The sequence below is a fragment of the Stutzerimonas tianxiuensis genome, from assembly GCF_053470365.1.
This window is the reverse complement of record NZ_JBPVWS010000005.1, coordinates 56970-110836: the sequence shown is the minus strand read 5'-3', so window position 1 is coordinate 110836 and position 53867 is coordinate 56970. Positions and strand designations below refer to the sequence as shown.

60 protein-coding genes and 1 pseudogene (1 of these 61 only partly in view) are annotated in these 53867 nt (G+C 61.2%); 18 read left to right on the top strand and 43 right to left on the bottom strand.

The window, feature by feature from the left end:
• Positions 1-399, top strand: the 3' portion of a protein-coding gene (gene bfr / locus ACSSNI_RS08650) for a bacterioferritin (protein WP_102836959.1). 69 nt of this gene lie to the left of the window's left edge; the window shows 399 of its 468 coding nt (coding positions 70-468); its start codon lies beyond the left edge, outside the window; it ends in the stop codon at positions 397-399.
• A 68-nt stretch (positions 400-467) separates the two neighbouring features.
• Here the strand turns inward: bfr and cueR are convergent, their stop codons facing one another.
• Positions 468-893, bottom strand: a complete 426-nt coding sequence (gene cueR, locus ACSSNI_RS08645) for a Cu(I)-responsive transcriptional regulator (RefSeq protein WP_200636643.1) — start codon at positions 891-893, stop codon at positions 468-470.
• 100 nt (positions 894-993) lie between these two features.
• Positions 994-3375 carry a heavy metal translocating P-type ATPase gene (locus ACSSNI_RS08640; protein WP_200636642.1) on the bottom strand — a complete coding sequence of 794 codons (2382 nt, stop codon included), beginning with the start codon at positions 3373-3375 and terminating at the stop codon, positions 994-996.
• Between the two features lie 155 nt (positions 3376-3530).
• Between ACSSNI_RS08640 and ACSSNI_RS08635 the strand changes: the two genes are divergently transcribed.
• Positions 3531-3722 (top strand): heavy-metal-associated domain-containing protein, encoded by a 192-nt coding sequence (locus tag ACSSNI_RS08635; protein WP_159967160.1) that lies wholly within the window; start codon positions 3531-3533, stop codon positions 3720-3722.
• Between the two features lie 44 nt (positions 3723-3766).
• Here ACSSNI_RS08635 and ACSSNI_RS08630 read toward each other — a convergent pair whose 3' ends face one another.
• The gene (locus tag ACSSNI_RS08630) at positions 3767-4396 is read right to left on the bottom strand and encodes a TetR family transcriptional regulator (protein WP_200636641.1); all 630 of its coding nucleotides are present in this window, start codon (positions 4394-4396) and stop codon (positions 3767-3769) included.
• 205 nt (positions 4397-4601) lie between these two features.
• Here ACSSNI_RS08630 and ACSSNI_RS08625 point away from each other — a divergent pair, with 205 nt between their 5' ends.
• The gene (locus ACSSNI_RS08625) at positions 4602-5798 is read left to right on the top strand and encodes a Bcr/CflA family multidrug efflux MFS transporter (RefSeq protein ID WP_200636640.1); all 1197 of its coding nucleotides are present in this window, start codon (positions 4602-4604) and stop codon (positions 5796-5798) included.
• 16 nt (positions 5799-5814) lie between these two features.
• On the opposite strand, the gene ACSSNI_RS08620 is transcribed toward ACSSNI_RS08625, so the two are convergent.
• On the bottom strand, positions 5815-6828 hold the full coding sequence (locus ACSSNI_RS08620; RefSeq protein ID WP_200636639.1) for a zinc-binding alcohol dehydrogenase family protein: 1014 nt from the start codon (positions 6826-6828) through the stop codon (positions 5815-5817).
• 106 nt (positions 6829-6934) lie between these two features.
• On the opposite strand from ACSSNI_RS08620, the gene ACSSNI_RS08615 reads away from it, so the two are divergent.
• Positions 6935-7852: a LysR family transcriptional regulator gene (locus ACSSNI_RS08615; RefSeq protein ID WP_200636638.1), complete on the top strand. Its 918-nt coding sequence runs from the start codon at positions 6935-6937 to the stop codon at positions 7850-7852.
• A gap of 28 nt (positions 7853-7880) precedes the next feature.
• Here the strand turns inward: ACSSNI_RS08615 and ACSSNI_RS08610 are convergent, their stop codons facing one another.
• From ACSSNI_RS08610 to ACSSNI_RS08600, 3 genes are all read right to left on the bottom strand, one after another.
• Positions 7881-8831: an adenosine deaminase gene (locus ACSSNI_RS08610; RefSeq protein ID WP_200636637.1), complete on the bottom strand. Its 951-nt coding sequence runs from the start codon at positions 8829-8831 to the stop codon at positions 7881-7883.
• A gap of 524 nt (positions 8832-9355) precedes the next feature.
• Positions 9356-9628: a hypothetical protein gene (locus ACSSNI_RS08605; RefSeq protein ID WP_200636635.1), complete on the bottom strand. Its 273-nt coding sequence runs from the start codon at positions 9626-9628 to the stop codon at positions 9356-9358.
• 151 nt (positions 9629-9779) lie between these two features.
• Positions 9780-10370: an IMPACT family protein gene (locus ACSSNI_RS08600; protein ID WP_200636634.1), complete on the bottom strand. Its 591-nt coding sequence runs from the start codon at positions 10368-10370 to the stop codon at positions 9780-9782.
• Between the two features lie 195 nt (positions 10371-10565).
• Between ACSSNI_RS08600 and ACSSNI_RS08595 the strand changes: the two genes are divergently transcribed.
• The gene (locus ACSSNI_RS08595; protein WP_102836949.1) at positions 10566-10895 is read left to right on the top strand and encodes a four-helix bundle copper-binding protein; all 330 of its coding nucleotides are present in this window, start codon (positions 10566-10568) and stop codon (positions 10893-10895) included.
• Between the two features lie 53 nt (positions 10896-10948).
• On the opposite strand, the gene ACSSNI_RS08590 is transcribed toward ACSSNI_RS08595, so the two are convergent.
• The 9 genes from ACSSNI_RS08590 to rutA all read right to left on the bottom strand — a co-directional run bounded on the left by ACSSNI_RS08590 (position 10949) and on the right by rutA (position 17752).
• A complete protein-coding gene (locus ACSSNI_RS08590) occupies positions 10949-11584 on the bottom strand; it encodes a DUF1826 domain-containing protein (RefSeq protein WP_200636632.1) in 636 nt (211 codons plus the stop codon).
• The gene (gene zigA, locus ACSSNI_RS08585; protein ID WP_200636630.1) at positions 11584-12786 is read right to left on the bottom strand and encodes a zinc metallochaperone GTPase ZigA; all 1203 of its coding nucleotides are present in this window, start codon (positions 12784-12786) and stop codon (positions 11584-11586) included. The genes ACSSNI_RS08590 and zigA overlap by 1 nt, the downstream gene beginning before the upstream one ends.
• A gap of 9 nt (positions 12787-12795) precedes the next feature.
• Positions 12796-13200, bottom strand: a complete 405-nt coding sequence (dksA, locus tag ACSSNI_RS08580; RefSeq protein ID WP_200636629.1) for an RNA polymerase-binding protein DksA — start codon at positions 13198-13200, stop codon at positions 12796-12798.
• Between the two features lie 146 nt (positions 13201-13346).
• The gene (rutF, locus tag ACSSNI_RS08575) at positions 13347-13874 is read right to left on the bottom strand and encodes an NADH-dependent FMN reductase RutF (RefSeq protein ID WP_200636628.1); all 528 of its coding nucleotides are present in this window, start codon (positions 13872-13874) and stop codon (positions 13347-13349) included.
• 12 nt (positions 13875-13886) lie between these two features.
• Positions 13887-14477, bottom strand: coding sequence for a malonic semialdehyde reductase (locus ACSSNI_RS08570; RefSeq protein ID WP_200636627.1), 591 nt, complete (start codon positions 14475-14477; stop codon positions 13887-13889).
• A gap of 11 nt (positions 14478-14488) precedes the next feature.
• A complete protein-coding gene (rutD, locus tag ACSSNI_RS08565; RefSeq protein ID WP_200636626.1) occupies positions 14489-15286 on the bottom strand; it encodes a pyrimidine utilization protein D in 798 nt (265 codons plus the stop codon).
• 183 nt (positions 15287-15469) lie between these two features.
• Positions 15470-15856, bottom strand: coding sequence for a pyrimidine utilization protein C (gene rutC, locus ACSSNI_RS08560; protein ID WP_014819103.1), 387 nt, complete (start codon positions 15854-15856; stop codon positions 15470-15472).
• 61 nt (positions 15857-15917) lie between these two features.
• Positions 15918-16664: a pyrimidine utilization protein B gene (gene rutB / locus ACSSNI_RS08555; protein ID WP_200636625.1), complete on the bottom strand. Its 747-nt coding sequence runs from the start codon at positions 16662-16664 to the stop codon at positions 15918-15920.
• Positions 16664-17752: a pyrimidine utilization protein A gene (gene rutA / locus ACSSNI_RS08550; RefSeq protein ID WP_200636623.1), complete on the bottom strand. Its 1089-nt coding sequence runs from the start codon at positions 17750-17752 to the stop codon at positions 16664-16666. The genes rutB and rutA overlap by 1 nt, the downstream gene beginning before the upstream one ends.
• Positions 17753-18045: 293 nt before the next feature.
• On the opposite strand from rutA, the gene rutR reads away from it, so the two are divergent.
• From rutR to ACSSNI_RS08535, 3 genes are all read left to right on the top strand, one after another.
• Positions 18046-18756, top strand: coding sequence for an HTH-type transcriptional regulator RutR (gene rutR / locus ACSSNI_RS08545; RefSeq protein WP_418952657.1), 711 nt, complete (start codon positions 18046-18048; stop codon positions 18754-18756).
• Between the two features lie 116 nt (positions 18757-18872).
• The gene (locus ACSSNI_RS08540) at positions 18873-19244 is read left to right on the top strand and encodes a VOC family protein (protein WP_200636620.1); all 372 of its coding nucleotides are present in this window, start codon (positions 18873-18875) and stop codon (positions 19242-19244) included.
• A gap of 78 nt (positions 19245-19322) precedes the next feature.
• A complete protein-coding gene (locus ACSSNI_RS08535) occupies positions 19323-19781 on the top strand; it encodes a GIY-YIG nuclease family protein (protein WP_200636618.1) in 459 nt (152 codons plus the stop codon).
• Between the two features lie 24 nt (positions 19782-19805).
• Here ACSSNI_RS08535 and ACSSNI_RS08530 read toward each other — a convergent pair whose 3' ends face one another.
• The 3 genes from ACSSNI_RS08530 to ACSSNI_RS08520 all read right to left on the bottom strand — a co-directional run bounded on the left by ACSSNI_RS08530 (position 19806) and on the right by ACSSNI_RS08520 (position 23089).
• On the bottom strand, positions 19806-20999 hold the full coding sequence (locus ACSSNI_RS08530; RefSeq protein WP_448259117.1) for an MFS transporter: 1194 nt from the start codon (positions 20997-20999) through the stop codon (positions 19806-19808).
• A 93-nt stretch (positions 21000-21092) separates the two neighbouring features.
• Positions 21093-22082 carry a GlxA family transcriptional regulator gene (locus tag ACSSNI_RS08525; RefSeq protein WP_448259115.1) on the bottom strand — a complete coding sequence of 330 codons (990 nt, stop codon included), beginning with the start codon at positions 22080-22082 and terminating at the stop codon, positions 21093-21095.
• A gap of 206 nt (positions 22083-22288) precedes the next feature.
• On the bottom strand, positions 22289-23089 hold the full coding sequence (locus tag ACSSNI_RS08520) for a helix-turn-helix domain-containing protein (protein ID WP_448259113.1): 801 nt from the start codon (positions 23087-23089) through the stop codon (positions 22289-22291).
• A 93-nt stretch (positions 23090-23182) separates the two neighbouring features.
• Between ACSSNI_RS08520 and ACSSNI_RS08515 the strand changes: the two genes are divergently transcribed.
• On the top strand, positions 23183-23641 hold the full coding sequence (locus ACSSNI_RS08515; RefSeq protein WP_448259111.1) for a carboxymuconolactone decarboxylase family protein: 459 nt from the start codon (positions 23183-23185) through the stop codon (positions 23639-23641).
• Positions 23642-23678: 37 nt separating this feature from the next.
• On the opposite strand, the gene ACSSNI_RS08510 is transcribed toward ACSSNI_RS08515, so the two are convergent.
• Positions 23679-24137, bottom strand: coding sequence for a hypothetical protein (locus ACSSNI_RS08510; protein WP_448259163.1), 459 nt, complete (start codon positions 24135-24137; stop codon positions 23679-23681).
• A 294-nt stretch (positions 24138-24431) separates the two neighbouring features.
• Here ACSSNI_RS08510 and ACSSNI_RS08505 point away from each other — a divergent pair, with 294 nt between their 5' ends.
• Complete coding sequence (locus ACSSNI_RS08505; protein ID WP_200636611.1) at positions 24432-25457, top strand: CNNM domain-containing protein; 1026 nt, start codon at positions 24432-24434, stop codon at positions 25455-25457.
• 89 nt (positions 25458-25546) lie between these two features.
• Here the strand turns inward: ACSSNI_RS08505 and ACSSNI_RS08500 are convergent, their stop codons facing one another.
• From ACSSNI_RS08500 to ACSSNI_RS08455, 10 genes are all read right to left on the bottom strand, one after another.
• Positions 25547-26671: a PQQ-dependent sugar dehydrogenase gene (locus ACSSNI_RS08500; RefSeq protein ID WP_448259109.1), complete on the bottom strand. Its 1125-nt coding sequence runs from the start codon at positions 26669-26671 to the stop codon at positions 25547-25549.
• 107 nt (positions 26672-26778) lie between these two features.
• Complete coding sequence (locus ACSSNI_RS08495) at positions 26779-28071, bottom strand: PQQ-dependent sugar dehydrogenase (protein ID WP_200636609.1); 1293 nt, start codon at positions 28069-28071, stop codon at positions 26779-26781.
• Positions 28068-28517, bottom strand: a complete 450-nt coding sequence (locus tag ACSSNI_RS08490; protein WP_418952656.1) for a DUF2231 domain-containing protein — start codon at positions 28515-28517, stop codon at positions 28068-28070. Before ACSSNI_RS08490 ends, ACSSNI_RS08495 begins: the two co-directional genes overlap by 4 nt.
• Before the next feature lie 913 nt (positions 28518-29430).
• Positions 29431-29817, bottom strand: coding sequence for a hypothetical protein (locus ACSSNI_RS08485; RefSeq protein ID WP_200636608.1), 387 nt, complete (start codon positions 29815-29817; stop codon positions 29431-29433).
• Positions 29818-29934: 117 nt separating this feature from the next.
• Positions 29935-30348 carry a GFA family protein gene (locus ACSSNI_RS08480; protein WP_448259107.1) on the bottom strand — a complete coding sequence of 138 codons (414 nt, stop codon included), beginning with the start codon at positions 30346-30348 and terminating at the stop codon, positions 29935-29937.
• A gap of 91 nt (positions 30349-30439) precedes the next feature.
• Positions 30440-31075, bottom strand: coding sequence for a DUF3885 domain-containing protein (locus ACSSNI_RS08475; RefSeq protein ID WP_200636606.1), 636 nt, complete (start codon positions 31073-31075; stop codon positions 30440-30442).
• A 92-nt stretch (positions 31076-31167) separates the two neighbouring features.
• Complete coding sequence (locus ACSSNI_RS08470; RefSeq protein WP_200636604.1) at positions 31168-31695, bottom strand: RBBP9/YdeN family alpha/beta hydrolase; 528 nt, start codon at positions 31693-31695, stop codon at positions 31168-31170.
• Between the two features lie 96 nt (positions 31696-31791).
• Positions 31792-32205 (bottom strand): GFA family protein, encoded by a 414-nt coding sequence (locus tag ACSSNI_RS08465; protein ID WP_200636602.1) that lies wholly within the window; start codon positions 32203-32205, stop codon positions 31792-31794.
• 438 nt (positions 32206-32643) lie between these two features.
• Positions 32644-32865 (bottom strand): hypothetical protein, encoded by a 222-nt coding sequence (locus ACSSNI_RS08460; protein ID WP_200636600.1) that lies wholly within the window; start codon positions 32863-32865, stop codon positions 32644-32646.
• 146 nt (positions 32866-33011) lie between these two features.
• Positions 33012-33455 (bottom strand): hypothetical protein, encoded by a 444-nt coding sequence (locus ACSSNI_RS08455; RefSeq protein WP_200636598.1) that lies wholly within the window; start codon positions 33453-33455, stop codon positions 33012-33014.
• A 142-nt stretch (positions 33456-33597) separates the two neighbouring features.
• Between ACSSNI_RS08455 and ACSSNI_RS08450 the strand changes: the two genes are divergently transcribed.
• Positions 33598-34563, top strand: a complete 966-nt coding sequence (locus tag ACSSNI_RS08450; protein ID WP_200636596.1) for an integron integrase — start codon at positions 33598-33600, stop codon at positions 34561-34563.
• Positions 34564-34741: 178 nt separating this feature from the next.
• On the opposite strand, the gene ACSSNI_RS08445 is transcribed toward ACSSNI_RS08450, so the two are convergent.
• Entirely contained in the window at positions 34742-36880 is a 2139-nt protein-coding gene (locus tag ACSSNI_RS08445; protein WP_200636594.1) for a TonB-dependent siderophore receptor, read from the bottom strand.
• A 375-nt stretch (positions 36881-37255) separates the two neighbouring features.
• On the opposite strand from ACSSNI_RS08445, the gene ACSSNI_RS08440 reads away from it, so the two are divergent.
• The 6 genes from ACSSNI_RS08440 to ACSSNI_RS08415 are packed head-to-tail and all read left to right on the top strand — an operon-like array spanning position 37256 to position 43407.
• The gene (locus ACSSNI_RS08440; protein WP_200636593.1) at positions 37256-38266 is read left to right on the top strand and encodes an isopenicillin N synthase family dioxygenase; all 1011 of its coding nucleotides are present in this window, start codon (positions 37256-37258) and stop codon (positions 38264-38266) included.
• Positions 38263-38649, top strand: coding sequence for a VOC family protein (locus ACSSNI_RS08435; RefSeq protein ID WP_200636592.1), 387 nt, complete (start codon positions 38263-38265; stop codon positions 38647-38649). The genes ACSSNI_RS08440 and ACSSNI_RS08435 overlap by 4 nt, the downstream gene beginning before the upstream one ends.
• 25 nt (positions 38650-38674) lie before the next feature.
• Complete coding sequence (locus ACSSNI_RS08430) at positions 38675-39778, top strand: BMP family ABC transporter substrate-binding protein (RefSeq protein WP_200636591.1); 1104 nt, start codon at positions 38675-38677, stop codon at positions 39776-39778.
• Entirely contained in the window at positions 39775-41352 is a 1578-nt protein-coding gene (locus tag ACSSNI_RS08425) for an ABC transporter ATP-binding protein (protein WP_200636590.1), read from the top strand. The genes ACSSNI_RS08430 and ACSSNI_RS08425 overlap by 4 nt, the downstream gene beginning before the upstream one ends.
• Complete coding sequence (locus ACSSNI_RS08420; protein WP_200636589.1) at positions 41345-42481, top strand: ABC transporter permease; 1137 nt, start codon at positions 41345-41347, stop codon at positions 42479-42481. Before ACSSNI_RS08425 ends, ACSSNI_RS08420 begins: the two co-directional genes overlap by 8 nt.
• A complete protein-coding gene (locus ACSSNI_RS08415) occupies positions 42481-43407 on the top strand; it encodes an ABC transporter permease (protein WP_200636588.1) in 927 nt (308 codons plus the stop codon). Before ACSSNI_RS08420 ends, ACSSNI_RS08415 begins: the two co-directional genes overlap by 1 nt.
• 257 nt (positions 43408-43664) lie before the next feature.
• Here the strand turns inward: ACSSNI_RS08415 and ACSSNI_RS08410 are convergent.
• The 6 genes and pseudogenes from ACSSNI_RS08410 to ACSSNI_RS08385 all read right to left on the bottom strand — a co-directional run.
• Positions 43665-44033 (bottom strand): annotated as a pseudogene (locus ACSSNI_RS08410) (hypothetical protein); the annotation flags it as partial.
• Between the two features lie 103 nt (positions 44034-44136).
• A complete protein-coding gene (locus tag ACSSNI_RS08405) occupies positions 44137-44967 on the bottom strand; it encodes an NYN domain-containing protein (protein ID WP_200636585.1) in 831 nt (276 codons plus the stop codon).
• Positions 44968-45196: 229 nt separating this feature from the next.
• Positions 45197-46303: a catalase family protein gene (locus ACSSNI_RS08400; RefSeq protein WP_200636582.1), complete on the bottom strand. Its 1107-nt coding sequence runs from the start codon at positions 46301-46303 to the stop codon at positions 45197-45199.
• A 168-nt stretch (positions 46304-46471) separates the two neighbouring features.
• The gene (locus tag ACSSNI_RS08395; RefSeq protein ID WP_102836919.1) at positions 46472-46930 is read right to left on the bottom strand and encodes a DUF2214 family protein; all 459 of its coding nucleotides are present in this window, start codon (positions 46928-46930) and stop codon (positions 46472-46474) included.
• An 18-nt stretch (positions 46931-46948) separates the two neighbouring features.
• On the bottom strand, positions 46949-48325 hold the full coding sequence (locus ACSSNI_RS08390; protein WP_200636580.1) for an MATE family efflux transporter: 1377 nt from the start codon (positions 48323-48325) through the stop codon (positions 46949-46951).
• A gap of 115 nt (positions 48326-48440) precedes the next feature.
• The gene (locus ACSSNI_RS08385) at positions 48441-48734 is read right to left on the bottom strand and encodes a hypothetical protein (RefSeq protein ID WP_045424622.1); all 294 of its coding nucleotides are present in this window, start codon (positions 48732-48734) and stop codon (positions 48441-48443) included.
• Positions 48735-48948: 214 nt separating this feature from the next.
• On the opposite strand from ACSSNI_RS08385, the gene ACSSNI_RS08380 reads away from it, so the two are divergent.
• Entirely contained in the window at positions 48949-49884 is a 936-nt protein-coding gene (locus tag ACSSNI_RS08380; protein WP_200636578.1) for an SdiA-regulated domain-containing protein, read from the top strand.
• Positions 49885-49898: 14 nt separating this feature from the next.
• On the opposite strand, the gene ACSSNI_RS08375 is transcribed toward ACSSNI_RS08380, so the two are convergent.
• The 6 genes from ACSSNI_RS08375 to cra form a co-directional block, all read right to left on the bottom strand.
• The gene (locus tag ACSSNI_RS08375; protein ID WP_148925137.1) at positions 49899-50348 is read right to left on the bottom strand and encodes a DMT family transporter; all 450 of its coding nucleotides are present in this window, start codon (positions 50346-50348) and stop codon (positions 49899-49901) included.
• A gap of 71 nt (positions 50349-50419) precedes the next feature.
• Positions 50420-50980, bottom strand: a complete 561-nt coding sequence (locus ACSSNI_RS08370) for a DUF4136 domain-containing protein (RefSeq protein WP_148925136.1) — start codon at positions 50978-50980, stop codon at positions 50420-50422.
• Positions 50981-51010: 30 nt separating this feature from the next.
• The gene (locus tag ACSSNI_RS08365; protein ID WP_102836914.1) at positions 51011-51640 is read right to left on the bottom strand and encodes a DUF4136 domain-containing protein; all 630 of its coding nucleotides are present in this window, start codon (positions 51638-51640) and stop codon (positions 51011-51013) included.
• Between the two features lie 18 nt (positions 51641-51658).
• Positions 51659-52408 carry a methyltransferase domain-containing protein gene (locus ACSSNI_RS08360; protein WP_200636576.1) on the bottom strand — a complete coding sequence of 250 codons (750 nt, stop codon included), beginning with the start codon at positions 52406-52408 and terminating at the stop codon, positions 51659-51661.
• The gene (locus ACSSNI_RS08355; protein ID WP_102836912.1) at positions 52405-52710 is read right to left on the bottom strand and encodes a nucleotide pyrophosphohydrolase; all 306 of its coding nucleotides are present in this window, start codon (positions 52708-52710) and stop codon (positions 52405-52407) included. The genes ACSSNI_RS08360 and ACSSNI_RS08355 overlap by 4 nt, the downstream gene beginning before the upstream one ends.
• A gap of 66 nt (positions 52711-52776) precedes the next feature.
• Positions 52777-53766 carry a catabolite repressor/activator gene (gene cra, locus ACSSNI_RS08350; RefSeq protein ID WP_159967217.1) on the bottom strand — a complete coding sequence of 330 codons (990 nt, stop codon included), beginning with the start codon at positions 53764-53766 and terminating at the stop codon, positions 52777-52779.
• Positions 53767-53867: the final 101 nt, after the last annotated feature.

The following is a 53867-nucleotide window of genomic DNA, read 5'->3' as shown; positions in this document are numbered from 1 at the left end:
CAGTATTTCCTGCACTCGCGGATGTATGCCGACTGGGGGTTCACCAAGCTCTACGAGCGGATCAACCACGAAATGCAGGAGGAAACCGAGCACGCCGATGCGCTGCTCAAGCGCATCCTGTTCCTCGAAGGCACACCGGACATGACGCCGGAGGCAATGCATCCCGGCCACACTGTGCCCGAGATGTTGCGCGCCGATCTGGCACTCGAATACAAGGTGCGCGAAGCCCTGGCCAAGGGCATCACCCTGGCCGAGCAGCACGGTGATTACCAGACCCGTGAAATTCTCGAGCTGCAGCTGATGGACACTGAAGAAGATCACGCCTACTGGCTGGAGCAGCAGCTCGGCATGATCGACCGCATCGGGCTGCAGAACTACCTGCAATCGCAGGCTAGCTGATCTATCGCGAGGCCAGGCGCAATGCCTGGCCTTGTTGCTTCCCTGATGGAAAAGCGGTGTTGCTCTGTCTAGCTGCGCTCACGGGGTGCGCTGGACGAGCAGCACCCGCCGGATTCCAGGTCCTTGAGGATGGGGCAATCCGGCCGGTCATCACCCTGGCAGGTATCGACCAGGTCCTGCAGGGTGTCACGTAACCCCACCAGTTCGGCAATCTTCTGATTGAGCGCATCGATATGTGCGCCAGCCACGGCTTTCACATCGGCGCTGGCGCGCTGACGGTCCTGCCAGAGCCTGAGCAACTTGCTCACTTCTTCCAAGGAGAAGCCCATATCCCGCGAGCGCTTGATGAACGCGAGGCGATGCAGGTCTTCCTCACCGTAGTGGCGGTAACCGTTGGCGCTGCGTCCGGCAGGCGAGATCAGGTCGATGGACTCGTAGTAGCGAATCATCTTGGCTGACAACCCGCTTTTCTTTGCTGCTTGGCCAATATTCATGTGGGCATCCAGACAAGTCAGTGTTGGGCTGGTGGTGTAGCGAACCGCGCGCGGTGGCCCAGGACCTTGAGAGGCCGGTAGCGCGCGCGGGCTGCAGGTTCTATTCCTTCGGCTCCCAACGCTTGAGCAACAGCGCGTTGCTGACCACGCTGACACTCGACAACGCCATCGCCGCGCCCGCCACTACCGGACTCAGGAAACCGAAAGCTGCCAGGGGAATCCCCACCAGGTTGTAGATGAACGCCCAGAAGAGGTTCTGCTGGATCTTGCGATAGGTGCGTCGGCTGATCTCCAGCGCAGCTGGCACCAGCTTGGGATCGCCGCGCATCAGGGTGATCCCCGCCGCATGCATGGCAACGTCCGTGCCGCCGCCCATGGCGATGCCGACATCGGCGGCGGCCAAGGCCGGGGCATCGTTGATGCCGTCGCCCACCATCGCCACCACTGCACCGCCTTTTTTCAGTTCGGCGACCGTAGCGGCCTTGTCCGCTGGCAGCACTTCGGCGTGCACACTGTCGATCTGTAGCGCCTCGGCCACCACGCGAGCGCTGCCGCGGTTATCGCCGGTGATCAGGTGGCTGCGAATATGCCGCGCATTGAGGGCAGCGATGGCTTGCGCCGCGCCATCCTTGAGGCTGTCGCCAAAGGCGAACAGGCCGAGGACGCGCTGCTGCGGTGCCGTTTCGATCAGCCAGGAGAGGGTGCGGCCTTCGCTTTCCCAGGCCTCGGCTTTGCCCGCCAGCTCGCCCGGCTGCAGGCCGCTGTCGTCCAGCAGCCGGCGGTTGCCCAGCGCCAGCGAGCGGCCATCGAGATCGCCGGCGATGCCGCGTCCGGTCAGCGACTGGCTGCGCTCCACGTCAGCCACTGTCAGTCCTTGCTCGGCACAGCGGTCCAGCACCGCCTGCGCCAGCGGATGTTCGCTGCCGCGTTGCAGCGCACCGGCCTGTTGCAACAGCGCGGACTCGTCGCCATCAACGGCGTGCAGGTGAACGATGCGCGGCTTGCCGGACGTGAGCGTTCCGGTCTTGTCGAAGGCGACCGCTGTCACGGCATGGGCGACCTCCAGCGCTTCAGCATCCTTGATCAGAATGCCGTGGCGCGCGGCGACACCGGTGCCGGCCATGATCGCAGCGGGCGTCGCAAGCCCAAGCGCACAGGGACAGGCGATGACCAGCACGGCAACCGCATTGATCAACGCCACCTCGGCGGGCGCGCCAACGAACAGCCAGCCCGCCAGGGTCAACAGAGCAATCACCAGCACCGCCGGGACGAACACCTGACTGACCTTGTCCACCAGCTTCTGGATGGGGGCCTTAGCGGCCTGCGCGTCTTCGACCAAGCGGATGATGCGCGCCAGCACCGTTTCGCCGCCCAATGCGGTGGTGCGTACCAGCAACCGGCCTTCACCGTTGATTGCGCCACCGGTGATGCTGTCGCCCGGCGCCTTCGCCACCGGCAAGCTTTCACCGCTGATCAGGGCCTCGTCGGCCTGGCTTTCGCCTTCGACCACTTCGCCGTCAACCGGAAAACGTTCGCCGGGCTTGACCAGCACCAGGTCGTTCAGACGCAGGACCGCAATCGCCACCTCTTCTTCGCGGCCGTCGACCACACGTACGGCGCGATCGGGCCGGAGCGCCTCCAGTGCACGAATGGCTGCGCTGGTCTGGCGTTTGGCACGGCTTTCTAGGTACTTGCCCAACAAGACGAGGGCGATCACCACGGCGGACGCTTCGAAATACAGATGCGGCATCTGCCCGGCCTCTGCGACCCACCACTGGTAGAGACTCAGGCCATAGCCGGCGCTGGTGCCGATCGCGACCAGCAGGTCCATGTTGCCGGCCCCGGCCCGCACGGCCTTCCAACCCGCCACGTAGAAACGCGCACCAAGAATGAATTGCACCGGCGTGGCGAGCACGAACTGCATCCAGGGCGGCAACATCCAATGCAGGCCCAGGAGGTCGCCAAACATTGGAATGACCAGCGGTGCGGCGAGCAGCAACGCGGCAATAACGGCCCAGCGTTCACGGCGCAAACGGCTTTCGCTCTGGTCAGTGGCCGGCTCGCTATCGCTGCTGGCTTGTGCCTTGTAGCCGGCGGCCTCGACCGCTGCGATCAGTACTGACGAGTCGACCGCGCCGAGCACTTCGATACGGGCACGTTCGTTGGCCAGGTTCACCGAGGCGCTGCGCACGCCCGGCACCTTGAGCAATGCACGCTCGATGCGACCGGCACAGCTGGCGCAGGTCATGCCTTCGATGGCCAGTTCCAGGGTTTGTACCGGCACGCCGTAGCCCGCTTTTTCCACCGCCTGTACCAGTTCGGCGAGGTCGCCTTCATGGGTCTGCACGCGGACTTGCTCGGCGGCAAGATTCACCGCAGCGCTGTCGACGCCGGGCACCTTCAGCAGGGCGCGCTCGACCCGTCCGGCGCAGCTCGCGCAGGTCATGCCGGAGATAGGCAGCGTGTAGGTTGCGCTCGTCATGTTTGCTCCGAATAGGCCAGTTGCCGCTGAGGATCAACCTTCACCTTGTGGGAAGGTCAAGTCCAGTAACAGGATGTCGCAGCCAAGCCTATTGACCTTGTCAGTGTGGCAAGGTTGAGCATGCTGGTGTGTCCAACGAGCGAAAGGAGCAACCGATGAAGACATTCAACGTGAAAGGCATGACCTGCGAGCATTGCCGGCGCGCCGTCATTCAGGCGATCCAGTCCCGTGATAGCGATGCCAAGGTCGATGTCGACCTTGAGGCGGGCGTGGTGCAAGTGGAAGGCGGGCTGGACGAGGCGTCCATCCGCGAGGCGATTGAAGAAGAGGGCTATCAGGTCCAGTGATGCAGCACGCGGCAGCTGGTGCTGCCGCGTTTGCTAGGGATACCTCAGCGTACGGCGGAACTGTCCCAGTCCTTGACCAAGCCTCGGAACACCGGGTCGATCAGTGCGGCGCAATCCTTTTCCGGATCGAACAGGGTCGGGTCGCGGGTCCAGTCGCTGAACACGCCGACGATCAGCGCGTGCAAAGTGCGCGCGGCCAACCGCGGAGTAATGCCTGGATACAGGCTGTCAACGGAGCTCTCCAGCAGCTTTTCGCAAAGCTCAATGAATTGGTTGATGAACGCCTGGTGCCGCTCCTCCGCTTCGCGTAATTCATCGGTGAATTCGCAACGGTGCAGGAGGATGGTCATGACCCGGCGCTTCTGCTCATCCCGACCCAAGGCACCGATGCCTTCGATACAAAGGTCATACAGCGCCCTCAGCGGCTGCTGCTGGGTGCAGCCGCAAAGCCGCTCGGCCATCTGTTCCGGGGGCAGGCGAACCTGGTTGAGCATTTCGTGAAACAGGTGAGCCTTGTTCTGGAAGTGCCAGTACACGGCGCCGCGGGTCACGCCGGCGTCGCGGGCAATCTGATCGAGACTGGTGTGCGCCACCCCCTTGTCGAGAAACAGCCGCTCGGCAGAGGCGAGCAGGGCAACACGGGTCTTTTCGGCGTCTTCTTTGGTTCTTCGCATGGGTGAGCTACGGCAGCCTGATACTGCAGTGAATAATGCCTTCACGGCGGGCAATGCGGAGTTCGTCCTTTAACCTCTGCAACTTTGGATGTTTACAATCGTCTGTGTATGTAACAGCATCTCAGCTTCTCTGTAAACGTTCGATCTCGGTCGCGGCTTCGCTGCGTGTCGATGCTTCGGCTTTTTCCGCCCCGCGAGTTTATCCATGCCCCTTCCGATTCTGCTCATTCTGGGCGCGCTCAGCGCCTTTGGCCCGTTGGCTATCGATTTCTACCTGCCGGCGTTTCCCTCGATGGCGCGCGCTTTTGCCACGGATGTGGAACACGTGCAGCTGTCACTGGCGGCTTACTTCATCGGTCTGGCTCTTGGCCAGCTGATCTATGGGCCGCTGGCGGATCGGTATGGACGCCGCTGGCCGCTGCTGGTGGGCGTGACGCTGTTTACCCTGGCGTCGCTGGCGTGTGCCTTTGCGCCGTCACTGGACTGGCTGATCGCTGCGCGTTTCGTCCAGGCGCTGGGTGGCTGCGCAGGCATCGTGGTGACTCGCGCAGTAGTACGCGACTGGTGCGATCCGGTGCAGGGCGCCAAAGTCTTTTCGCAGCTGATGCTGGTGATGGGGCTGGCGCCGATCCTCGCGCCGCTGGCCGGTGGGCTGCTGATGAACGCCTTTGGCTGGCAGGCTATCTTCGTCTCGCTGACGATATTCAGCGCGCTGTGTGGCGTTGCGGTTGCGCTACGGCTGCCGGAAACCTTGCCGGCCGATGCACCCAAACACGCCTTGCGCGGAACCCTTGGGCGCTACGTAGCGTTGTTTCGTGACCGCGAATTCATCGCCTTTGCGCTCTCGGGCGGCGTGGCGATGGCCGGTATGTTTGCCTATATCGCCGGCTCGCCCTTCGTCTTCATCGAACTGTATGGCGTTCCGGCCGAGCACTACGGCTGGCTGTTCGGCAGCAATGCGGCGGGGTTCATCCTCGTCTCGCAGATCAATGCGCGGCTGTTGCGTCTGCGCGGCCCTGGTTTCTGGCTGCGGCGTCTGGTCTGGCTCTACTTTGCCTGCGGCGCGGCTTTACTGATGATTGCGCTGAGCAAGCCGGAGGCACTCTGGCCGTTGCTTATTCCGTTGTTCGCCGGCCTGGCGAGCCTAGGCAGCATCCTGCCCAATGCGACCGCCTGCGCCATGGCGAAGCAGGGCAAGCAGGCGGGCTTGGCGTCGGCGTTGATGGGCAGCATGCAGTTCTGTGTTGCCGCCTTCGCCTCGGCGGCCGTGGGTTGGATGCATAACGGCACAGCCGTGCCTATGGCCTTGGCTATCACTGTGTGTGCCGGTCTGGCGGCGTGCCTGGCCTGGTATACCGGCCAGAGCAGCCTATCCCAACGCAGCGAGACCGCCTCGTCCTGAGGCGGTCCCGCATCCGTCAGAACCCTTCAAGGACGATCTTGCCTTTGGCCTTGCCGCTCTCGATGAAGGCATGTGCCCGGCGCAGATTTTCGGCGTTGATGGCGCCGTAGTGCTCACCCAGGGTGGTCTTCAGCACGCCGGTGTCGATCAGCTCCGCGACCCGGTTGAGCAGTTGGTGCTGCGCAATCATGTCGGGCGTCTGGAACAGCGAACGGGTGTACATGAACTCCCAGTGCAGCGACAGGCTCTTGCGCTTGAGCAGGCTGATGTCGAGGCTCGCCGGGTCGTCGATCAGCGCCAGGCGACCCTGTGGCTGCAGCGCTTCGACAATCTGCGGCAGATGCGTATCGGTGTGGGTCAGGCTCGCGACGTGGGTTACGTCATTGATGCCCAGACGTTGCAGCTCGGCGGCCAACGGCTGGCTGTGATCGATTACCTCATGAGCGCCCAGCTCGCGCACCCAGGTTTGGGTATCGCTGCGCGAGGCGGTGCCGATCACTTTCAGTCCGGTCAACTGGCGCGCCAGCTGTGTGAGGATTGAGCCCACACCCCCTGCTGCACCGACGATAAGCAAACGCTGATCGCGATCTTCCTTGCCTTCGCCTATCTGCAAGCGCTCGAACAGCAGCTCCCAGGCCGTGATCGAGGTCAACGGCAAGGCCGCGGCGTCGGCAAAGCCAAGTGTGGCGGGCTTACGTCCAACAATGCGCTCATCGACCAGGTGCAGTTCGCTGTTGGCCCCCGGCCGATCCAGCGCGCCGGCGTAGAACACCTCGTCGCCAGGGGCAAACAGGGTGACCTCGCTGCCTACCGAGCGCACCAGACCTGCTACGTCCCAACCCAGCACCTGATGCTGTTCGGCTTCGGGCTGTACGCGCATGCGGATCTTGGTGTCGACTGGGTTCACCGAGATGGCGCGCACTTCAACCAGCAGGTCGCGCGGGCCGGGTGTGGGCTCGGGCAGTTCGATATCCAGCAGTGAATGCGGATTGTCGATGGGCAGGGACTGTTGGTAGCCGATGGCTTTCATCTTGGGTCTCCTCTAGAAATGCGCATTGAATACCGCCATGTTCGGCTTTCGCGCTGCGATGAAAAACAGCATATTTCGCAGAGACTCTTTCAATGGAATATTGAAAATGCTGCGCAGCGATGACCTACAGGTATTTGTGCTGACCGCTGAACTGGGGAGTCTGTCGGCCGCTGCTCGGCAGCTGGAATTGTCGCCAGCCGTTGCCAGTGCGGCCCTCAAGCGACTGGAGACGCAGTTGGGCTGTCGTTTGCTGGTGCGTTCGACCCGGAGCCTGAGGTTGACCGATGACGGCGAGGCTTATCTGCCCCATGCGCGTTCAGCGCTGCAGAGCCTGCTCGAGGGTCGGCAACTGCTGGCCGGTGGGAAAGCGAGTATCAGCGGCACGCTGCAGCTGTCGGCGCCGTCGGATTTCGGCCGCAATGTGCTCTTGACATGGCTGGACGAGTTTCAGCTGCAGCACCCGCGATTGAGCCTTCGGCTGTTGTTGGCCGATCGCAACGCCGATTTGTTTCGACAGCAGGTCGACGTCGCGCTGCGCTATGGTCTGCCGGAAGACTCCAGTCTGGTGGCGCTACCGGTAGCTTCAGCAAACAGGCGAGTGCTTTGCGCCTCGCCGGGCTACCTCGGTGTACACGGAGCGCCGCGCTCCCTTGCCGAGCTTGCCGACCATAACTGCTTGCGCTTCATGCTGGCGGGACGGGTGCACGAACGCTGGTGCTTCAGCGAGGGTCGCCGTCAGCTGGAACAGGCAGTCAGCGGGGATCGCATCAGCGATGACGCCGATGTGGTGCGGCGCTGGGCGCTGGCCGGGCGGGGAATTGTGTATAAATCCTGGCTGGACATCGCTCAGGATGTGCAGGCGGGGCGACTGTTCGTGCTGCTGCCGGAGCTGCTGGGCGAGCCGACGCCGCTGAACCTGATCTGCGCCCACCGTGCGCATCTGGGCGAACGGGTGCGGCTGTTGCGCGAACATCTAATCGAGCGATGCCAGGTGCTGATGCAGCTGGCTCCGTTCTCGAGCTGACGGGCCGCGCGGCGGCGGCCCTTGCCGATCACTTGGCCAAGCGGGCGTCGAGGCTGTTCTGAGCCAGGCGGCGCGCCTGATCTTCGGTCATCCCCAAGCTTTCATGCAGCGCCATGAAATTCTCGGTGACGTAACCGCCGAAGTAAGCCGGGTCGTCGGAGTTCACCGTCACCTTCACGCCCTGTTCCAGCATCTGCAGGATGTTGTGCTGACTCATGTCGTCGAACACGCAGAGTTTGGTGTTGGACAACGGGCAGACCGTGAGTGGAATCTGCTCCTCGATCAGCCGCTGGATCAGCTTCGGATCTTCGGAGGCGCGCACGCCGTGGTCGATGCGGCTGACCTTGAGCAGGTCCAGCGCTTCCCAGATGTATTCGGGAGGGCCTTCTTCACCGGCATGTGCCACGGCGAGGAAGCCTTCGGCACGGGCCTTGGCAAAGACGCGCTCGAACTTGCTCGGCGGATGACCCATTTCTGAACTGTCCAGACCGACCGCGAAGAAAGCGTCGCGGAACGGCATCGCCTGCTCCAGCGTCTTGAACGCGGCCTCTTCGGGCAGGTGACGCAGAAAGCTCAGGATCAGGCCGCTGCTGATGCCGAGCAGCTCGCGGCCGTCAGCCAAGGCGCCGCTGATGCCGCGCATGGCAACTTCGAACGGGATGCCGCGATCCGTGTGGGTCTGCGGATCGTAGAAAGGCTCGGTGTGGACGACGTTCTGCTCTTCGCACTTCTGCAGGTAGGCCCAGGTCAGGTCGTAGAAATCCTGCTCGGTGCGAAGTACGTCGGCCCCGGCGTAGTACAGATCAAGAAACTCCTGCAAATTGCCGAAGTTGTAGGCGCTGCGCAGCGCGTCGACATTGTCCCAGGGCAGGGCAATCCTGTTGCGTTCGGCCAGGCGAAACAGCAGCTCGGGTTCGAGCGAGCCCTCGAGGTGCAGATGAAGCTCGGCTTTGGGCAAGGCGTTGAGCCAGTCGTACATGAGAAACCCCCGTCCTGAAAAATTGCATTTAAGCATGTTGGAGGAGTTGACCCAAAGGTCAACTAACGATCCGACTGCAAGTGACCGAGCATTGCCCGGAATTGTTCGCCGGTCAGCTATTGGGCCTGTGCAAAAAACGAGCAAGTTGTTCCAAGCGAGGCCGGACGGGGCCGGCCGCTGACAGCCCAAAGGTTATCCACAAGCTTGTCCACTGCAATTGCGAATAACCAGACGAAACGATGATAGCGATCTGCAATCGCACGCTGGGCATGGTTCAGGCGATAAAAAAACGATGAAAATCAACGTGTTTTGGTGATATGTGCAAGCTTCCGGTGGCGCAGATCAAAAAATGATCGATATTGCCGGGGCCGCATCAGGATTGGGGTTGCAGGGTTGCTCACATTGTTATCCACAACTTGATGCACATAAATGGTGGAAAACCTGACGACATAAAAAAGCCGCACTTGCTGTTGCAAGCACGGCTTTCGAGCCTGGCGCGCCGTTATGACACGCGTCGCTACTTGTCAGTTTTGCTTGATGGGCTCGACAGGTTCACGCACAACGTCGGGCTCATCATCGTCAGGCATGGTCACATCGACATCAGGAACAGTGATGACCTTTTCCTTGGTGCCAACATCCACTTCTGGCGCATCGACGTCGTACTCAGGCATGTTGCCGCCTTCGACTTCTACGTCTGGCAGCGAGCCTTCTTCGGTTTTCTCGACATCGCAACCGGCCATGCCCAAGGTGGTCAGCAGCACGGCGCCGGGGATCAGCCACTTATATTTGCTTTTCATTAGTCAGACTCCTGTTTCGCAGCGGAATGCGTGTCTCGGCACTTCCACTCGTTTATGTTGGGGGACATGCGCATGACTGCGCCGACCCAACGGCAAGTGCCGCTGTTATAGGGACTTCTCTGATATCGAGCAGTTCAACGAGACGCGATGCTCAGGGCTCCAGCAAGTGCAGTTCGGAGCGGCCACGGCTGATGTCGGACAGTAGTTTCTGCACCTGCGGCTGCAGCGCCGCTGGGAAGGCCAGTTGCAATTCGGCGCCTTCTGCGTCGAAGGTTTCGCTGTCAATCAGTGCGTCATAGTCACTCAGGCGCGACTTGAGCAGCGCCAACTCGGCGAAGCGGCAGTGACAGCTGCAGCGAACCCTGGCAACCAGCTCGACGCGCTCGCCAGCCTGCAGACATTTCGCCGCAGCGCCGCCATAGGCTCGGGCCAGGCCGCCAGTCCCGAGTTGGATGCCGCCGAACCAGCGAATCACCACCACGACCACCTGGTCGCAGTCCTGCCCTTCGATGGCGGTCAGCATGGGGCGACCAGCCGTTCCGCCGGGCTCGCCATCATCGCTGAATCGGTATTGGTTACCGACCTTCCATGCCCAACAGTTATGCGTGGCGCTGGCATCGCTGACGGCCTGGATAAACGCGTGGGCGTCGTCAGCGCTGGACACCGGCGCAGCCTTGGCGAGGAAGCGGCTCTTGCGGATGGTTTCCTGATATTCGCAAGGCGAGGCAAGGGTCGAGGTCATGTGCATCGCAGGCTGTGAAAAGGGATTTGGGATTGTAGCGGCGACCGTAGCCGAGCGGGGACCCGACACGTCGGCCGCAGTGGCGATGGAAGGGCCACTGGGTCGATCAGACTGAACTTAGCGCAGCGCGATCGGCACGAAATAGCTGAAAGGGCGAACCATCGCCGCCCTCAACATCGACCATGGAGGTATCCAATGCTCAATGCCAAATTCGACGCATGCATCCAGGCGTGTTCCAACTGCGCCATCGCTTGTGAAACCTGCGCTGCATCCTGTCTGCGCGAAGACGACGTGAAAATGATGGCCCGCTGCATCGAGCTTGACCGAGACTGCGCCGACCTGTGTGCACTCGCCGCCACGCTCATGGCCCGTGACAGCAAGCTCGCCCAAGAGATTTGCCGCATCTGTGCGCAAGCCTGTCGCGACTGTGCTGAAGAATGTGGCCAGCACCAGATGGACCACTGCCAGGCCTGCGCCGAAGCCTGTCGCCAATGCGCTGAAGAGTGCGAAAAGATGGCGGCGTGATCGATATGCCGTTGGGTCCCGAGGGTCGAGCAGCCATAGCTGCCGGCCCTTTTTCAGGCCAGCCAGTCCAGGGTCAGTATCAGCCTGCGCTCGCCGGGCGCCACCTGCGGTGAGCGGTGGATGATGCCGGCGCCTTCGTTACCCTCCCATCTCTCTCCCTTGAACAGCGCGACTTCACCCGCCAGCAGTCGCTCGATGCCCTGCGGTGCGACCCTGGGATCGCCGAGGCGATGGCGCGGTATGGCGTGCTCACGCAGCCACTCGCTGCCCACGCCGGCATAGGTGGTAATCAGGCGCAAGGGCACATGGTCGACGTGGAAGCGTGGGCACATCGCCTTGTCCAGAATTCTCAGTCGCAGCCCGATCCGGCGTGCTTCGACAAGAGAGCTGAACGCGCGGACCAACCAGGCGACGTCAGCCACGAAACCAGCGTGCCCGGCAATGTCGCGGTAGGCCGTCGCCAGAGCAAACGTCTCGACCTCGCCGTTTTCATCAGGCTCGATGGTCAGCGATTCGGCCAGGGGCTCACCCAGCGCCATCAAGGTCTGCGCGAAGCCGGCGATATGAGGCGGCAGTTGGCGCTGCCATACGGAGAGGTTGACGTCATTACGCAGCGCATCGCCCAAAATCGCGGGGCTAGTTCCGAAAACTTGCTGAGGGATCGTACTGACCTGCTGCCGCGCCAGCATCACGCAACCTCCTGATGCCAGGGCACGAACGGGTCGGGCAGACGCAGCCAGTGCTCCGGACCTAGGTCCCATTCGGCTTCACTGAGCAGGCAGGCGTCGAGTTCGGCGCGCAAGCGATGGAAGTCGATGTGCTGGCCGATAAAGACCAGTTCCTGACGGCAATCCCCGCTGTCATCGCGCCATTTCAAGCGGATTGCCGCACGCAATTCCTCGTCTACGGGCCACTGGGCGTCTGGAGTGAAACGCCACCAGCGGCCGGCGTATTCGTAGCGCATCAGCCCGCCGGCTTGGGACCAGCTACCGGCTTCCTGCGGGCGGCTGGCCAGCCAGAAATAGCCCTTCGAGCGAAGCAGTCGGCCATTACTCCACTCGCGGTTGAGAAAGGCATGAAAGCGCTGTGGATGGAAGGGGCGACGCGCCAGGTAGGCGCTAGACGCGATACCGTAGGCTTCGCTTTCCGGAGTGTGCTCGCCACGCAGTTCCTTGAGCCAGCCCGGCGCCTGCGCCGCACGTTCGAAATCGAAGCGTCCGGTGTCGAGTATTTTCGACAGCGCTACGTTGCCCATGCTGATGGGCAGGATTTCGGCGTGGGTGTTCAAACGGGCCAGGATGGCGCCCAGCTCTTCACGTTCGGCACTGGAGATCAGATCGATCTTGCTGATGAGGATCACGTCGGCGAATTCCACTTGCTCAATCAGCAGGTCGGTGATCGAGCGCTCATCCTCTTCGCCCAGGGTTTCGCCACGACTGGCCAGAGGCTCGGCCTCGTGGAAGTCGCGCAGGAAGTTGACCCCGTCGACCACCGTGACCATGGTGTCCAGCCGTGCCAGGTCGGCGAGACTCTGACCTTGCTCGTCGCGGAAGGTGAAGGTCTCGGCTACCGGCAAGGGTTCGGAAATGCCGGTGGACTCGATCAGCAGGTAATCGAAGCGGCCTTCACGTGCCAGCTTGGCCACTTCATCGAGCAGGTCTTCGCGCAGCGTGCAGCAGATGCAGCCATTGCTCATCTCGACCAGTTTCTCTTCGGCACGGTTGAGGCTGACATCGCGTTGCACCTCACCGCCGTCGATGTTGATTTCACTCATGTCGTTGACGATCACCGCGACGCGCAGGCCCTCGCGGTTCTTCAGGATGTGGTTCAGCAGCGTGCTCTTGCCGGCGCCCAGAAAGCCGGACAGCACAGTGACGGGGAGGCGATTCATGGCGATCTCTCAGGCGGTTCGTTGGTGTTTTTCGCGTTGTTCCTGGCGCTCTTTGGCTTCGATGCAGAGCGTCGTGGTGGGGCGCAGCAACAGACGCTTCAGCCCGATGGGGTCGCCCGTTTCGGCGCACCAGCCGTATTCGCCGCGGGCGAGGGCGTCGAGCGAGTCGTCAATCTTGTCGAGCAGCTTCTTTTCCCGCTCCAGCAGCCTTAGTTGCCACTGACGTTGCTCTTCAGCCGTGCCGACATCGGATGGATCGCTTCGGGGCTCTTGTTCGCGCAATTGCTGGAACTCGTCCTCGATGCGCGCCTGCAAGTCGGCGCGCTGCTGCAACAGCAAGTCACGGAAGAACCCTTGTTGGGCCTCATTCATATAGGCGTCGGCGGGCAGGGCGAGGAGTTCGGTTTCGGTCATGGGGATATGCACAGTCACTTGGATGCAATAGTTATAACATAACATAAAGCAAGCTGTGCAAACGGCAACGTCGGCCGGGCGGCCAGCCGTGACGGGCATCGGAAAGACAACCTGCGCCTGATCAGGCGCAGGACAAGGGGGGCGGGTTAGTGGCTGCCTTGCAGGCCGTGATAGGCGCGGTCGAAATAGACCAGCCCGTCGGCGTTGCTCTGATGCTTGAGTGCCAACACCTCGCAAAAAAGAATGTCGTGAGTGCCAACAGTGGTGCTGTGGCTGACGCGGCAATCGAAGGACACAGCGGCGCCCTCCAGTACCGGTGAGCCGGTGAGCCAGGTGATCCAGTTTCCAGCGGCGAACCGTTCGGCCATTGGCGTTTTGCCACCGAACAGGTTGGACAGATCGCGTTGACCGCTGGCAAGCGTGTTCACGCACAGCTGCGCATTGGCCGTGACGGCCGCGTGCGCCGACGCCCCGCGGTTCAGGCAGACCAGCAAGGTCGGCGGGTCATCCGTCACGCTACATACGGCTGTTGCGGTAAAGCCGGCACGGCCAGCGGGACCGTCGGTCGTGATCACATTCACCGCGGCGGCAAGGCGCGCCATGGCGTCGCGGTAGTCCTGCTTGATCACGAGCGGGGTCGCGACGTTGGTGGGGTCGAGTTCAGCCAGGTTCATATCGGGTCTCCATCAGGCGAACGCGCAGGCGCGGTCGAAAGGCAGGCGCGGCAGCCGGTCGCGCAGCGTGCTGGTATCGCCATAGCCGAGGTTGATCAGCAGGTTGGATTTCCAGGTGGTGTCGTGGAAAAACGCTTCGTCCACAGCCTTGGCGTCAAAGCCGGACATCGGGCCGCAATCAAGGCCCAGAGCCCGCGCGGCGAGGATCAAATAGCCAGCCTGCATGGAGCTGTTACGCAGGGCATTTTCAGCGATCAGCGCCGGCTGGCCGGCATACCAGCTGCGGGCGTCGGCGAAGGGAAACAGCTCGGGCAGCGTCTCGGGAAAATCCTCGTCATAGGCGACGATGACGGTCACGGGAGCGCTCATGGTTTTGTCCAGATTGCCCTTGGATAGGCACGGCGCGAGCATTTCCTTGGCCTCGGCTGTACGCACGAAGACGAAGCGCCCGGGGCAGCTGTTGACGGCGGTCGGGCCCAGGCGAACCTGGTCATAGAGCTGTTCGAGCAGCGCGTCCGGCACCGGTTTGTCCAGCCAGGCGCTGTGGGTGCGGCCTTCGCTGAACAGGGTCGCAAGGGCTTGTGGATCGAATGGGGTGTGCATGTTCAGTGTCCTCAGGCTGCCGCGGCCTGGCCGCACTGCTCGGCCAGGAAATTCAGCAGGACTCGGTTGAAGGGGTCGCTGTCGCTAACGCTGGAGGCGTGTCCACCGTAGTCCAGCAATGCCAATCGGGCGTTGGGCAGGACCTCTGCCATGTGCTGCGAGCGACTCCAGGGCACCAACATGTCGTCGCGGTTGGCGATCAGCAGCGTGGGCGTCTGGATCGTTGGCAGCTCGGCCTCGATATCGAAGCTCAGCAACGCGCCGATCCGCCGCAGCAGACTGGCGGTGGTCGGGAAGTTCGCCAGTGCGTGTTCGTCGTCCCTCGCCAGTTTCTCGCTGTTGGCGACGATCCAGTCCGCCGGGTAGAGAAACAGCGATTGCGCCTGCACGTACGCGGCCGGACCGCTGTCGCGCAAAAGGTTCTGGCGTACGGCAAAGCACCGTGCGCTGTGAGGGTTGGGGCTGCTCCAGGCATTGACCAGCACCTGGCTCTGTAACCGTTGCGGGCTCAGCAGGGCCATTTGCAGACCAACAAGCCCGCCCAGCGCGTGACCGATGAAATGACACTGGTGAATATTCAGGCTGTCGAGCAGGTCCAGCAGTTCGAGCGCCATGGTGTTGATCGAGTAGCCCTCGGGTAACGAGGCCTGGCTCTTGTTAGTGCCGAGCTGGTCATAGACGACTACGCGGTAGTCTTGGCTCAGCACCGGCAATTGCGGCGTCCAGAACGCGCCCGCGCCGCCAAGGCCTGAGCTGCAGACCAGCGTCGGGGCGTCCGCCTCCTGGCGGCCGTAGATTTCATAATGCATAACGAACCTCCTTACAGATCAGAGCACGCCTGGGGGGCGCATCTGCCGCGAGAGGCCACGCCGGATGCTCGCCAACAGCACCTATGGATGTCTGGCAGAGGAAGCACGAGGCTGCTGGCCGAGCCGATTTAACTGATGGCCGACCCAGCCGCCCTGCGCTTCAGCGTGGCGCCTCGCACGTTGCTATTGGCCGACGTGCGCGATGCTGGCGATCTCGATGAGCGCATCGGGTTTCACCAGACCGCACTGGATGCAATAACGCGCGGGCTTCTCGCCGGGGAAGTACTCGGCATACACCTCGTTGACCTTTGCGTAGTTGGCCCAGTCGGTGAGCATGATCATGTTGAAGGTGACGTCGTCCATGCTGCCGCCGGCGGCCTCGACGACGCCCTTGATGGTTTCCAGGACGTGTCGGGTCTGGGCGGCGGCGTCGCCGACGTGAACGACGTTGTTGTCCTTGTCGAAGGGCAGGGTGCCGGAGACGTAGACCACGCCATCGGCCATGGAGCCGGGGACGTAGGGCGCGAGCGGTTTGCCGGAGCCGGCGGGGATGATGGATTGCTTGGGCATGACGGTGATTCCTTGCAAGGCGATGTTTGGGGCCGCTGCGAGGCGGCTCTGTCGTTATGAATCAGGAAACAGTGGCGGTGGCTTCGACCTGGGCGAAGGTGTTGCAGAAATCGTCCACGCTGGAGACCCAGCCAAAGAACGTCTCGATGTTGTACAGCGCTGCCTGCTGGGCGAACTCCGGCCCGGCCTGATGCGTCGCATCGGCCAGCACCACGCCGAAATATTCGAGGTGAAAGCCATCGCGCAGCGTCGACTCCACGCACACATTGGTGGCAATGCCGGTGAACACCAGATTGCGGATGCCGCGGGCGCGCAGGGTGCTGTCCAGATGCGAGTTGAAGAACCCGCTGTAGCGCGGCTTGGGCACCACGATGTCGCCGGGCTGCGGCGTGAGCTCATCCACTAGCTGATAATCCCAGCCGCCCTTGGCCAGCAGAGTGCCGGCCAGCTCGGGGCGCTTGCGCATGGTTTTCAGGGCGTTGGACTTGTGCCAATTGGGCGAACCCGGACCGCCGGCCTCAACGTACTGAGCGTCCCAGCCGTTCTGCAGGAAAATCACCTGGATGCCCGCCGCTCGCGCAGCGGCCAACGCCTGCAGGATTTTCTCGATCACCGGCCCGGTGCTCGACACATCGAAGCCGGCCAGATCCAGATACCCGCCTTTGGTGGAGTAGGCGTTCTGCATATCCACCACGACCAGCGCGGTCTCACTCGCCTTGATCGCCAGCGGCTCGGGGCGAGCCGGTAGCTTCAGCGTGGCGCCAGCTGGATCCAGGCCGTAGCCTGAAAAATGCTCGGCGGCGCTCATCAGGCGGACTCCTTCAGGTGCTCGATATGGCGACGGCTCTGCATCAGCGGCTGGATCTTCTGGCCGAACGCCTCGATGCCCTCTAAGAAGTCATCGAATGTCAGCATCACGCCCTGCATGCCGGGCACCGTGGCGATCTCGTCGAGCATTCTGGCGACGTTGGCGTAGGAGCCGACGAGGGTGCCCATGTTGATGTTCACGGCTGAGGTCGGGTCCGCCATCTGCCGGATGTTGGTGTCGCTGCCGGAGGTCTTGTCCGCCGCGCCCTGTTCGCCCAGCCAGGCGATGGCTTCCTGATCGACGCCAGCCTTGTAGTGGTCCCACTTGGCGCGGGCGGCTTCGTCGGTCTCGGCGGCAATGACCATGAACAGCACGCAGGAAGTCACGTTGCGACCGGTTTTCTCGGTGGCCTTGAGCAACCGCTCCGTGGCCGGCGCGAAGGCGGTCGGCGTGTTCACGCCCTTGCCGAAGCAGAAGTTGTAATCGGCGTATTGCGCCGAGAACGCCATGCCGGCATCCGAAGAGCCCGCGCAGATGATCTTCATGTCCGCCTGCGGGACCGGGCTGACGCGGCAATCTTCCATCTGGAAGTGCTCGCCCTTGAAGTCGCTATGACCGGTAGCCCACAGATCGCGCAATACCTGAGCGTACTCGCCGAGGTACTGGTAACGGTTGCCGAAGAATTCGTCGCCCGGCCACATGCCCATCTGGCTGTACTCGGGCTTCTGCCAGCCGGTCACCAGATTCACCCCGAAGCGGCCATTGGAAATCGAGTCGATGGTCGACGCCATGCGCGCCACGATGGCCGGCGGCAGGGTGAGGGTAGCGGCGGTGGCGAACAGCTGGATCTTGCTGGTGACAGCCGCCAGCCCCGCCATCAGCGTGAAGGACTCCAGGTTGTGCTCCCAGAATTCGGTCTTACCGCCAAAGCCGCGCAGCTTGATCATCGACAGCGCGAAATCGAAACCGTAGCCCTCGGCCTTCTGCACGATGGCCTTGTTGAGTTCGAAGGTCGGCATGTACTGCGGCGCGTTTTCGGAAATGAGCCAGCCGTTGTTGCCGATCGGAATGAAAACACCAACATCCATGGGAAGCACCTCTGTACGCAATGGCTAGAAAGCGCTGCCCGAACGTCGCGGGCAGGGTCACAGAGGCTTTTGCAGAAAGCAGGCCAGAAGTTGAATTAACTTATATATCAATAAGATGGATCTGAATTGGATGGCTAGGTAGACCATTTGGTCCGAAACAGAGCACCTGGTTTGTGCGGGCGGCCCCTCCGTTGCGCAAAAAGCGCGCAAACAGCTTGCAGAGCATCTGCTTGTGCCGCACTGGCCTCTGGCGCGCTACAGTAACGTCCCGTTTGCGCCCGACCGGTAATGCAGTGACAGACCAGACCCCAACAGCTCCACGCCGACGCCTGACCGCAGGCAAAACCGCCAAGAAGAAGGGCGCGGCACGTGTTCCCAGTGCCAGCGCAGTGGACCGCCGTGCCCGCATGATCGAGAGCAAGCGGGCCACCATCCTCAGCGCTGCCCTTGGGCTTTTTTCGCGCTTCGGCCTGCACGGCACCAGCCTGGATCAGGTCGCGACCCAAGCCGACGTGTCAAAGACCAACCTGCTGTACTACTTCGGCAGCAAGGAAGACCTCTATATAAACGTGCTGCGGCAACTGCTCGAGGTCTGGCTGCGGCCGCTGCAGGCGTTTTCAGCCGAGCAGGACCCGATCGAGGCGATCAGCGACTACTTGCGCGTCAAGCTCGAACTCTCCCGCGACCATCCCGAAGAATCCCGGCTGTTCTGCATGGAAATCATGCAAGGCGCGCCGTTGCTGTTGGGCGAGTTGGAGCAGCCCTTGCGTGAGCTCGTCGAGAACAAGGTGGCCGTGATCCAGGCCTGGATAGATGCCGGCAAGCTGGCGGCAGTCAGTCCTCATCATCTGATCTTTTCGCTCTGGGCAACCACCCAGCACTACGCCGACTTCCGCGTGCAGATCGAAGCCGTCGCCGGCAAGACGCTGGATGACCCGGCATTCTTCGAGCAGACGCTCAAGAGCTTGCAGGCGTTGATACTGGATGGCGTCAAACCGCGCTGACAGCGCATCGGGCTCCAGCCGGATGAGCCCGAACATGAGCAAACCCTTGATCAACTGGCCGCTGCAGCGTAGCCGTACCGCTATGCTCCTGTATCCATCCTTCAAGGAGCTTTTCAGTGTTCACCGTTAAAGCCACCCAGCACGTGCTCGCCGTAGACGACCTGGAGAAAACCGAGCGCTACTTTCTCGACGTGCTTGGTTTCTCTGTCCGATTCCGCGTCGAGGGCTGGTCATTCATCAGCCTTGGGGATTTTCACGTGATGCTCGGGCACTGCCCGGACGAAGTGCCGGCCCGTGATACCCATGAGCACGCCTATTTCGCATACGTTAACTGCGACGGCATTGACGAGCTTTACGCCAGATACCAGCAGCGAGGCGCCGTTATTTTCCAGCCGATATCCGACAAGCCATGGGGCATGCGCGAGTTTGGCGTTGCGACGCCCGAAGGACATCGGATGATGTTCGGCGAAGACATTGGCGATGCTTGATTGGTTGGGCTCAGTGGGTTTCCAATTCGACCAACCTCATTCCTGTTTTTTGTATCGCACCCGGATATCTACGGCTCAATGACCCACGCAGACAGCGCTTCATTCCCAGCGACGGATATCCGATTCTCGGAGATTGAACAAAACGTCCCTGCCTTGCCAGGGATCTACGAGATCTACACGAACGATGGCGAAGCGCTAAAGGTCGGGATCGGCGTCAACCTGCGCAAGCGGCTGATTCAGCATCGCAGGTCGCGCCAGAGTCGGTTGGTGCTCAAGCCCGGTGGCAGTTGGGAAAACCCCGCCGATGTCAGAAGCGCACAGTCGATATTGGCGAAGCACCTGTACTTCGCTGGTTGTGCCGATGGGTATGATCTCCGCACGGAGGCGGGGCGACAGGCGTTTCTCGAGGAGCGCTGCTTCATCCGCTTCCGGGTTACTTCGAGCCGCAAGGAGGCCCGTTCGCTGGAGCTCGCACTGGAGGCCAGCGGAGCCTTCCTTTTTCAAGGGCGGGTAAGTCGTTCCTTGAAGCGAAGCTGACCTCTGCGGGGCAGGCGTCAGCAGCTACAGGCTCCTCTCGGCTGGCTGCCTCCGCCGATCCCACTGCGCGATCTGCACCAGAACCACCAGCGTCACGATCGGCAGCAGCCCGATATTCACCGCGGCCCAGCCGGCCTGGGCGATCAATGCGCCGGAGGCGAAGGACATCACTGCGGCGACGCTACCGTTGCTCAATTCCATCAAGCCCTGCGCCCGTGCCCGCTCATTCGGCGCATGCCCGTGGCCGAGTTGCGTGGTGCCGGCCACCAGCATCAGGTTCCAACCGACGCCGAGCAGGCAGCTGCTGATCATGAAGTGCCAGTGGGTGATGCCGAGCAGCGCGACTATCGCACTGACGATCAGCAGGGCCGCGCCGCCGCAGGCGACCAGTCGGCAGCCCCAGCGGTCCACCAACGGCCCGGCGACGAAAGCCGGGAGGAACATGCCGAGCATGTGCCACTGGATGACTTGCCCGCTGGCCTGCAGATTCAGGCCTTCGCCATGCATCGCCAAGGGCGTGGCGTTCATCACCAGAATCATCAGGCCGTGGCCGGCGGCAGTGGTCAGCACCGCGGCGCGAATGGTCGGCCGCGCCAGCAGTGCCCGCCAACTGACCGCTGGCAGGGCGGCGTGAGCAGTTGGTGCTCCGCAGGTCGCCGGCAATCCAGCAAGCACCAGTACGCCCAGCGCTGCGAGGCTGGCGATCAGCAGATAGGTGCCGGCAAAGGGGACGGCAGTGATATCGCGCGCCATATGGCCGAGCGTGGGCGCGATCAGCGCGGCCAATACGCCGCCGCCGATCACGCAGGAGGTGGCGCGACCCTTGAAGGCGTCACTCACCGCTTCCAGCGCGGCGAAGCGGTAGAACATGGCTGAGGCCTGGTAGGCGCCGATCGGCAACGCGCCGAGACACAGCAGGTTGAAGCTGTCGAGCCAGAGCGACAGCGCGCTGATCAGCCCGCCCAGCACGCCGGCCAAGGCACCGATCAGAAAACCGGCCCGCCGGCCGCGGCGCTGCATCAGCCCCGCTAGCGGCTGCAAGGCGAGCAAGCCGCCGAGCATCAGCAGGGCAAGCGGCAGCGTGGCGAGACCGGCCGCTGGCGCCAGGCGCAGCCCGACGATGGCGGTGAATATGATCCCGGTCATCGAGCATGACCAGAACAACGCTTGGGCGATGAACAGGCGCAGGACCTGCGGATTGTTGAGCAATAGGTGCATAGGGGCGGCTCCTTGAGGGTGACGAGCGGGCACAGCGCTGCCTGGCCAGATGCCGAGCGCGCCGGGGAACAGTGAGTGAGGTCGGACGAGGCGTCAGCCGAAGCGCTGGTAAAACTCTCGCGGGCTGACAGACAGGTGTTTCTGAAAGCTGCGCCTGAGGTTTTCCGGATGACCGAAACCGGTTAACCGCGCCACCGTCGCAATCGAGGCCTGCGCGTCGAGCAGCAAGTTGCGCGCGGCCTCCAGGCGCACCCTTTCGATGTACTGCCCCGGCCCTATGCCGGTTTCCTGGCCGAACAGGCGACAGAGAGTGCGCGGCGTCATGTGCGCCTGGGCGGCCAGTGCGTCGATAGAAAGATCGTCGCCCAGATGCCCGGGAATCCATTCCAGCAGCGCGGCCAGACGCGCCACACTGCTGGTCGGTGCTATCAGCAGCGGGCTGAACTGGGTCTGTCCGCCGGGCCGACGCAGGAACATCACCAAACGCTGGGCGACTGCCAAAGCCAGGGCGCGGCCGAGATCCGCCTCGACCAGGGCCAGCGCCAGATCGATGCCCGCGGTAACGCCCGCCGAGCTGAACAGGTGCGCCGCCTGCGAGTCGGTCGGGTCGTAGGTGTGCAGCCGATCGCCCTGCACCTCGATGGCCGGGTATGAGCCCAGGGCGGCAAGATCAGCCCAGTGCGTGGTTGCCTTGCGCCCGTCGAACAGCCCCGCCTCGGCCAGGATCAGCGCGCCGGAGCAGACCGATCCTAGGCGGCGTACCCTGGGTTCTGCCCTTCGCAGCCAGTCAAGCAGCGGTTGGTCGTGCTTCTGCACATCCACGCCGACGCCGCCTGGCACCAGCAGCGTATCCAGCGTGGCGGGATCGCACCCGGCCCAGCTCGCATCCGCCACCAGCTTCAGCCCCGCCGAGGTCGCGACCGGGCCGGCGCTGGCGCCGAGCAGCATCAGCTCGTAATGGCGCGGCAGGCCTTGTCGCTGCCGCTCGACGTTCGCGGAGGCGAACACCTGCATTGGGCCGGTGACGTCCAGGCTCATCACATCCGGGTAGATCAGGCAGGCGACGGTGCGGGTGGCGTCCATGGGGCACCTCTCAGGGAAGATGCCTGCAGTCTGCTGCCGACACGCATCTGTCGCAATGACAAGGTTCCCATGAATCTTGCCAGATGCGCTGCGGGCGGCCATTCATCACCACCGCCCCCACGAGTGGCGCGTGACCTCTGCATAAGGGCGCTGCGGGGTACGTGGGATCGGCGAGCGGACGGCTCTGCTTCGATTGCGGCCTGGGCTCAGCTGTTCTTGGCTCGCAACCGATACTGCCCCGGTGTCATGCCCACCACGCGCTTGAAGTCGTGAATGAAGTGCGCCTGGTCGCTGTAGCCGCAGGCGAGGGCGGTATCGAGCAGCGGCTGGCCGGTGCGCAGCTGATTGCGCACCAGTGCCACACGCTGAATGCGGCTGAACTGCTTAGGCGTCATCCCCACCTGATGGCGGAACAAACGTTCCAGTTGCCGCTGGCCGAGCGGTACGCTCTGGAGCAGGTCGGTCAGGCGGGCACGGCCGCCCTCGGCCGCGATCTGCGCCAGCAACTGTTGCACCGGCGTGCGACGCGCCTGGCTTGCTCTGAGGCGCCAGAGCAGTTCGCGCTCGACCACAGCCTGCTGCGCGTCCCGTTTCAGTTCAGCCAGCTGATCGATCAGGTGCGCGAATCCAAGCCTGGGCCAGCTGGCGTCGTGGAATCCAGCCAGCTCGTCGAGACCGATGCCGAATACCGCGTCGCCCATGCCGGGGTGAAAGCGCACGCCCATCATCCTGACTTCACCGACCAACTGGAGGCGTGCGCTGGCCAGCTGCGGGCCAGCGATCAGCGTCCGCAGGCTGCATTGAGTGCCATCGAAATTCAGCGGGTCGGCAAAGTTGAAGATGACGCCACTGCCGCCGTCCGGGTGCAGCATCTGCTCGTCGAAGGTCTGCGAGCCGTCGCCTTCCACCCACCAGAAACGCTGCACGTACGCAGCCAGCGCCGGGCTTGGCGGACGTGTGATGAAACCCTGAAGGGAGGGCAGGCGACCGTGGACGGAATCGGACATGACGGGCCCGTTGGAGGATGTCGAAAATCTACAATAGCGCAGCCTGTGGCCTGCGTAGCCTTGGTCTCACATTCAAACCAAGGAGTGACTCCAATGCGCATGAACTACCAGGCCGCCGCCCCCGACGTAATGACCGCCATGATTGGGCTGGAAACTTACCTGGCACGGCAAAGCCGCCGCGAAGACGGTATCGACAAGCCGCTGATGGAGCTGGTGAAGATTCGCGTCTCGCAGATCAATCGCTGCGCATTCTGCATCGACATGCATACCAGGGACGCCCGCGCCATCGGTGAAACCGAGCAGCGCATCTATGCCTTGAGTGCCTGGCGCGAAACGCCGTTTTTCACTGAGCGAGAACGCGCCGCGTTGGCCTGGGCCGAGGCCAATACGCTGCTGCCAAACGGTATAGAGCAAGCCCTGTTCGACGAGGTGCGCCAGCAGTTTTCCGAAGCCCAGCTGGCCAACCTCACGCTGGCGATCGCGACCATCAATGCCTGGAATCGCTTTGGTGTGTCCTTCGCGCCGGTGCCGGGCAGCTATCAGCCGGAGTAGTACAACCCTCTGCCGCCTGGCTGGAAAGGCGGGCGGCTTAAGGTTTGAGGTCCTGGTTGCTCATGGCGCAGAAGCTCTGCGCCTGCCTGGACGAAGGAAGCGCCCGCAGTTGAGTCATGCATTGGGCCTGGCTCGACGTTCGCGCTGCGCTGAGCATGGTCTGCCCATCGACGCTGATCAGGTAAGGCCGGTTGTAGCGGGGCCCGTCTCGCCAGACGTTGAACCGGAGATCGCTCAAGGCGCAGCGGTATTGCATATGGCCGGAAAATCCCTTGAACCGGTCGCTCCGGAACACATGGTGGTATTTCTGCCAGTCACGGGCGCGCTGGCCTTCGCGCACTGCTTCGATGCAGCCGTCCAGCTCGGTGATGTCTGGTTCATGCAGGAAAATGCTCTGCGCCAGGCTCGAACCATCCAGTTGCATGGTCGCCACTAGATAGACGCGTTGTTCGGCCGCCTGCGTCGTGAGCGCCCCTAGCAGACCCAACGCCAACATCCCTGTCCTGATCAATTCGCCTGCTCCTGAATGGCTGTCTCTTCGAGGGACGCACCCTAGCCGAGGATGCTGTCTGCAAACAAGCGGGAGGCTTGAACAGAACGGCCCGCCGCGCTTGCCAGCCTCAACAACATGGGGGCGAACCCCTCATAGGCCCGTGTCGTCGAACTCAGTGTCCCCGCGTGAGCGTTGAGGTTGGAGAAATCAAATGTTGCAAGCCCATCGTCGAAGCCGGCTAACGTTTGCCCGCTTTGCTGTAAATTGGCCTGCCATGAGCAACGAAACCTTTCTTACATGACCCTCCTGATAGCGTTCGCTGTCTTATCCATCCTCGTTTCATTCATCTGCTCGATCCTCGAGGCTGCGCTGCTGTCACTAACGCCCAGCTTCATCGCTCATCAAAAGGCTTCCCGTCCGAAGCTTTATGAACGTTTGAAAGAGTTGAAAGACAAGGTCGACCAGCCGCTGGCTGCGATCCTGACGCTCAACACCGTCGCCCACACCGTCGGCGCGACTGGCGTCGGGGCGCAGGTCACCGTGGTGTTCGGCAATGGCTATGTCGGTATCGCGTCCGCCTTGATGACGGTCCTGATCCTGGTGCTGTCCGAGATACTTCCCAAGACCATCGGTGCCCGCTACTGGCGCACCCTTGCGCCGTTCCTGCCGCCGATTCTCAATGGCATGATCTGGGTCCTCAGACCCTTCATCTTCATGTCGGACATGATCATGCGGCTCGTCGGCGGCAAAGAGCCTGAGCACGATATCCGTCAGGAGATCAAAGCCCTGACAGTGCTTGGTCGCGAGAACAAGAGCCTTGATGAGGACGAGCAGCGCGTCATCCGCAACATCCTCGACCTGCACGACATCAAGGTTCGCGACGTGATGACGCCGCGCACGGTCTGCGACTACACCTCGCCGGACACCAGCATCGAAGCGTTCAAGGAAAAGGTCGCTGACAGCCAGTTTTCACGCTACCCGGTGATTGGCGATGACGAGAGCCCGCTGGGCCTTGTGTTCCGCTATGACGCCCTGGCGGCGCCGGACGACCAGGCTCCGGTTTCGACGATCATGAAGCCGCTGCGGGTAGCGCCGGAAATGACGAGCGTCGAAAACCTCATGACCCAGCTGCTGCACGAGCGTCAGCACATGTGCTTGGTATACGACGAGTTCGGTAGCTGGCGCGGGCTGGTTACGCTGGAAGACATCATGGAAACCATCATCGGCAAGCCGATCATGGACGAAACCGATGACATCCCCAACATGCGCCGCTTCGCCAAGCGCCGCTGGGATCACCGGATCAAGAGAGCTCGCCAAAACTGATCTGCGAGCGGAAACGTGGACATTACGAAGCGTTCCGCTGATGGCCTCAACCAGCGCCGCCGTCCAACATGGCGGCGCCTTTATCCGTCCTACTTCGGCTGCAACTCCAACAAGCGTCCACCATCCCCATCCTCCAGCAGCCAGACGCTTCCGTCCGGGCCTTGTTCGACTTCGCGGATGCGCGTTCTCATGTTGTACCGTGCGGCCTCGCTAGCTTCTTCACCGTTCAAGGTGACACGGACCAAAGCCTCGGCCGACAGGCCACCGATAAACGCATCGCCTTTCCAGTCAGCAAACCGCTCGCCGTCATAGATGACCAGGCCTGCAGGTGAGATTACCGGCGTCCAGGAAACCTTCGGTGCGATGAACTCGGGGCGAGTGTCGTGATCGGGGATCGGGCGGCCGCCGTAGTGGTCGCCGTTAGAGACTTCCGGATAACCGTAGTTGCCGCCTTTCTGGATCAGGTTGAGCTCATCGCCGCCTTCGGGGCCCATTTCGTGTTCCCACAGGCGACCCTGCCCATCGAAGGCGATCCCCAAAGGATTGCGATGCCCCAGCGACCAGATCTGCGCCGTCACACCGCCTTTGTCCGCGAACGGATTGTCAGCCGGCACGCTGCCGTCTTCGTTCAGGCGGATCACTTTGCCGAGATTGGCGTTCATGTCCTGCGCGGGCGTGAATTTCTGCCGCTCCCCGGAGGTGATCCACAACTTGCCGTCCGGGCCGAACGCGAGACGATGCCCGTAATGGCCTTTGCCGGAAACCTTGGGCGACTGTCGCCAGATCACTTTCGGGTCTAACAGCTCGCCGCCGTCGGCGCTCCGCTTCAGGGTTGCGCGGGTGACCGCTGCGCCCCGGTTGCCGTCCTCACCATGCTCGGCATAGCTGAGGTAGATGACGTTGTTTTGTGCGAAATCCGGATGAAGGATGACGTCACCCAGCCCGCCCTGACCGCCATAGGCCACCTCTGGCACGCCGGTGATCTCATGAACCGTTCCGGTCTTTACGTCGACGTGCTTGAGCGCACCGCGCTTTTCCGTGACCAATGCCGTGCCGTCCGGCAGAAAGGTCATGGCCCAGGGTTCGGAGAAGCTGGCTCGTGGCGTCACGCTAAATGGCCACTGGCTCTTCTCAACCGTAGCGGGTGCGGCAATGGCGAGGGAAGCCGCGCCGGCAGCCACAGCGCTAAGGATCTGCAACGAAAGCTTTTTCATCGCCATCTGTCTCCAAAAATCAGGCCCCAGTAAAACCGCACTGGGGCCATTCGAGCTGTGCTGGAACCTGTGTTGGCCATCTCGCCCAGCGCAGCCGGTCGTGGGCATTACTGTGTCCGGGTCACCCGCCATACGATGTTAGCCAAGTCGTCCGCGACGATGAGCGCCCCCTTCGGATCGACCGTCACGCCCACCGGCCTGCCGTGCGTTCCTTCGGCGGTGCGAAACCCGGTCACGAAATCCACCGGTTCGCCCGAGGGTTTTCCGTTCCTGAAGGGCACGAACACCACTTGATAACCGGACGGATCTTCGCGATTCCAGCTGCCGTGCTCGCCGACGAACACGCCTTCGGCGAATTTTTCACCCATGACCGGCGACGAGAAGTCCACGCCCAGCGCCGCCACGTGCGGGCCTAGCGCATAGTCGGGTTTGATCGCCCTGGCGACCAAATCCGGGTCTTGTGGGCGCACGCGCTCGTCGACATGTTGGCCCCAGTAGCTATAGGGCCAGCCGTAGAAGCCGCCTTCCTGTACCGACGTGAGGTAGTCGGGGACCAGGTTCGGTCCAAGCTCGTCCCGCTCGTTCACCACCGCCCACAGCTGGTCCGTGTCGGGGCGAAACGTCAGTGCTGTTGGGTTGCGCAGGCCCGTTGCGTAGGGCTTGTGAGCGCCGGTTTCTGCGTCGATTTGCCAGATCATCGCCCGGTCGACTTCAGCCTCCATCCCGCGTTCGGTGATGTTGCTGTTCGAACCAATGCCCACATACAGGAAGCGTCCGTCCGGGCTCGCCGTCAGTGCCTTGGTCCAGTGATGGTTGATCCGGTAGGGCAGGTCGGTGACCTTCACCGGCTCGCCACTGGCCTCGGTCTGACCTTCCTGATACTCGAAGCGCACCAGCGCATCCTGATTGGCGACATAGAGGTTGCCGTTGGCCAGCGCCAGGCCGTACGGCGCGTTGAGGTCGTCCGCAAACACTTTCTGCAGTTCATACACGCCGTCGCCATCCGCATCCCGTAGCAGGGTCAGGCGATTGCCGCTTTTGACCGAAGTCGTGCCCTTTGCCTTGATGTAACCGGCGATCACATCCTTAGGCCTGAGCTTGGGTGCATTGCCTCCGCGGCCTTCGGCCACAAGGATGTCCCCGTTCGGCAATACGAGGGTCTGTCGTGGGATTTGCAGATCGGTCGCGATCGCACTCACCGTGAAACCCTCGGGAACGGTTGGCTTCTTATCGCCCCAGCCGACAGGGTCAGCAATCGTCATGCTGGGCAACAGTCCGCGCTGAGGTTCGTCTAGTCTGGGGTTTTCGCCTTTTACCGAGGCGATGTCCTGCTCCGCGCCGCCGCAGGCGCTCAAGAACAGCGCCACGGTCAGGGCGCTCAGTGGGCCTGCGTAGTTCATGCTTCACCTCCCGAACGTAGATTGGTAAAGCCGATCCAGGTCGCCGCGCAGGCAAGAAGGGTCACGATCACTGACAGGATCAGGCCGGAGGGCATGCTCGCCCAAGCGTCCTTGGCGTGTACCAGCGCGTTGAAAAAGCCCAGCACCCAAGTGGCGACCAGCAACAGCAGATAGATCAGCGGCCGCCCATTCTTATGCGTGGCTTTGACCAGATTGACCAGCGCGAACACGATCGCCAATCCGCAGAAAACCAGGCCGCCGGCAACCAGCCACGACGCGAAATTGGTCCATTGAATCTCATAGGTCTGAAAGTAGGCGATATCACTTAGCAGGCCGCCTAGAAACAGCGGAACGGTCCCGGCGAGCAACGTCGCGTGAACCGGGTTCGGTACATGACGGGAAGTACTGTGTGTCGTGTGGTGCGTGCTGTGGGTGATAACGGTCACGGAGGCATCCTCATCGCTGGGCGATCCGGGCCTGATGCATCGCGCGGATGCGCCTGCTGCCTGGCTCGCTCTGACTGTGCATTAATGGGGATCGTGTCGTTGGGGGGGAAGTTCACTTGTATCGACGAGGCGCTTGATCACAGCGGAGTGAATTGGGGCGCACCAGCACAGCCTTGGTGACGCTGTTCGCTCTGTATGAATGGCGCACCGACATCTACTGGCGAATACAGGAGCGGTGCGCCTGTAGTGCATGCACTGGTTGCCAGGAGAAGCTCGCGGCGGCTAAAAGCTTAGAAATAAGCGGACAATCTGATCGTTGCTTGATCGGTATATCGCTTTCAAAATCTGCGGGGGCTGAAGTTGGCCGGAATTACAGGGCTACCTCAGAGCATCCCTAACGTTTGGTTAAGGGGCGGGCTTTAGCCCGTCCCAGTGAGCGAAGCGAACGATTTGAGCGCCTTGTTAGGTGCTGCCTACTTGCGCGGCAAAAAATAACCAGCTCTTTGTAGTGATTTGATTTTATATTTCAGCAAATACACTAGTGATGGCGCCATTATGACTGCATAGCTTAAAAATACTAAGAGCTGGTTAGCCATTGATTCGCTTGAGGACTCTCTATGTTTCCCGATAAGGTAAAATAGAGGGGACAGAAAAATACATGCAAAAAACAAATAGATGGCCATGCCGAGCGTTAATTTGAAGGTGCCATAAAAAAGCCTTGCGTTAGTTAGCAGCAAGCCAGCATATAACACTGCGGCTGCCAACATTGCTGGCGTAAAACACAGAATTGTTAGTATCAGCTCGATAAGCATAAGCACCTAACGCGAAATTAAGGGGCTGGCGGTACGGCAGTCCCAGCGAGTGAAGCGAGCGAGCTTGAATGCCTGGTTAGGCGGCGCTGCTCTTGCGCGTACTAAAGCCACACCGCAAAGACCTGCATGAGTGTGCCTATGACGATAAACCAGAATCCTGTGGCTGGTTTAAAGAATGCATAGGTTCTAAGCCAAGTTCTAACAGGCGTGTCTGGGTTGTCGATGATCTCTCGGGTGATATGCGACGGTGGTCCATACGGATAATTGACGTCGTCTCCGTACCGGTCAAAGAGCTTTGTGAAGAGTCCCGCCACCTCAAGCTGAACTACGCCAGTTAGAGTGGCCAGAAGACCTGCAGTGGCCATCAATTTCCCAGCACAAGGCCATCCGAGAGCGATTCCGGTGACAGCTCCAAAAGTGACAGAGCCAGTTACGAGAAGCAGGACAGCAAAAGCATGGCGTTCGTAGCGCTTGAAATAGTTCGACAATGCATCTGTCCTATTTTGTTTTTAGGGGCATGTATCGCATTTGCGACGCCTAACGTTTGGTTAAGGGGCGGGCTTTAGCCCGTCCCAGTGAGCGAAGCGAACGATTTGAACCAGTTGTTAGGCTTTGTTCGGTGGGACATAAGCCTCCTCAAACTGTGGTAAGTCGTCACTGATGGGCCACCAATTAGCCTTTGATCCTGTGTAGAAATGTGCCACTGGTTTGACTGAAAGCTCTTCTTTAAGGAGGCCAGCCCTGATGCGTAATACGCCCGGTAAAGTGTCCTTTTTGCTGTAAATGGGTGATCCGCACTTGCTGCAAAATACTCGTTGTTTGCCAGGAGATGACTCAAAACTCGTAATTAATTCTGCGCCACTGATCAGCTGAAAAGCAGCTGAGGAAACCGGCGTGTTTGTGGCGAATGGTGTCCCCTGGGCTTGGCGGCACTGTGAACAATGACATATTTGAATTGGTTCAGGCTCGGATTCAATACGGAATTTAATTCCGCCACATAAACAATTGCCGGTATACAAAGGAGCCTCCTGCTCTAAGAGCCTAACGTTTGGTTAAGGGGCCGGCTTTAGCCGGTCTCGAGTGAGCGAAGCGAACGGCTTGAACCAGTTGTTATATTTGCGAGAACATCTCATCAATGTGCTCCCTATCGTAGTTCAGTACCCACTCGTTATGACTTTTGTATAAAGGCAGTAGCGTTTCTTTTTTTAGCGCCACTACATCCATGCCTCGGTCGTCGTAGAGATTCAGCACAAGACCTTTGGTGTGGTTTATGAAATAACATTCACCGCCAATTGATGGCTGCCTTGATATAAAGTCAGTGTTTATTGAAGCTAACAAGATTTTATTGATATTTGCATCTCCGGTTGTTAGCCCGTGCGCCGTGGCTCGATGCCAGTATTCACATTTGTAGTTTAAATTTTCCGAATATAATTCTCTGTGCTTAGAGAATGAAATTCCTTTTGGTCTTTCTATTTTTATTTGACGAAGAACATAGCATTTTTCCTTAATTTTTCTTCTGCCGTCAGAAAATATCTGATAGACAATTGATATGTTATCTGAAGATGTAAAGGCTGTGTTAAATATACTTTGTGCCCTTTCTAGGGCAGCTTTGAAGTATTCTTCATTAAGTTGGCGTTTTTCTCGGTTGGCCCAGACGCCAATTTCAGCTGGGCCAATCTCAAATCTTAATCCGAATGGATTGTTATAGAACAAAGGCTTCTCTAGCTTGATTTCGTCTTGGCTCACGCGCACAAAGTCCCTTTAACGAATATAACGTTTGGTTAAGGGGCGGGCTTTAGCCCGTCCCAGAGAGCGAAGCGAACGATTTGAACCGCTTGTTAGGCCGTTTGAAGTTTTTGTAGGAGTTTTTGACCCTCTGGCCAAGCGCCCAGACCGCTAGAGCTATTGATATGACCGGCCTCACCGATGTTAACAAGATCACTACCCCATATCGAAGCGCACTCTTCAGCGTACGAGATACCACCGTAGGGATCATTGGTACTTGCGACAATAATAGATTTGAAAGGCAGGGGCTGGTTTGGCAATGGCTCGAACCCAGCTGCTTGAGTTGGAAATATTGGATTTTTGGGGTTTGGTACGGCGACTAATAAAGCTGCTTTGATTTGTAGTTTTGTTTTTACCGCCCAGTGCGCAACGAGCAGGCATGCCAAACTATGGGCTACCAGAATAGTGCTTGGGCCAGCAGGTCTAACGCTTTCTTCAAGAGATTCGACCCATTCTGCGCAGTTTGGATTGTCCCAGCTTAATTGATTGACGCGAATATAATTTTTATTTAGTTGTTCCCAGCGACTTTGCCAGTGTTCTGGCCCTGAATTCCCAATGCCTGGTAGCGTGAGTACTTTCATGTTGGCGAATCTCCTTTTTTCACAGGGCCTAACGTTTGGTTGAGGGGCGGGCTTTAGCCCGTCCCAGTGAGCGAAGCGAACGATTTGAACCAGTTGTTAGGCTTTGTTCGGTGGGACATAAGCCTCCTCAAACTGTGGTAAGTCGTCACTGATGGGCCACCAATTAGCCTTTGATCCTGTGTAGAAATGTGCCACTGGTTTGACTGAAAGCTCTTCTTTAAGGAGGCCAGCCCTGATGCGTAATACGCCCGGTAAAGTGTCCTTTTTGCTGTAAATGGGTGATCCGCACTTGCTGCAAAATACTCGTTGTTTGCCAGGAGATGACTCAAAACTCGTAATTAATTCTGCGCCACTGATCAGCTGAAAAGCAGCTGAGGAAACCGGCGTGTTTGTGGCGAATGGTGTCCCCTGGGCTTGGCGGCACTGTGAACAATGACATATTTGAATTGGTTCAAGCTCGGATTCAATACGGAATTTAATTCCGCCACATAAACAATTTCCGGTATACAAAGGAGCCTCCTGCTCTAAGAGCCTAACGTTTGGTTAAGGGGCGGGCTTTAGCCCGTCCCAGAGAGCGAAGCGAACGGTTTGAACCAGTTGTTAAGGGGGGCTGAGCGCTAAAGGCCAAGGCAACCACCCACGGAATCCTCCAAAATCTCTACGAGCTCGGGGTCCATGTATTTGTACTCATCTGGGATTTCAAGAACATGAATAGGCTTGTGATCAAGAAGACGAGTAAATTCCGCAACTAGCCTGTTCTTATGCTTCTGTTCCATGACAATAATTACATCAGCCCAGCGGACGTCCGCTGGGCCTACTGTTTTTCGAGCATTTGGGCTTGTACCCGCAGATCGAACACTGATTTCTGGGTGTTTACGCCAGACTGTTTCAGCTGTGGGGCTTCGCCACTGATTGCGGCTACAGATAAACAGTACATTTTTCATGGTTCTATTTGTCTTCCAAAGGCTGCTCGTCGTCCAGAATCTGACGCGATGTCTTTATCGGATAGTCTATTCCTAGTTGCTTTGCTCGAATAAGTTTCTCCGACCGAATGTACATCAGCTTCCAGTTCTTCTCAGGCGTCTCTTTGGAGTCTTGAGATTGACCACCTCTTTTAGATTTCATTTTTGTTTTAAAACGCCTCCAAGCTCGATTTCTTTCTTTATTCATTTCTCTTCCTCATTCCTTTATCGGGTTCAGCAGCCGCGATAATACGGAGAGGAATTCACTACAATTTTCGTGCGCCCCTTAACGTTTGGTTAAGGGGCGGGCTTTAGCCCGTCCCAGTGAGCGTAGCGAACGGTTTGAACCACTAGTTAGGTGATTGCAGACCATTCGGCCCACGGGTAGTGATAGCTGTGGCTTTCGTGAACGAAGTATCTTTTACCGCAGTGTAAGCATTTGCAGTAAAACTCAGGCTCCCATGGGATGTCATTTTTCTTTTCGATTTGTATATAGCCACGATTCTGTTCTTCTTCTGGCAAAAAACTCTGAGCAGAATTGTAAAGATTGCACCTGCAGGTTTTTGACGCTTTTAACTCTAATATTTTTAGTGCTAGCTTAGGTATTTCACGACTATCAGTGACTGATAAATGCTCCGGTTTTGGTAGTTTCGCGACGGCGGCGCGAATGGTGGCTATTGATTCTAATGGGAACTCACTAAGCTCAGCTACATTTGCTTTGATTATGCTCCACCCCGCAGACCATGCGAGATGATTATCTCCTGAAGAGATATCTCTGAGAGCTTTCTCGATATCCATTCAATTACCTAGCTATAATTAGACACCAAGTGGTGTATAAGACATCCGACGGGACTGGTGTATAACATTCCTTGCCATGACTGCGCTCCTTGTCTAGGCTGCGTTTCGAAAGGACGATGACTGTATAAGGGAGTTATACACCATGGACGGAAAGCCGAGATTGCTAGATCAGGTACGCGATCAGATCAGGCTGAAACACTACTCGATTAGAACTGAACGTGTCTATTGCGAGTGGGTCAAGCGCTACGTACGGTTTCACAATTATCGGCACCCTATTGAGATGGGGGCTGCGGAAGTAGAAGTCTTTCTTTCTGACCTCGCGGTTCGGCGAGACGTTTCTGCTTCTACGCAGAACCAAGCGCTTGCCGCGCTGTTGTTTCTTTATAAGCAGGTGCTCAAGCAGGATTTACCCTGGCTAGGCGAAGTAGTGCGCGCCAAAAAACCCGCCCGACTGCCTGTTGTACTGTCTATTCAAGAAGTGCAGCAGATACTCAGCCGGCTCGAAGGGGAGGTCGGCCTTGTCGCGCGACTTTTATATGGGGCCGGTCTTCGCTTGATGGAGGCCTTGCGGCTGAGGGTGAAGGACGTGGACTTTGCACGCAACGAACTCATCATCCGTGACGGTAAGGGGCAAAAAGATCGCGTCACGGTGCTCCCTGTCAGTGTGATCGAGCCTCTTAGACTCCACCTCGCGACGGTGCGAGTGATGCATCAACAGGCGTTGGCCGAAGGCAACGGGGATGTCTATCTCCCGGACGCTTTGTCTCGTAAATACCCCAAGGCTCCTTGGGAGTGGGCTTGGCAGTATGTATTTCCAGCGACGGGACTGTCAGTGGACCCGCGCAGCGGGGCCGTACGCCGTCACCATATGGATGAGAAGCGGGTGCAGCGCGCCTTCAAGCGTGCGGTAACGGCATCGGGGATTGCGAAGTTGGCAACGCCGCATACGCTCCGCCACAGCTTCGCGACGCATCTATTGGAAAGCGGCCAGGACATACGCACCGTACAAGAGCTGCTCGGTCACGCTGACGTCAAGACAACCATGATCTATACACACGTGCTAAATCGAGGTGGTCTAGCTGTGTTGAGCCCGCTGGATCGACTATAGAAAAGGCTGGATGCGGTGCTGGCGTTTTCGGCGAGGGCTCCATGGTCGCCGCAGAGAACCGATATAGCGCGTCGTTAACCTCACGCTGTGAAACTGGGCGCTTCATGCTGGGGAGAGAACGTAGCTAACAACGCCGTCTCGGAAAGCGACAGTCCGCTTTCCGAGAAACGGCGGGCGGTTACAGTTCGATGGAAATGCCAGCCTGCAACGTACGCGGGGCGCCTGGATAGGCCCAGACGTTCCAAGCACGCTCGTAATACTCTTCGTCGAATACGTTATCGAGGTTGAGATTGAGGCGAACGCGGTCGGTTAGCGGGTAGTAGGCCAGCAGGTCGACCACGGTGTAGGCGTCCAGGTCGTAGGCCGTGCTGGTTGTGGTGCCCTTGCGCGAGCCGACGTACTTCACGCCAACGCCGAGGCCCAGCCCATTTAGGGCGCCATCGTCGAACTCGTAGGTGTCGAGCAGGTTGAAGCTGTGCTCCGGTACGTTGGCGAGGCGGGTTCCCACCGGTACGGCGGCACTGTTGCTTTCAGTGATTTCAGCATCAACGTAGGCATAACCACCGATGACGCGCCATTGCGGGGTGATGTTACCCGCGACACTGAGGTCGAAACCGCGGCTGCGGACCTCACCGGCTGCAACTTGGAAGGATTGGGAGCCAACGTTTGCCGGGTCAGCCGTCAGCACGTTTTCCTTGGTGATGTGGAAGAGTGCGGCGGTCACGCTCAGGTTGTGTTCCGGCAGGTCGTACTTCACGCCGGTTTCGTAGGCGATGCCTTCTTCCGGGTCGAATGCCTGGCTGCTGCGGTCGGCGCCGCGGTTGGGCTTGAACGAGCGAGAGGCGTTGGCGTAAACGGCCAGGGCTTCGGTCAGGTCGTAGATTGCGCCAATGCGCGGCGACACAGCGTTATGCGACTGGTCCCAGCTGCCAGCGGCCGACAGCTTGTTGACGTAGTTCTGCTCGAAGCGCTCCAGGCGCGCACCCAGTTGCAGGGTGAAGCGGTCGGTCACTTCGACTTGGTCCTGCATATAGAAGGCATAGGACTTCAGGTCTTCGTCGTCCCAATATTTTGGGCCTTCAATCGCTGGAAGTGGCTGGCCATAGACCGGATCGTACATGTCGATGGGGAAGGCGCTTACGCCACCCGCGGAACGGTCGATCCGTGAGCTGTAGTTAAAGTCGTCATACTCGATACCGGTCAGCAGCGTATGCATGAAGCCAAGAGCGCTGAAGCGGCCTTCGAGGTTGGCCTGAACGGCGAAGTCGTTCCACTCCAGCCAGCGCTCGCTGTAGTTGCGGCCCACGGTGCGGCCATCAGCGGCCAAGCCGTTGTTTTCGACCGCGCCGCCTTCGAGGCTGCCGTCCAGGTATTGCACACCACCGCGCAGGGTCCATTGATCATCCAGCAGGTGCTCGATGCGCAACTGGGTCGTGGCGTTTTCGTTGCTGAACTTGCCAGCGCTTTCCTCACCGAGGAAACGATCGCGCGGCAGTTCGCCTTGCTGGTTGGCGTAGCGCGGGAGGCCGCGATCGAGCGGGTGGCGGTTATGGAGGTAATCGCCTTCGAAGATGATTGCGGTGGCGTCGCTGAGGTCCCAGCGAAGCACCGGCGCGATGTTGTAGCGTTCGCTTTCGACGTGATCGCGGAAGCTGTCAGCGCCTTCGGCCACAAGATTCAGGCGATAGGTGAACTCGGCCTGCTCGTCCAGCGCGCCGGTGGTGTCTAGCGTGCCGCGACGCAGCCCTTCGGTGTTGAACTGGGTACCTAGTACGGTGCGTTGTTCAACCTGTGGTTGCTTGCTGACGATGTTGAAGGTGCCGCCCGGGTCGCCACGGCCATACAGCATGGAGGCCGGGCCGCGCAGCACTTCGATGCGTTCGATCGTGGCGGCGTCCGGCATGTTGGGGTAGCCGCGGTTGATGGCGAAGCCATTGCGGTAAAACTCCTGGGAGCTGAAGCCGCGCACCAGGAACTCAGTCAGGCCCTGGCCGCCGAAGTTGTTGCCGCGCTCGACGCCACCGGCATAGTCCAGTGCATCTTCCAGGCGCGTTGCGGCAATGTCTTCCACGACCTGTCCCGGGACCACGCTGATCGACTGTGGGATTTCGTGTATCGGCGTGTCGGTGCGCGTCGCGCTGACCGAGCGGGTTGCTCGATAACCGTCTACCGGTCCGTCGCCGCGCTCGGCCCCAGTGGCGGTGACTTCCATCTGCTCAAGCGCGATGGGCTCGTTGTTTGATTCCGGTTTTTCGGCAGCGTAAGCGGTGGCGGCGAGCGCCTGTAGCGACAGTACAGGCACGAGAAGTCGACGCATTGAGGCATTTCCTTTGGGGGCTTCGAGCGGAGGGGTGCAGATGCTATAGCTATTGATAACTATTATCAATAAGCTGTGACTGCTAGGTCGACAGCCGGATGCGTCGTGACAGCCGCAACCTGCTTGTCGTGAGCGCCCGCTTTTCGTGCTTGACGCACAAACCAAGTGCTCCGAAGCGGACCATTTGATCCGCTTTTGCATCGCTGGGCAGTTAAGTTATTGATCTTTCATCCAATTGAATCGGTGGCACGCTTTCTGCTCTGTCCTCTCCTGTCGTCCTAGCGTGCAAGCGGGAGGCGGCGTGCAAACAGAGAAGCGCCTGCGCCACTGGCGACGCGCTCAGGTTCAGCCTTGCGACAGAGGAGTGCGTCATCCATGACTCTGCAATACGTTCCCATCATCGACCTGGCGCCGTACTTTTCCGGCACACCGGAGGGCAAGGCCCAGGTAGCCAAGGCCGTCGACCAGGCCTGTCGTGACATTGGATTTCTGGTCATCACCAACCATCAGATCCCCACAGAACTGATTGAGCGCGTGACGCGGCTGACGCGGCAATTCTTCGCTTTGTCACTCCCGGAAAAGCGCAAGGTCGACCGGCCCAGCCCCGACATGGTGCGTGGCTACAGTGCAGTGGCGGAGGAGAGCCTGTCGTACTCACTGGAAGAGGCGGCACCGGGCGATCTCAAGGAATCCTTTTCCATCGGCCCCAGCGATGTGCCGGCGAAGGACTACTACCGCTGCGCCGCTGCCGGCCCGCATTTCGCGCCGAATGTCTGGCCGGCCGACATTGAAGGCTTCGAGCGGGCCTATCGCGACTATTTCGCCGCGATGAGCGAATTGGCGCAGTCGCTGATGCGCATTTTCGCCTTGGCGCTGGAACTGCCGGAAACCTTCTTCGACGATAAGATCGACAAGCACATCAGCATGTTCCGCAGCCTGAGCTATCCGGACCTAAAGGGTGAAGTCGAGCCAGGTCAGCTACGCGCCGGTGCCCATACCGATTACGGCAGCCTGACCATCGTCAAGCCGGACAACGCGTTGGGCGGTCTGCAGGCGCGTAACCGCCAGGGCGACTGGGTGGACGTGCCTTATGTTGAGAACGGATTCGCGGTGAACATCGGCGACCTGATGATGCAGTGGACCAACGACCAGTGGATTTCCACGCTGCATAGGGTGGTCAACCCGCCGGCCGACAGCGCCGCCGACAACGGTCGCCAGTCGCTGGTGTTTTTCCATCAGCCCAACTACGACGCGCTGATCGAGTGCCTGCCGGGTTGCTGCAGCGCCGCCAATCCGCCGCGCCATGCGCCGGTCACCTCCGGCGACAACCTGCTCTCCAAGTTCGTCAAGCAGACCACCTTCGGCAAAGGCCTGGAGGTCGCATGAGCACGCTGTCCTACGTCAACGTCTTTGCCCGCGACATCGAAGCCCTGAGTGGCTTCTACCGCGAGCTGTTCGGCTTCCGGAACATTCCCGAGATCGCCTCACCGATCTTTCGCGGGCTGGATACCGGCAAGAGCTGCATCGGCTTCAACGCGCCGGACGCTTACGAACTGCTGCATCTGGATGAGTACGCCGACACGCGCGGCTGCAAGTTCCTGCTGAACATCGACGTCGACTCGAAAGACGAGGTCGATCGCCTGGTGCCCGTTGCCGTCGCCATGGGCGCGACGCTGATCAAGGCACCCTACGAGACCTATTACCACTGGTATCAGGCGGTGCTGCTGGACCCGGAAAACAACGTGTTTCGCATCAACCACATGCTTTGACGTGCCAACCTCAGGAAGACCAAAAATGCTCAATCAGATGAAACGGACCTTGTGTGCGGCGGTGGCTCTCGGGCTGGCGACGACTGTTGGCGTCGCCTCGGCGCAGGAAAGTGAGGGGCTGACCCTCGATAAACCGGCGAAGATCGCCATGCTCTACATCAGCCCGCGCAACGACGGCGGCTGGACCCAGGCCTTTGATGAGGCGCGGCAGAAGCTCGAAACCGAGCTGGATACCAAGATCCAGTACGTCGAGAGCGTGCCGGAGAACGCCTCTTCGATCCGCCCGGCCGTGGACCGCCTCATCCAGCGCGGCGCCAACGTCATCATCGGCACCGCCTTCGGCTACTCGGACACCTTCAAAGAACTGGCCGAAAAATACCCTGACGTGGCGTTCCTCAACGGCTCGGGCACCACCAACAGCGGCAATCTCGAATCCTTCTACGGCCGTACCTACGAAAGCCAGTACCTCTGCGGCATGGCCGCGGGCGCGGCGTCGAAGACCGGCAAGCTCGGCTTTGTTGCGGCCAACCCCTTCGGTCAGGTGAACTGGACGGTCAATGCGTTTGCCCTCGGCGCGCAGCAGATCAACCCGGACGCCACTGTCACCGTGGTCTATACCGGCGCGTGGAACGATCCGGTCAAGGAACGCGCCGCCGCCATGGCGTTGATCGACGCCGGCGCTGATGTGCTCGGCCAACACGTCGATAGCCCGACACCGCAGATCGTCGCCCAGGAGCGCGGCGTGCACGGCACCGGCCACCACAGAGACATGCGCGAGTTCGCCCCGGACGCCACCGTCTGCTCCTCGGTCTGGGTGTGGGACAAGTTCCTTGCACCGGAGCTGAAAAAGATCAGCGCCGGTAACTGGACGCCACCGGAAAACGGCGCGCTGCTGTCCATGGCCGAAGGCGGCACCGACGCGGCCTGCTGCGGCCCGGCGGTTTCCGAAGCAGACAAGGCGAAGATCATGGCCGCCCGCGAAGAGCTGCTCAAAGGCGAGAAGAAGATCTATGCCGGGCCCATGGTCGACCGTGACGGCACCGAGCGCATCGCCGCCGGCGAGGTCATGGCCGACCCTGCGCTGTGGCAGATGGACTGGTTCGTCAAGGGAGTGATCACCCAGCAATGAGCAACCTCAACGCGATCCAGCTGACCGGGGTGAGCAAGTCGTTCGACGGCTTCATGGCCCTGACCCAGGCGGACTTCACCGCCAAGTGGGGCGAAGTGCACGCGCTGCTTGGCGAGAACGGCGCAGGCAAATCCTCGCTGATGAACATCGCCGCTGGCTTGTACGCACCGGAAAGCGGATCGCTGTTGATCAATGACAACGCGGTGCGGCTCAGCGGCCCGCGCGATGCGAGCCGCTACCACATCGGCATGGTTCATCAGCATTTCAAGCTGGTGAAGCCTTTTACCGTGGCCGAGAACATTCAGCTGGCCCTGCCCGAGGGGCCGGGCAACCACGCTTTCGCGGGCAGCCATCGGCAGCGCTTGGCTGCATTGGAGCAGCGGATCAGCGACAAGGCAGCAGAGCTGGGTTTCACCATCGACCCGCAGCAGGTCACCGAGTCACTGTCCGTGGCCGAGCAACAGCGGGTGGAAATTCTCAAGGTGCTGCTGGCGGGGGCGCGGATATTGATTCTCGACGAGCCGACAGCGGTGCTGACCGATGGAGAAGCCGAGCGCCTGCTGGAAACGGTGCGGGCCTTTGCCCGCCAGGGCGCGGCGGTGATCCTGGTCACCCACAAGATGAGCGATGTGAAACGCTTTGCCGACCGCGTCACCGTGATGCGCGGCGGACGGACGATTCAAACCCTTGATCCGCAGACGGTCTCGGTGCCCGAACTGGTGCGCCTGACCGTGGGTGATTCCGCGCCGGCCAGCGAGTATCAGCCGGCGACACCGGGTGAGGTGCGGCTGCAGGTGCGCGATTTGCGTTCGACCGGGGTAGGCGGACACGGCGCGCTAAATGGCGTGACGCTGAGCCTACGTGCCGGCGAGATCTATGGTGTCGCTGGAGTCGGAGGCAACGGCCAGAGCGAACTGGCCAACGTGCTGATGGGGTTGCCGGAGCCCTGCCAGGGCACGCTGGACTTGGCGGGCTTCGGCGACTTGCGCCGGGCTAGCCCGGAACAGCGGCGCCAGCTGCGCATTGCTGCGATCCCCGCTGACCGCTACGGCACGGCGCTGGCCGGCGAGCTGTCGGTGGCCGAGAACTTCGGCGTCGGGCAGGTTCACAGCGGGCGCTACGGTTCTTTCTTCAATCTGCGGCGCAAGCGCCTGGAAGCAGAGGCCGCCGAGGCGGTGGCCGGGTTCGATGTGCAGGGCGTGCGTTCGCTGAAACAGAAAGCTGCGCTGCTCTCCGGGGGCAACGCGCAGAAGCTGGTGATTGCCCGCGAATTTTCCCGCGACCCGCAACTGGTGCTGGTGCACAGCCCCAGCCGCGGATTGGACGTGCGCGCCACCGCTGCGGTTCACGGCCGGCTGCGTGCCGCTCGCGACGCCGGCGCGGCCGTGCTGGTGATCAGTGAAGACCTCGACGAAGTGCTGGCCCTGGCCGACCGCATCGGCGTGATGAGTGGCGGGCGCATGGTGGCCGAATTCGACCGCCCGGCTGACCGGCAGGCAATCGGCCGGGCCATGGTGAGTCACGACGAACAGGGCCAAGCAGCATTAACAACTGAAGGGGCAAACCATGAATGAACAGGTACGCCCGATGATGCTGGAGCAGGCCACGTCAGAGGCGAAGCGTGCAAAACAGCCGTTGCTGTCGCGTCGCTACGCCTTGGAGATCCGTCAGCAGCTGGCCTGGCATTGGCAGGCGCTGATCATCGGTCTCGCGCTATTGCTCGGCTTGGGCATTTCCGCCGCGATTCTGGTCGCCGCCGGGGTGCCGGCCGGCGAACTGCTCAACGAATTCGTCATCCTCACGGTGTTCGACGCGCAGAGCCTGAAGGCCGTGTTGTTCCAGGCCTCGCCTATGATTCTCGTCGGCCTGGCCGGGTGCATGGCGTTTCGCGCCAAATTCTGGAACCTGGGGCTGGAAGGCCAGATGATCTGGGGCGCCATCGGTGCCACCGCGATTTCGCTGTTCGAGGTCGGCCCGCCCATGTTGCGCTTGCCGCTGATGCTGGCCGCGGCCATTTTCTGTGGCCTGCTCTGGGCGCTGGCGCCGGTGCTGCTCAAGCTGCGGCTGAAGGTCAACGAGATCATCTCGACGCTGATGCTCAATTACCTGGCGATCAACTTCCTGCTGCACCTGCTCTACGGCAGCTGGAAGGACCCGAAGAGTTCGTTTCCCTATTCGCCGCAGTTTCAGCCGTTCGAGCGCTTGCCCGAACTGTTCGAGGGCATCAGTGCCGCGGTGCCGCTGGCGGTGGTCGTCGCGTTGCTGGCGCTGTGGTTTCTCGGCATTTCCCGCGCGGGGTTGTACCTGCGCTTCGTCGATGCCAATCCGCGTGTGGCGGGCGCCGTCGGGGTGCCGGTGCAGAAGATGATCATCGGCACGGTGCTGATCTCTGGCGCCATGGCGGGTATCGCCGGGTTTCTGGTCACGGCGGGGCAGGAGGGACGGCTGACCCAGTCGTTCTATCAGGGCTACGGCTTCTCCGGCATCCTGATCGCTTTTCTCGCGCGCAACAATCCGCTGGCTGCGCTGGTGGTGGCTTTGCTGATGGCGATGCTCTTCGTCGCTGGGCGCAGCTTGCAGGTGTTCTACCAGATCCCCTTTTCCATGGTGCAGCTGATCCAGGCAATCCTGGTGATCTGCGTCGCCTCCTCGGATTTCTTTATCCGCCACCGTATCCGCCGCGTTCAGGGAGGCGAAAGCTGATGGACATGATCGCCAACTGGCTTGGGAACACACCGGACTTCGCCGTACCTTTCGCCCTCGCGGCGCTGGGGCTGATTCTCACCGAGCGTGCCGGGGTGCTGTCGCTGGGGGCCGAAGGGCTGATGCTGGTCGGCGCGTTGGCCGGTATCGGCGCGCAGCTGGCTTACGGCACGCCGGGCATCTCCCTGTTCCTGGCCATGGTTGCAGCAGCGGTGGTGTCGTTGCTGTTCGCGCTGATGGTACTGGTGCTGCGGATCAACCAGGTGATCGCCGGATTGGCGCTGGTGTTCTTCTGCCAGGGGCTGACCGGGCTGCTCGGCACGCTGCTGGACTGGACCAACAAGCCGGTGAAGGGGTTGGGCGCGGTCGAGCTGTGGCCGCTGTCGGAGTTGCCGCTCCTGGGCAAAGTCTTCGTGCAGAACCCGCTGGTGTTCATGACGCCCTTGATCGTGCTCGCGGTGGTCGCCTTTCTCACACGCAGCACGACAGGGCTGCGGATGCGCGCGGTCGGAGAGAACCCACAGGCGGCGGATGCGGCGGGTATTTCCGTAATGGGCTACCGGCTGGCGGCGATTCTCGCCGGCTCCGCGCTGATCGGCCTCGCGGGGGGCTATATCTCGGTGCTCAGTACCAAACTGTGGATTGCCGACATGACCGGTGGCCGTGGCTGGATCGCCGTGGCGCTGGTGATCTTCGCGCGCTGGTCTCCGTGGAAGGCGCTGGCCGGTGCGCTGCTGTTCGGCTGCATCGAGGCGCTGATCCCGCAGCTGGCTGCCGCCGGCGTGCGCCTGCCGCAGTACTTCGTGTTGATGACGCCCTACGCCGTAACCCTGGCGGTGATGATCTGGGTGGCCAGCGGCAAGCAGGTCAGCGGCAATCAGCCGGGCGCGCTGGGCATTCCCTTTATCCGCGAAGAGCGGCGCTAGCAACGCCGTAGTCTCTGGTTGCCGTCCGCCTGAAACCGAGACTCACGGGCACTGTGCGGCAGCCGATGCGCCCGAAGTTTTCGGGCGCATCATCCGACCTATCCGGATCAACGATCGCGGCTCGCGCCTTCGCGAGACCGCGTCGAGTCGGCTGGCGTTCCGCTGGCGGGCGTTGGTGAGGTTTCGGTCTCAGGTTGGGTGACGGCAGCGGGCTGGGCTTCCGGCTCGCTGGTCTGTTCGACCGTTGGCGTGCCGATGCTTTGCGCGGCGCCGCGGCAGGTCAGTTCGGCAAAGGGCTGGTCGGGCGAGTACTCGCCCGGCACCCGCTCAACGCGCTGGGAGTTGGGGCTCACGGTGAAAACGGGCGGGGCGGAGGTGTCCGCCCGCGCATCGTCCGGCACATGAAATTCGCAGGTCACGGTGTCGCCCGTGTTGTTCATCACCTTCACCGCCCGAATCCCCACCAGCTCACCGCCCGCCTCGGTGGTCGAGGTCGGCACGCCCATGGCGCTGACCTCGATATCCATCCCGTTGAGGTGAGTGATCACCTCGGGCTTGGGTGTCTGGGCAAACGCAACAGGGGCGCAAAGGGCTAAACCTAGGGTAGTGAGCAGAGCCTTGGTCATGGAAACCTCCTTGAAGTCGATGTCTGCTTAGAAGGGTTCGATGGGTGAGGGTTCGGTGCTGCACGCCGATTTGGTTGCGCGATGCCAGCCTCTCTCAGTCGGGCTACCTGTTCGACTTGATATTTCGGGCATACAGCGCCTTGCCGCCGGTCGAGGTGGTGCCTCTTGCTTCCAGTTCGAAGCGCTTGGGATGCGATTTGATCAGGTCACTGAGTTTCTTGAAGCCGTACAGGCGTGGGTCGAAGGCGGGGCGGAGCTTGCTGATGTTGGAACCGAGTTCGCCGAGCTGCACCCAGTCATCTTCATCATCGGCAATGTCGCTCAGCACCTTGGCGATGAACTCCACCGGAGCCTTCTGCGCTTTGACCTGGCTGCTCTTTTCGCTGCTCTTGGCGTCGTCGTCGCTCTTCTCTGCAGACACCGGAGCAGGCGTCTTTTCGCCGTTGCCCGGCGGCTCCTGGGAGGACTTGGGCGCGTCGGCGCGAAGGATTTCGGTGTAGACGAACTTGTCGCAGGCGGAAACGAAGGGCGATGGCGTCTTCTGTTCGCCAAAGCCATACACCGTCAGCCCTTCCTCGCGCAGGCGAGCGGCCAGGCGGGTGAAATCGCTGTCGCTGGACACCAGGCAGAATCCGTCGAAGCGGCGCGTGTAGAGCAGGTCCATCGCGTCGATGATCAACGAGCTGTCGGTGGCGTTCTTGCCGGAGGTGTAGGCGAATTGCTGAATCGGTTGGATCGAATAGTCGAGCAGTACCTTTTTCCAGCTTCCCAGGTTGGGCTTGGTCCAGTCGCCATAGATGCGCTTGACGCTGGCGACGCCATATTTCGCAATCTCCTCGAACAACCCCTCGACGATGGCGGCTGGGGCATTGTCGGCGTCGATGAGTACGGCAAGATGAATCTGCTGACGGGTATTGCTGGGTTTGGCGGCCATGATTCGTCCCTGGATGGAGGTGTGCCGACCATAGCGCCAGATGCAGCCGGGAGCCAGGGCAGGGTTGACTGGCGAGTCGGTGGCAGTAGGCCGGCGCTACCTCGCGGTTGAGCGGCCAGGTTCACGGCAGCGAAGATTCAGCACTCAGGCGAACGCCAGAAACTTTGGCCCTGATGTGAATACGCCCCGGCAACGCTGGCGGGGCGTGGTCGTTTCAGCGCTGGGACAATCAGCTCGGCAGCTGATCCAGTGATTTGGGCTCCTGCATCGGGCAGCCGTTGTGACGTGCGCGAAACTCCGATGACATCTCGTAGGCTGGCTTGCGCGAACGCATGATGCCGCCGAGTGGGCGATGTGCCGCGAGGCCGTGCCAAGGGCTGAAAGACATCTGATCATCCACCACGGCCGCGCGGGCATCGCTCCAGGCGGACTGGGGCTGCACCTCGATCCGCGCGACGGTGACATACGGGCTGAGATCTTCTGGCCAGACCACGCTGGCATCCTCGATAGGCATCTTCTCAACGTCGGTCGCCAGCTGAACGCGCAGCTCCCAGGTGCCACCGTGTTTCGCGAAATGGTCGTTGATCGCCTCGCGCAAGCCGTTCGGCTTGTCCTTCAGGTCGACGTTCTGGTCGGTCAAGGCCTTCAGTTCCGGGGACACCGGGACCAGCGAAAGCTTGGCGAAATAGCGACCATAGAGCACCGGGACCACGCTGTAGTACGTCTCCCCGAGCAGGTTGGTGGTGGGATGACCGCCCATGCCTTTGAGCGTTGCGCTTTCCCCGCCGGCTTTTTCCACCAGGCTCTCGGCACCGCGCAGGGCAGCAGACAGCGCTTGCTTGGCGCGGGGCGCGCGGTCGGTGGTCTTGGCGATCAGCTTCACCGACTTCAGGAAGTCCTTGGGCGTCGGCACCATGAAGGCCGGCGCGTTGACCATGACGAAATCCTGGGTGACCTCGGCGTCGCTGTTGGGCAGGCGTTCGCCCTCGACGCCGATGAGCTTGATCGCCAGCCCGCGTGGGGTCGAAACCTTGTCATCAAGAATGTCGCCTGGGTTGGTCGAGTAGCGCATCACCACCGGCATCTTTCCTGGTTTGGCGAAAGCACCCTGGGCCAGTTCCGGCGGCAGGTCGGGCAGCACCTCGATTTCGCCCTGCAACAGACCGTGGCTCTTGGCATGCACGCTGCGAATGGCATGGCCACCGTCAGCAAAGGTGGTCTCGGCGATCTCGCGCATCGCCTGGATCAGACCAGAAATGGTCTCGGACTCATCGTCCGGCACCTGCTCGAAATCGGGATTGAAAGGGAGGGGCGTTATGCTCAGGCGTTCGGTCATCGGCTCGGCTCCGTCGGGTGATGCGGGCTTATGAACTGCTGCGCCGCGGTCTTGAGTCGACAGTCGATGTCTGGAATCGTTTTCGAAGAATTTCGCAGCTGTTCTAAGGCGGACGCTCAGATCAGCCGCTAAGGCAGGAGTTGACCGAGCGGCCAGAAGATGGCGGGCCTACTGCGGAATCACGCCAAGCCCGCGCGCCATAAACGTCGCCAGCAGAGGGATCAGCAGCAGGGCAAGCAGCTCGATGCGAATTACCGTTTTCACCCAGCGCGCAGCCGAAGGCGTGATCGACGGGACCTGGCCGGCCTTCAGTGCCGGACGCCACTTGAGGAAGGTTACGGTGGGGTAGATCGACAGCAGCGCGACAGCGACAAACAAGCCGATCTTGGCGTGAAAGAAGCTGTTATTGAGGTAGTAGTCCAGCCCCTTGCCATAGCGCATCGCTCGTGCGGCGCCGGTCAGCAGCACCAGGCCTGCCGCGATACCAAAGGCCAGATCCACGCGAAACAGGCTGCGGGCGCGTTTGAAGTTCAGCGGCAGGCGGAACAGCTGGTGCTCGAGCACCAGCAGGGAGAACAGCAGGAAGATCGCCACAAAGTGCAGGTAGGCGGCGACGGCATAGGCCATTTTCTGAAGGTCCTTTGGTTAGGGTTGTTGCGCTGCGGCGTTGGCAGCTGGCGCCGCATGGGTCGAAGCGAACCATTGCCCTTGGCGTTGCAGGCGTCTGGCGATGCTCCCCAGGCACAGGCCCCGCAGGAGCATGAAGGCGAGGAAGGCCAACCACAATCCGTGATTGCCCATGCCACGCAGCAGCCAGCCCAATGGTAACGAAATCAGGACGGCTAGCAGCATGGCGTTTCGCATTTCCCGCGCGCGGGTGGCGCCAATGAACAAACCGTCCAGCAGATAGCTCCAGACGGCGACCAGGGGCAGCGCGGCGAGATAGGGCAGATAGGTCGAGGCGGTCTCGCGTACCGAGGGGATGTCAGTCTGCAGGCTGATGAACAACTCGCCGCCCAGCAGGAAGAACAGCCCGAAGGCCAGGCTCGCCAGCAGCGACCAGCCGCCGGCAACGGTCAGGATCCGACGCAGCTCGGTGCGGCTCTGGGCGCCGATGGCATGGCCACTGAGTGCTTCGACTGCATGAGCCAAGCCGTCCAGCGCGTGCGCCGTGAGCATCAAACCGTTCAGCAGCAAGGCATTGGCCGCCACCGTCGCATCGCCCAGCCGCGTCCCCTGTACGGTGACGAGGAAGAACACCAGCTGCAGCGCCAGCGAACGCAGGAAGATGTCCCGATTGACTGACATCAACGGGCGCCAGCTGGCCCACAGTCGCAGCGCGCGACGGTCGAGATGTCCGGCGTACCGCAACAGTGCACCTCGGGTCAGCGCGAGACCGACCAGCACACCGCTCCATTCGGCAATGACCGAGGCGCGTGCCGCACCGGCCACGCCCCACTCCAGCCCGATGACGAACCACAGATCCAGCGCGACGTTGATCAGATTCGTCGTCAGCAGGATGGCAAGCGGCGCGCGGGCATTCTGGGTGCCGAGAAACCAGCCGATCAGTGCCAGGCTCGCCAGGGCCGCCGGCAGGCCGAACAGGCGGGTGTGGAAATAGGCCTGGGTCAGGCTGTCCAGCTCTGCCGAGGGCTGCATCAGCTGCAGTGCGTAGCCTTTGAGGGGCAGGGCGACCAGGCTCAACAGCAGGGCGAAGCCCAGCGCCAGCAGTAGCCCTTGCAGCAACACCTGGCGCAGCGCGCCGCCATCCTCGCGCCCGGCGGCCTGGGCGGCGAAGCCGGTGGTGCCCATGCGCAGAAAGCCCATGACCCATACCAGCAGCGTATAGAGGCTGCCGCCGACGGCGACCGACGCCAGCTGATGCGCATGCGGCAGGTGGCCGATGACGGCACTGTCGACCAGCGCCACCAGCGGCACGGAGAGGTTGGACAGAATCATCGGCGCAGCCAGCGCCCAGACCCGTTTATGGGTGGGGGCGTGCTGCCAGGCGGTCAATAACATGAAGGGCTCCCGAACAGCCGCGCATGATACGTCGCGAGGGTCCGGAGCGCAGCCGAGTGATGGGGCTAGAACCTGTTCGGCCCCGTTGCCGATGATGCTGGGCGCTACGAGTGGCTCAGTGAATCAACCAGCTCAACAGCCAGAGCCCGAGAAACAGATAGATCACCCCAGCGATGATCGAGCGACGGAAGAAGGCGCGAAAGGCGCCGACCAGCAGCATCAGGCCGATGGCCAGCGCAATGAGGCTGATCAGTGATCGGTCCATGCCAAGGGTGCGCGACAGGCCCTCGAGAAAATTGGCGCCAGCATCGGCGAACAGTCCGAAAAATCCACTGAGCGCATCGACGATGTAACGGATCACGGTGCCGAGCGCCTGGCCCAACCATTCGAAAAAGCTTTCCACCTGCATGCTGCACTCCTGCGTGACGATCCGCGGCCGCAAGCGCAGCCGTTCCCTGGTCCCTTGGGCTGCCAATCCGGCTGGCAGTTCCCGGTGTTGAGATTGAACCGCAGCCGCGGTGGTGGGTCAGTAACAGGCTGATCGTCGCTGTAGTGCGCACCGTCATGCAATTGCAACCCATCCCAATCAGGCTATCTCGCTAGCGCCCCACGAGAGAAAGACGATGCCGACTGCTTTCAGTACCCGCCCGCTTTGGTTGTCCGAGGTTCGCCCGCAGGTCTGGGCATTGGGAATGTTGGCGGCCGGGCTGCTGCACACGGCTGCCACCTTTCATCTCGATGAACGTGTGTTCTATGCGCTGCAGTCAGCCTGGCACGCAGAGACTCACCAGGCGCGCAGCCTCTGGTTGCCCGAATATCAGGTGCGGGTCGAGGCAAAGCCGGTGGCGACCGTCGGCAACAACCTTTCCGGGCTGACCTTTGATGAGCAGCGCAACCAACTCTGGGCCGTGGTGAACAACCCCGAAGAGCTGATCGCGCTCGACCTCAATGGCGAATTCATTGCCCGTTATCCGCTCAAGGGCTTCATCGATGTCGAGGCGGTCACCTACCTGGGTGACAACCTGCTGGCGGTTGCCGAGGAACGCAGCCAGTCGATTGTGATCCTGCCGGTCCCCACGCGTCCTGGTGAGCTGGTGCGGGAGGATTACGCGGCTGTGTCGCTGTCGATGGGCGCGTCGGATAACGCGGGCTTCGAGGGACTGGGCTACGACCGTGCCGGTGATCGACTGTTTGTAGTGAAGGAACATTCGCCGCGCAAGCTATACGAGATTCAGGGCATCAAGGCCAGCTTCAACGGGCAGCTGAATCTAAACGTCATCGACCGCGAAGCCTGGATCGAAGACAAAGACATGGCCAGCGATCTCGCCTCGGTTCACTACGACGAGCGCACCGGCCACCTGGTGTTGCTCAGCGACGAAGCCAAGATGATGCTCGAACTCGACAGTGGGGGCGAGCTGGTCAGCTTCCGCTCACTGTGGAGCGGCTTCGCCGGTCTCGATAACAGCGTGCCTCAGGCTGAGGGCATGACCTTTGACGACCGTGGCGACCTGTATCTGGTCAGCGAGCCCAACCTGTTCTACGCCTTCGAGCGCAAATAGCTCGACCGCCGCGCTCAGCCGCGGCGGATCATCCAGACGCCTGCGAAAATCAGCACCAACCCGCCTAGCTTGCCCAGGCTGATCGACGACTGACGAAAGCCCGCCCAGCCGAAATGGTCCAGCAGCAGCGCCATGCCCAGCTGCCCGGCCAGCACCAGTGCCATGAACAGCAGCGCACCGATGCGCGGGCCGGCAAAGGCGGCGGTGGCAATAAAGAACATGCCCAGCAGGCCGGCGCACCAGTGATACCAATTAAGCCCGCGTAACGCCTGGAGGCCCGGCATGTCTCGCTGGAACAACACGACACAGAGCAGCGCCGCTGTGCCCACCGCAAAGGAGAGCATTGCCGCGCCCATGACGCTGCCAAAGTGCTTGGCGACCTGTCCGTTGATGCCGGCTTGTAGGGGCAGGAAAGCCCCGGCAATCAATGGCATCACAAGAAGCCACCAGGCTGTGACAGGCATGCGAATGTCTCCGAGAGGCGAAATAAAAACCCGCCGGAGCGGCGGGTTGAAAGGGGAGCCAGCCGGCAATGTTAGCGCGGTGGGTATTGTGAAAGAACCTTGTTGACGGTTTCGCGGAACATCCCGGCCCGCTCCTGAGGGCTGCCGGGGTTGTCGCGCAGGACCTGTTCTGCGCTGCCACGCCAGACCAGCTTGCCGTCGTCAGCGTCATACAAATCCAGCTGCAAGGTGCCGACCTGATAGTGGATGGTGCGGGTGTCGGCGATCATTGGGCCACCCCAGTAACCGTGCCAGGGGCCGCCCCAGGCGCCGATCGACGAGGTGGTGTATTGCTGGCTGCGCTCATCGACGAGAAACCAGGCCTGCACCAACAGATCCGGTTGCGCGCCTGACGCTGCCTGGCGCAGGCCGCGCTGATCCAGCTGTTCGCTGACGGCGCTGCGAATGCGCTGTTCGGTCAGGTCGCTCTTGATGCGCGGATCATCGGGGCGGTACTGCAGGGCCGGCTCCTTCCAGCTCCAGGTACGGTAGGCGGAAAAGTCGCGCTGCGGGTCGAAGTCGCGTTGCACCTGGGTGCTCTGGCAGGCGGCCAGCACCAGCAGTAGGGGCAGCATCAGCAGTGAACGGAGCATCTCGGTTCTCCTTACGTAAATTACGCAATCTCAGCGTGGCGGATAATCGGCGAGCGCCCGGTTCACGGCTTCTCGCGCGGCGTCCTTGCGTTCGGCCTGATCTCCGCCACTGCGGGCCTCGGCACGATTGCTCCAGACGGTCTGGCCAGAGCCGCTGTCGATCATCTCGATGCGCACCGTGACCACTTCTTCTTCATAGTTGCGCACCACCGGGGTGCTGCCGCCAATGCCGTAACCGGTGTTGTACCCTGGGCCGTAACCACCATAGCGCCCCGCACCGACGCCTACTCGAGGGCCATAGTCATCGTAGACCTGCCGCACGCGCGTCTCCATCTGTGCGCTGGCGCTGATCTGCACATCGCCCTTGGCGCCGGCTGGTGCCGGGCGCAAGCCGCGTTGATCGAGTGCGCCGGAGATCATTTCCTGCAGCTCCTCGGCGCCCAGCGAAGCCGTACCCGCCGGAGGGTTGCGCCAACTCCAGTTCTGGTAGCTGGAAAAGTCCTGCGGCGCCGCCGGGTAGGTGGGCGACTGGATGCGTTCGATGGGCGGAGCCGGTGGAATTGGCGCAGAGTCGTTGGTGTACGGGTTGCTGCCCTGGCACGCCGCGAGGCTCAATCCAAGCAGCGAGTAAAACAGGGGCAGCGCAGGGCGGATCGACATCGGGACCTCCCGGTCGGCTCAGAGTGGCCGACACAACCAGTGCAGGTAACGCCCAAGGCCGGCGAAGGTCGGATGGCGGCGGTAGGCCAGTTCCATCTCGATCAGGTCGGCAGCCTCGGTGCGGGCCTGGAAATCGGCGGGCATGTAGTCATGGAATACGCGCACGCCACTGGTTGATTCGACCTGCCAGTGCGGTGCGAGTTGCGCCGCCAGTTCGCGCGGGTCGAGCGGCTGTTGCGGGGTCAGGCTCTGACGCTCGCCGGCATAAGTCTGGGTGCGCAACTTCTTGAAATGGCCCTTGAGCAAATTGCGATAGATCAGCGCATCGCGGTTGTAGAAGGCCAGCGACAGCCAGCCGTCTTTGGCGATCAGGCGGTGCAGCACCGGCAGGATCGCCTGCGGTTCGGCCAGCCATTCCAGCACCGCATGGCAGATGACCAGATCGAAACGACCTTCGACGTGGCTTTCCACATCCTGCCAGGGCGCCTGAATAAACGTACCGGTCTGGCCTGCTTCGGCGAACTGCTTGCGAGCGCCTTCGAGCATGGGTTCGGCGGGTTCGGCCAGCGTCACCTGATGGCCCTGCTGCGCCAGCCACAGGCTCATGTGACCAAGCCCGGCACCAATGTCCAGAACGCGCAAAGGCCGCTCTGGCAGTACCTCGGTGAGATCCGCCTGCAGCACGGCGAGGCGGATTGCGCCCTTGGCGCCGCCGTAGATTTTCTCGGCGAAGCGCGTCGCCAGCTCATCGAAATGCCGGTCGCTCATCGGGCGAACCGCCGCTCGTTGTCGGCGAGCTTGGCCAGTAAGGCCTGCTCCATGTCGATGCCCAGCTCGCTGCACATCAGCAGCAGGTACATGAGGATGTCGCCGACCTCCTGGCCGGCATGCGCGAGTTTGTCGCTTGGCAGCTGGCGCGATTCGTCTTCGGTCTGCCACTGGAAGATTTCCACCAGCTCGGCCATTTCCACACTGGCGGCCATCGCAAGGTTCTTCGGGCTGTGATAACGCTGCCACTCGTTCTGATCGCGGATCGCGTGCAGGCGTTGGGTGATCTGTTCGATGTTCATCTAGGCTAGGGCGGCTCGTTGAAAGGCGACAAGCTTCCGCCAGCGCGTCGGCGCCCGCAAGGGGCGTCAGTGACGGCGCTGTTTCAGGACCCGTTCGATGGCGATAACGCCGGGGCGATAGTCGTTCTGCTCGATGGCGCGAATCGCGTGGCTCAACGCTTGTTCGGCGATCTGCTCATGCTGCTGGGAGATCGCGTTGACCTTGATTGGCAGGAAATCCAGCAATTGCGCATCGCCAAAAGTGGCCAGTTGCAGATTGTCCGGCCACAGCAGATCACGCTCGCGCAGCGCATCGAAGACGCCTTCTAGCAACACGTAGGCGGTGGTGATCAGGGCGTCAGGTAGTGACCCTTTGTCGAGCAGGGTCAGCATCTGTTGCCGGCCGCAGGCACGGCTGAACTGCTCGGCCCGCAGCACGCTGACCTGACCGGAATGGTTAGCCAAGGCGCGATGGAAACCTTCCTCGCGCTGCTGGCTGATCCGCAGGGCTGGCCGTGCACTGATCAATGCGATGTGGGCGGTGGGCGGGAGGTGCAGCGAGCGGGTCAATTGCACCGCCGCCTCGCAGTCGGCACTGACCACCGAACAGAAATGCTCCGCATCCAACGCCCGGTCGAGGGCGATTACCGGTAGGCCTGCAGCGAGCAGTTTTTGATAGCTGGCGTCGTCCCCTGGCAGGCAGCTGGCGACGATCAAGGCATCGCAGCGGCGCGAGCGCAGCAGCTGAATGACCTGACGCTCGGTGTCTGGCTCGTCATCGGTTCCGGCGATCAGCAGCTGGTAGCCGCGCTGCCGTGCCCGCTGCTCCAGCAGCTTGGCCAGGCGTGCATAACTGGGGTTTTCCAGATCCGGAACAACGAAGCCCAGCGTGCGCGACTGTCCTCGGCGCAGGCCGGCAGCCTGCTGGTCGAGCTGAAAACCCTGCTGCTCAGCCACAGCCATCACCCGTTCGACCGTGGCCGCGCTGATCCGCCGCTGAGCGGCCTTGCCGTTGAGCACGTAGCTGGCCGTGGTTACCGAAACGTTAGCAAGGCGGGCGATGTCGGTCAGTTTCAAACAGAGGGTCCTGAGACGGGTGGTATGAAATCGGGCTTCTAGAATTACCCAATATTGCGTAATGTGCCAGCCTTAGGTGAAACGTTTCAGCAGTCTTTCGG

Excerpts from the sequence above, each read along its gene's own strand:
- ACSSNI_RS08425 (WP_200636590.1), top strand. The coding sequence starts at position 39,775 with ATGAGCAACCTCAACGCGATCCAGCTGACCGGGGTGAGCAAGTCGTTC.
- ACSSNI_RS08460 (WP_200636600.1), bottom strand. The coding sequence starts at position 32,865 with ATGAATAAAGAAAGAAATCGAGCTTGGAGGCGTTTTAAAACAAAAATG.
- ACSSNI_RS08435 (WP_200636592.1), top strand. The coding sequence starts at position 38,263 with ATGAGCACGCTGTCCTACGTCAACGTCTTTGCCCGCGACATCGAAGCC.
- ACSSNI_RS08570 (WP_200636627.1), bottom strand. The coding sequence starts at position 14,477 with ATGCACACCCCATTCGATCCACAAGCCCTTGCGACCCTGTTCAGCGAA.
- ACSSNI_RS08430 (WP_200636591.1), top strand. The coding sequence starts at position 38,675 with ATGCTCAATCAGATGAAACGGACCTTGTGTGCGGCGGTGGCTCTCGGG.
- ACSSNI_RS08445 (WP_200636594.1), bottom strand. The coding sequence starts at position 36,880 with ATGCGTCGACTTCTCGTGCCTGTACTGTCGCTACAGGCGCTCGCCGCC.
- ACSSNI_RS08395 (WP_102836919.1), bottom strand. The coding sequence starts at position 46,930 with ATGGCCTATGCCGTCGCCGCCTACCTGCACTTTGTGGCGATCTTCCTG.
- ACSSNI_RS08610 (WP_200636637.1), bottom strand. The coding sequence starts at position 8,831 with ATGTACGACTGGCTCAACGCCTTGCCCAAAGCCGAGCTTCATCTGCAC.
- ACSSNI_RS08365 (WP_102836914.1), bottom strand. The coding sequence starts at position 51,640 with ATGTCGATCCGCCCTGCGCTGCCCCTGTTTTACTCGCTGCTTGGATTG.
- ACSSNI_RS08500 (WP_448259109.1), bottom strand. The coding sequence starts at position 26,671 with ATGAAAAAGCTTTCGTTGCAGATCCTTAGCGCTGTGGCTGCCGGCGCG.
- ACSSNI_RS08390 (WP_200636580.1), bottom strand. The coding sequence starts at position 48,325 with ATGTTATTGACCGCCTGGCAGCACGCCCCCACCCATAAACGGGTCTGG.
- ACSSNI_RS08615 (WP_200636638.1), top strand. The coding sequence starts at position 6,935 with ATGCTGCGCAGCGATGACCTACAGGTATTTGTGCTGACCGCTGAACTG.
- ACSSNI_RS08405 (WP_200636585.1), bottom strand. The coding sequence starts at position 44,967 with ATGGCCGCCAAACCCAGCAATACCCGTCAGCAGATTCATCTTGCCGTA.
- rutC (WP_014819103.1), bottom strand. The coding sequence starts at position 15,856 with ATGCCCAAGCAATCCATCATCCCCGCCGGCTCCGGCAAACCGCTCGCG.
- ACSSNI_RS08535 (WP_200636618.1), top strand. The coding sequence starts at position 19,323 with ATGACCCACGCAGACAGCGCTTCATTCCCAGCGACGGATATCCGATTC.
- rutF (WP_200636628.1), bottom strand. The coding sequence starts at position 13,874 with ATGAACCTGGCTGAACTCGACCCCACCAACGTCGCGACCCCGCTCGTG.
- ACSSNI_RS08595 (WP_102836949.1), top strand. The coding sequence starts at position 10,566 with ATGCTCAATGCCAAATTCGACGCATGCATCCAGGCGTGTTCCAACTGC.
- rutA (WP_200636623.1), bottom strand. The coding sequence starts at position 17,752 with ATGGATGTTGGTGTTTTCATTCCGATCGGCAACAACGGCTGGCTCATT.
- ACSSNI_RS08620 (WP_200636639.1), bottom strand. The coding sequence starts at position 6,828 with ATGAAAGCCATCGGCTACCAACAGTCCCTGCCCATCGACAATCCGCAT.
- ACSSNI_RS08415 (WP_200636588.1), top strand. The coding sequence starts at position 42,481 with ATGGACATGATCGCCAACTGGCTTGGGAACACACCGGACTTCGCCGTA.
- ACSSNI_RS08400 (WP_200636582.1), bottom strand. The coding sequence starts at position 46,303 with ATGACCGAACGCCTGAGCATAACGCCCCTCCCTTTCAATCCCGATTTC.
- cueR (WP_200636643.1), bottom strand. The coding sequence starts at position 893 with ATGAATATTGGCCAAGCAGCAAAGAAAAGCGGGTTGTCAGCCAAGATG.
- ACSSNI_RS08605 (WP_200636635.1), bottom strand. The coding sequence starts at position 9,628 with ATGAAAAGCAAATATAAGTGGCTGATCCCCGGCGCCGTGCTGCTGACC.
- ACSSNI_RS08385 (WP_045424622.1), bottom strand. The coding sequence starts at position 48,734 with ATGCAGGTGGAAAGCTTTTTCGAATGGTTGGGCCAGGCGCTCGGCACC.
- ACSSNI_RS08525 (WP_448259115.1), bottom strand. The coding sequence starts at position 22,082 with ATGGACGCCACCCGCACCGTCGCCTGCCTGATCTACCCGGATGTGATG.
- ACSSNI_RS08420 (WP_200636589.1), top strand. The coding sequence starts at position 41,345 with ATGAATGAACAGGTACGCCCGATGATGCTGGAGCAGGCCACGTCAGAG.
- ACSSNI_RS08360 (WP_200636576.1), bottom strand. The coding sequence starts at position 52,408 with ATGAGCGACCGGCATTTCGATGAGCTGGCGACGCGCTTCGCCGAGAAA.
- ACSSNI_RS08495 (WP_200636609.1), bottom strand. The coding sequence starts at position 28,071 with ATGAACTACGCAGGCCCACTGAGCGCCCTGACCGTGGCGCTGTTCTTG.
- rutB (WP_200636625.1), bottom strand. The coding sequence starts at position 16,664 with ATGAGCGCCGCCGAGCATTTTTCAGGCTACGGCCTGGATCCAGCTGGC.
- ACSSNI_RS08625 (WP_200636640.1), top strand. The coding sequence starts at position 4,602 with ATGCCCCTTCCGATTCTGCTCATTCTGGGCGCGCTCAGCGCCTTTGGC.
- ACSSNI_RS08375 (WP_148925137.1), bottom strand. The coding sequence starts at position 50,348 with ATGCCTGTCACAGCCTGGTGGCTTCTTGTGATGCCATTGATTGCCGGG.
- ACSSNI_RS08470 (WP_200636604.1), bottom strand. The coding sequence starts at position 31,695 with ATGAAAGTACTCACGCTACCAGGCATTGGGAATTCAGGGCCAGAACAC.
- ACSSNI_RS08600 (WP_200636634.1), bottom strand. The coding sequence starts at position 10,370 with ATGACCTCGACCCTTGCCTCGCCTTGCGAATATCAGGAAACCATCCGC.
- ACSSNI_RS08520 (WP_448259113.1), bottom strand. The coding sequence starts at position 23,089 with ATGTCCGATTCCGTCCACGGTCGCCTGCCCTCCCTTCAGGGTTTCATC.
- dksA (WP_200636629.1), bottom strand. The coding sequence starts at position 13,200 with ATGACCGAAACCGAACTCCTCGCCCTGCCCGCCGACGCCTATATGAAT.
- ACSSNI_RS08630 (WP_200636641.1), bottom strand. The coding sequence starts at position 4,396 with ATGCGAAGAACCAAAGAAGACGCCGAAAAGACCCGTGTTGCCCTGCTC.
- rutD (WP_200636626.1), bottom strand. The coding sequence starts at position 15,286 with ATGCATTATGAAATCTACGGCCGCCAGGAGGCGGACGCCCCGACGCTG.
- ACSSNI_RS08355 (WP_102836912.1), bottom strand. The coding sequence starts at position 52,710 with ATGAACATCGAACAGATCACCCAACGCCTGCACGCGATCCGCGATCAG.
- ACSSNI_RS08505 (WP_200636611.1), top strand. The coding sequence starts at position 24,432 with ATGACCCTCCTGATAGCGTTCGCTGTCTTATCCATCCTCGTTTCATTC.
- ACSSNI_RS08515 (WP_448259111.1), top strand. The coding sequence starts at position 23,183 with ATGCGCATGAACTACCAGGCCGCCGCCCCCGACGTAATGACCGCCATG.
- ACSSNI_RS08455 (WP_200636598.1), bottom strand. The coding sequence starts at position 33,455 with ATGGATATCGAGAAAGCTCTCAGAGATATCTCTTCAGGAGATAATCAT.
- ACSSNI_RS08590 (WP_200636632.1), bottom strand. The coding sequence starts at position 11,584 with ATGCTGGCGCGGCAGCAGGTCAGTACGATCCCTCAGCAAGTTTTCGGA.
- zigA (WP_200636630.1), bottom strand. The coding sequence starts at position 12,786 with ATGAATCGCCTCCCCGTCACTGTGCTGTCCGGCTTTCTGGGCGCCGGC.
- ACSSNI_RS08370 (WP_148925136.1), bottom strand. The coding sequence starts at position 50,980 with ATGCTCCGTTCACTGCTGATGCTGCCCCTACTGCTGGTGCTGGCCGCC.
- ACSSNI_RS08530 (WP_448259117.1), bottom strand. The coding sequence starts at position 20,999 with ATGCACCTATTGCTCAACAATCCGCAGGTCCTGCGCCTGTTCATCGCC.
- ACSSNI_RS08380 (WP_200636578.1), top strand. The coding sequence starts at position 48,949 with ATGCCGACTGCTTTCAGTACCCGCCCGCTTTGGTTGTCCGAGGTTCGC.
- ACSSNI_RS08450 (WP_200636596.1), top strand. The coding sequence starts at position 33,598 with ATGGACGGAAAGCCGAGATTGCTAGATCAGGTACGCGATCAGATCAGG.
- ACSSNI_RS08640 (WP_200636642.1), bottom strand. The coding sequence starts at position 3,375 with ATGACGAGCGCAACCTACACGCTGCCTATCTCCGGCATGACCTGCGCG.
- ACSSNI_RS08635 (WP_159967160.1), top strand. The coding sequence starts at position 3,531 with ATGAAGACATTCAACGTGAAAGGCATGACCTGCGAGCATTGCCGGCGC.
- ACSSNI_RS08510 (WP_448259163.1), bottom strand. The coding sequence starts at position 24,137 with ATGTTGGCGTTGGGTCTGCTAGGGGCGCTCACGACGCAGGCGGCCGAA.
- ACSSNI_RS08440 (WP_200636593.1), top strand. The coding sequence starts at position 37,256 with ATGACTCTGCAATACGTTCCCATCATCGACCTGGCGCCGTACTTTTCC.